At 57.7% G+C, this 56,067-nt stretch carries 59 protein-coding genes and 1 tRNA gene (2 of these 60 running past the window's edge); 39 read left to right on the top strand and 21 right to left on the bottom strand.

The annotated features are described in order from the left end of the window. From BM225_RS08150 to BM225_RS08120, 7 genes are all read left to right on the top strand, one after another. Positions 1–317: the 3' portion of an SH3 domain-containing protein gene (locus BM225_RS08150; protein WP_072708808.1), read on the top strand. It extends 217 nt beyond the left edge of the window; 317 of the gene's 534 nt are visible here — the last part of the coding sequence; its start codon lies off the left edge, out of view; its stop codon occupies positions 315–317. A gap of 60 nt (positions 318–377) precedes the next feature. Further along, positions 378–1,208, top strand: coding sequence for an SDR family NAD(P)-dependent oxidoreductase (locus BM225_RS08145; protein WP_072708806.1), 831 nt, complete (start codon positions 378–380; stop codon positions 1,206–1,208). A 67-nt stretch (positions 1,209–1,275) separates the two neighbouring features. Then, entirely contained in the window at positions 1,276–1,488 is a 213-nt protein-coding gene (locus tag BM225_RS08140) for a twin transmembrane helix small protein (RefSeq protein ID WP_072708804.1), read from the top strand. Further along, positions 1,488–2,060: a cob(I)yrinic acid a,c-diamide adenosyltransferase gene (locus tag BM225_RS08135; protein ID WP_072708802.1), complete on the top strand. Its 573-nt coding sequence runs from the start codon at positions 1,488–1,490 to the stop codon at positions 2,058–2,060. Before BM225_RS08140 ends, BM225_RS08135 begins: the two co-directional genes overlap by 1 nt. 265 nt (positions 2,061–2,325) lie before the next feature. Beyond that, positions 2,326–3,084, top strand: a complete 759-nt coding sequence (locus BM225_RS08130) for an electron transfer flavoprotein subunit beta/FixA family protein (protein WP_092464161.1) — start codon at positions 2,326–2,328, stop codon at positions 3,082–3,084. Continuing rightward, the gene (locus BM225_RS08125; protein WP_072708799.1) at positions 3,084–4,010 is read left to right on the top strand and encodes an electron transfer flavoprotein subunit alpha/FixB family protein; all 927 of its coding nucleotides are present in this window, start codon (positions 3,084–3,086) and stop codon (positions 4,008–4,010) included. Before BM225_RS08130 ends, BM225_RS08125 begins: the two co-directional genes overlap by 1 nt. A gap of 214 nt (positions 4,011–4,224) precedes the next feature. Beyond that, a complete protein-coding gene (locus BM225_RS08120) occupies positions 4,225–5,100 on the top strand; it encodes a 3-hydroxybutyryl-CoA dehydrogenase (protein ID WP_072708797.1) in 876 nt (291 codons plus the stop codon). 60 nt (positions 5,101–5,160) lie between these two features. Here BM225_RS08120 and BM225_RS08115 read toward each other — a convergent pair whose 3' ends face one another. After that, entirely contained in the window at positions 5,161–6,159 is a 999-nt protein-coding gene (locus BM225_RS08115; protein ID WP_072708795.1) for an asparaginase, read from the bottom strand. Between the two features lie 172 nt (positions 6,160–6,331). On the opposite strand from BM225_RS08115, the gene BM225_RS08110 reads away from it, so the two are divergent. From BM225_RS08110 to BM225_RS08080, 7 genes are all read left to right on the top strand, one after another. After that, entirely contained in the window at positions 6,332–6,862 is a 531-nt protein-coding gene (locus BM225_RS08110) for an invasion associated locus B family protein (RefSeq protein WP_072708793.1), read from the top strand. Positions 6,863–6,974: 112 nt separating this feature from the next. Then, complete coding sequence (rlmN, locus tag BM225_RS08105; RefSeq protein WP_072708791.1) at positions 6,975–8,162, top strand: dual-specificity RNA methyltransferase RlmN; 1,188 nt, start codon at positions 6,975–6,977, stop codon at positions 8,160–8,162. A gap of 72 nt (positions 8,163–8,234) precedes the next feature. Continuing rightward, positions 8,235–9,197, top strand: coding sequence for an amidoligase family protein (locus tag BM225_RS08100; protein ID WP_072708789.1), 963 nt, complete (start codon positions 8,235–8,237; stop codon positions 9,195–9,197). Positions 9,198–9,205: 8 nt separating this feature from the next. Next, entirely contained in the window at positions 9,206–9,931 is a 726-nt protein-coding gene (locus BM225_RS08095; RefSeq protein ID WP_072708787.1) for a gamma-glutamyl-gamma-aminobutyrate hydrolase family protein, read from the top strand. Positions 9,932–10,009: 78 nt separating this feature from the next. After that, positions 10,010–11,227: a class I SAM-dependent RNA methyltransferase gene (locus BM225_RS08090; RefSeq protein WP_072708785.1), complete on the top strand. Its 1,218-nt coding sequence runs from the start codon at positions 10,010–10,012 to the stop codon at positions 11,225–11,227. Positions 11,228–11,251: 24 nt separating this feature from the next. Continuing rightward, positions 11,252–12,025 carry an ion transporter gene (locus BM225_RS08085; RefSeq protein WP_072708783.1) on the top strand — a complete coding sequence of 258 codons (774 nt, stop codon included), beginning with the start codon at positions 11,252–11,254 and terminating at the stop codon, positions 12,023–12,025. An 84-nt stretch (positions 12,026–12,109) separates the two neighbouring features. Then, a complete protein-coding gene (locus BM225_RS08080) occupies positions 12,110–12,604 on the top strand; it encodes a L,D-transpeptidase family protein (RefSeq protein ID WP_072708781.1) in 495 nt (164 codons plus the stop codon). Positions 12,605–12,619: 15 nt separating this feature from the next. Here the strand turns inward: BM225_RS08080 and dalA are convergent, their stop codons facing one another. Further along, positions 12,620–13,159 (bottom strand): divisome-associated lipoprotein DalA, encoded by a 540-nt coding sequence (dalA, locus tag BM225_RS08075; RefSeq protein WP_072708779.1) that lies wholly within the window; start codon positions 13,157–13,159, stop codon positions 12,620–12,622. Positions 13,160–13,326: 167 nt separating this feature from the next. Here dalA and BM225_RS08070 point away from each other — a divergent pair, with 167 nt between their 5' ends. Next, complete coding sequence (locus BM225_RS08070; RefSeq protein ID WP_072708777.1) at positions 13,327–13,950, top strand: L,D-transpeptidase; 624 nt, start codon at positions 13,327–13,329, stop codon at positions 13,948–13,950. Between the two features lie 149 nt (positions 13,951–14,099). Further along, positions 14,100–14,285: a hypothetical protein gene (locus BM225_RS08065; protein WP_072708775.1), complete on the top strand. Its 186-nt coding sequence runs from the start codon at positions 14,100–14,102 to the stop codon at positions 14,283–14,285. 147 nt (positions 14,286–14,432) lie between these two features. Here the strand turns inward: BM225_RS08065 and hemH are convergent, their stop codons facing one another. Together hemH and BM225_RS08055 are read right to left on the bottom strand one after the other, a co-directional pair. Continuing rightward, positions 14,433–15,494: a ferrochelatase gene (hemH, locus tag BM225_RS08060; protein WP_072708773.1), complete on the bottom strand. Its 1,062-nt coding sequence runs from the start codon at positions 15,492–15,494 to the stop codon at positions 14,433–14,435. A gap of 60 nt (positions 15,495–15,554) precedes the next feature. Next, complete coding sequence (locus BM225_RS08055; protein ID WP_072708771.1) at positions 15,555–16,376, bottom strand: methyltransferase domain-containing protein; 822 nt, start codon at positions 16,374–16,376, stop codon at positions 15,555–15,557. On the opposite strand from BM225_RS08055, the gene BM225_RS08050 reads away from it, so the two are divergent. Genes BM225_RS08050 through BM225_RS08035 form a run of 4 tightly spaced genes read left to right on the top strand, consistent with a single transcriptional unit; the run spans position 16,377 to position 18,707 of the window. Further along, positions 16,377–17,120, top strand: coding sequence for a ComF family protein (locus tag BM225_RS08050; protein WP_092464159.1), 744 nt, complete (start codon positions 16,377–16,379; stop codon positions 17,118–17,120). A 32-nt stretch (positions 17,121–17,152) separates the two neighbouring features. Beyond that, a complete protein-coding gene (gene grxC / locus BM225_RS08045; RefSeq protein WP_072708768.1) occupies positions 17,153–17,413 on the top strand; it encodes a glutaredoxin 3 in 261 nt (86 codons plus the stop codon). After that, on the top strand, positions 17,410–18,246 hold the full coding sequence (locus tag BM225_RS08040; protein ID WP_072708765.1) for a carbon-nitrogen hydrolase family protein: 837 nt from the start codon (positions 17,410–17,412) through the stop codon (positions 18,244–18,246). Before grxC ends, BM225_RS08040 begins: the two co-directional genes overlap by 4 nt. 14 nt (positions 18,247–18,260) lie before the next feature. After that, positions 18,261–18,707, top strand: a complete 447-nt coding sequence (locus tag BM225_RS08035) for a MarR family winged helix-turn-helix transcriptional regulator (protein WP_177218586.1) — start codon at positions 18,261–18,263, stop codon at positions 18,705–18,707. A gap of 44 nt (positions 18,708–18,751) precedes the next feature. On the opposite strand, the gene ubiG is transcribed toward BM225_RS08035, so the two are convergent. Next, the gene (gene ubiG, locus BM225_RS08030) at positions 18,752–19,498 is read right to left on the bottom strand and encodes a bifunctional 2-polyprenyl-6-hydroxyphenol methylase/3-demethylubiquinol 3-O-methyltransferase UbiG (protein WP_072708762.1); all 747 of its coding nucleotides are present in this window, start codon (positions 19,496–19,498) and stop codon (positions 18,752–18,754) included. Positions 19,499–19,570: 72 nt separating this feature from the next. Between ubiG and pip the strand changes: the two genes are divergently transcribed. The 6 genes from pip to infB all read left to right on the top strand — a co-directional run bounded on the left by pip (position 19,571) and on the right by infB (position 27,174). Beyond that, complete coding sequence (gene pip / locus BM225_RS08025; RefSeq protein WP_072708759.1) at positions 19,571–20,551, top strand: prolyl aminopeptidase; 981 nt, start codon at positions 19,571–19,573, stop codon at positions 20,549–20,551. Between the two features lie 56 nt (positions 20,552–20,607). Continuing rightward, positions 20,608–21,618, top strand: a complete 1,011-nt coding sequence (locus BM225_RS08020) for an SDR family NAD(P)-dependent oxidoreductase (protein WP_072708756.1) — start codon at positions 20,608–20,610, stop codon at positions 21,616–21,618. A 136-nt stretch (positions 21,619–21,754) separates the two neighbouring features. Further along, positions 21,755–22,339: a ribosome maturation factor RimP gene (gene rimP / locus BM225_RS08015; protein ID WP_072708753.1), complete on the top strand. Its 585-nt coding sequence runs from the start codon at positions 21,755–21,757 to the stop codon at positions 22,337–22,339. 1 nt (position 22,340) lies between these two features. Beyond that, positions 22,341–23,957 carry a transcription termination factor NusA gene (gene nusA, locus BM225_RS08010; protein ID WP_072708750.1) on the top strand — a complete coding sequence of 539 codons (1,617 nt, stop codon included), beginning with the start codon at positions 22,341–22,343 and terminating at the stop codon, positions 23,955–23,957. Positions 23,958–23,982: 25 nt separating this feature from the next. Then, complete coding sequence (locus BM225_RS08005) at positions 23,983–24,603, top strand: RNA-binding protein (RefSeq protein WP_072708747.1); 621 nt, start codon at positions 23,983–23,985, stop codon at positions 24,601–24,603. 9 nt (positions 24,604–24,612) lie between these two features. After that, positions 24,613–27,174: a translation initiation factor IF-2 gene (infB, locus tag BM225_RS08000; RefSeq protein WP_072708744.1), complete on the top strand. Its 2,562-nt coding sequence runs from the start codon at positions 24,613–24,615 to the stop codon at positions 27,172–27,174. A gap of 125 nt (positions 27,175–27,299) precedes the next feature. On the opposite strand, the gene BM225_RS22280 is transcribed toward infB, so the two are convergent. From BM225_RS22280 to BM225_RS07980, 4 genes are all read right to left on the bottom strand, one after another. Further along, complete coding sequence (locus BM225_RS22280) at positions 27,300–27,431, bottom strand: hypothetical protein (protein ID WP_092464157.1); 132 nt, start codon at positions 27,429–27,431, stop codon at positions 27,300–27,302. 195 nt (positions 27,432–27,626) lie between these two features. Beyond that, positions 27,627–28,031, bottom strand: a complete 405-nt coding sequence (locus BM225_RS07990; RefSeq protein ID WP_072708742.1) for a (deoxy)nucleoside triphosphate pyrophosphohydrolase — start codon at positions 28,029–28,031, stop codon at positions 27,627–27,629. Then, positions 28,028–29,254 carry a bifunctional glutamate N-acetyltransferase/amino-acid acetyltransferase ArgJ gene (argJ, locus tag BM225_RS07985; RefSeq protein ID WP_072708739.1) on the bottom strand — a complete coding sequence of 409 codons (1,227 nt, stop codon included), beginning with the start codon at positions 29,252–29,254 and terminating at the stop codon, positions 28,028–28,030. Before argJ ends, BM225_RS07990 begins: the two co-directional genes overlap by 4 nt. Next, the gene (locus tag BM225_RS07980; protein ID WP_072708736.1) at positions 29,255–30,103 is read right to left on the bottom strand and encodes a peptidylprolyl isomerase; all 849 of its coding nucleotides are present in this window, start codon (positions 30,101–30,103) and stop codon (positions 29,255–29,257) included. 171 nt (positions 30,104–30,274) lie between these two features. Between BM225_RS07980 and secA the strand changes: the two genes are divergently transcribed. The 3 genes from secA (at position 30,275) to BM225_RS07965 (ending at position 35,692) form a co-directional block, all read left to right on the top strand. Next, positions 30,275–32,977, top strand: coding sequence for a preprotein translocase subunit SecA (gene secA / locus BM225_RS07975; RefSeq protein ID WP_072708733.1), 2,703 nt, complete (start codon positions 30,275–30,277; stop codon positions 32,975–32,977). Positions 32,978–33,170: 193 nt separating this feature from the next. Next, positions 33,171–34,106 (top strand): hypothetical protein, encoded by a 936-nt coding sequence (locus BM225_RS07970; protein ID WP_072708731.1) that lies wholly within the window; start codon positions 33,171–33,173, stop codon positions 34,104–34,106. 104 nt (positions 34,107–34,210) lie between these two features. Then, entirely contained in the window at positions 34,211–35,692 is a 1,482-nt protein-coding gene (locus BM225_RS07965) for a phosphate ABC transporter substrate-binding/OmpA family protein (RefSeq protein WP_177218585.1), read from the top strand. Here BM225_RS07965 and radC read toward each other — a convergent pair. The 3 genes from radC to dnaK all read right to left on the bottom strand — a co-directional run bounded on the left by radC (position 35,664) and on the right by dnaK (position 39,656). Further along, positions 35,664–36,419 (bottom strand): RadC family protein, encoded by a 756-nt coding sequence (gene radC, locus BM225_RS07960; RefSeq protein ID WP_072708726.1) that lies wholly within the window; start codon positions 36,417–36,419, stop codon positions 35,664–35,666. The two genes, BM225_RS07965 and radC, sit on opposite strands and share 29 nt — an antisense overlap. An 83-nt stretch (positions 36,420–36,502) precedes the next feature. Further along, complete coding sequence (dnaJ, locus tag BM225_RS07955; protein WP_072708723.1) at positions 36,503–37,654, bottom strand: molecular chaperone DnaJ; 1,152 nt, start codon at positions 37,652–37,654, stop codon at positions 36,503–36,505. Positions 37,655–37,730: 76 nt separating this feature from the next. Further along, on the bottom strand, positions 37,731–39,656 hold the full coding sequence (dnaK, locus tag BM225_RS07950) for a molecular chaperone DnaK (protein WP_072708720.1): 1,926 nt from the start codon (positions 39,654–39,656) through the stop codon (positions 37,731–37,733). A 188-nt stretch (positions 39,657–39,844) separates the two neighbouring features. Here dnaK and BM225_RS07945 point away from each other — a divergent pair, with 188 nt between their 5' ends. After that, positions 39,845–40,456 carry an alpha-ketoglutarate-dependent dioxygenase AlkB gene (locus tag BM225_RS07945; RefSeq protein WP_072708717.1) on the top strand — a complete coding sequence of 204 codons (612 nt, stop codon included), beginning with the start codon at positions 39,845–39,847 and terminating at the stop codon, positions 40,454–40,456. On the opposite strand, the gene BM225_RS07940 is transcribed toward BM225_RS07945, so the two are convergent. Further along, positions 40,453–41,277, bottom strand: coding sequence for an ABC transporter permease (locus tag BM225_RS07940; protein ID WP_177218594.1), 825 nt, complete (start codon positions 41,275–41,277; stop codon positions 40,453–40,455). The two genes, BM225_RS07945 and BM225_RS07940, sit on opposite strands and share 4 nt — an antisense overlap. A gap of 123 nt (positions 41,278–41,400) precedes the next feature. Here BM225_RS07940 and cysQ point away from each other — a divergent pair, with 123 nt between their 5' ends. The 8 genes from cysQ to BM225_RS07900 all read left to right on the top strand — a co-directional run bounded on the left by cysQ (position 41,401) and on the right by BM225_RS07900 (position 50,788). Continuing rightward, entirely contained in the window at positions 41,401–42,195 is a 795-nt protein-coding gene (gene cysQ, locus BM225_RS07935) for a 3'(2'),5'-bisphosphate nucleotidase CysQ (RefSeq protein WP_072708714.1), read from the top strand. Positions 42,196–42,199: 4 nt separating this feature from the next. Beyond that, positions 42,200–43,447 carry a glycosyltransferase family 2 protein gene (locus tag BM225_RS07930; RefSeq protein ID WP_072708712.1) on the top strand — a complete coding sequence of 416 codons (1,248 nt, stop codon included), beginning with the start codon at positions 42,200–42,202 and terminating at the stop codon, positions 43,445–43,447. Positions 43,448–43,541: 94 nt separating this feature from the next. Further along, positions 43,542–44,435 (top strand): UTP--glucose-1-phosphate uridylyltransferase GalU, encoded by an 894-nt coding sequence (gene galU, locus BM225_RS07925; protein ID WP_072708709.1) that lies wholly within the window; start codon positions 43,542–43,544, stop codon positions 44,433–44,435. A 14-nt stretch (positions 44,436–44,449) separates the two neighbouring features. Next, positions 44,450–45,433 (top strand): UDP-glucose 4-epimerase GalE, encoded by a 984-nt coding sequence (gene galE / locus BM225_RS07920; protein WP_072708706.1) that lies wholly within the window; start codon positions 44,450–44,452, stop codon positions 45,431–45,433. Beyond that, the gene (locus BM225_RS07915; RefSeq protein ID WP_143095354.1) at positions 45,387–46,598 is read left to right on the top strand and encodes a glycosyltransferase family 4 protein; all 1,212 of its coding nucleotides are present in this window, start codon (positions 45,387–45,389) and stop codon (positions 46,596–46,598) included. The genes galE and BM225_RS07915 overlap by 47 nt, the downstream gene beginning before the upstream one ends. Before the next feature lie 33 nt (positions 46,599–46,631). Continuing rightward, positions 46,632–47,642 (top strand): glycosyltransferase family 2 protein, encoded by a 1,011-nt coding sequence (locus BM225_RS07910; protein ID WP_072708703.1) that lies wholly within the window; start codon positions 46,632–46,634, stop codon positions 47,640–47,642. Then, the gene (locus BM225_RS07905; protein ID WP_072708701.1) at positions 47,639–49,339 is read left to right on the top strand and encodes a DUF5927 domain-containing protein; all 1,701 of its coding nucleotides are present in this window, start codon (positions 47,639–47,641) and stop codon (positions 49,337–49,339) included. The genes BM225_RS07910 and BM225_RS07905 overlap by 4 nt, the downstream gene beginning before the upstream one ends. Before the next feature lie 6 nt (positions 49,340–49,345). Then, positions 49,346–50,788 (top strand): nodulation protein NodH, encoded by a 1,443-nt coding sequence (locus tag BM225_RS07900; RefSeq protein WP_072708698.1) that lies wholly within the window; start codon positions 49,346–49,348, stop codon positions 50,786–50,788. Here the strand turns inward: BM225_RS07900 and BM225_RS07895 are convergent. The 7 genes from BM225_RS07895 to BM225_RS07865 all read right to left on the bottom strand — a co-directional run bounded on the left by BM225_RS07895 (position 50,776) and on the right by BM225_RS07865 (position 54,715). Further along, positions 50,776–51,240, bottom strand: a complete 465-nt coding sequence (locus BM225_RS07895) for a PTS sugar transporter subunit IIA (RefSeq protein WP_072708695.1) — start codon at positions 51,238–51,240, stop codon at positions 50,776–50,778. The two genes, BM225_RS07900 and BM225_RS07895, sit on opposite strands and share 13 nt — an antisense overlap. A 31-nt stretch (positions 51,241–51,271) precedes the next feature. Further along, complete coding sequence (gene hpf / locus BM225_RS07890) at positions 51,272–51,853, bottom strand: ribosome hibernation-promoting factor, HPF/YfiA family (protein ID WP_072708692.1); 582 nt, start codon at positions 51,851–51,853, stop codon at positions 51,272–51,274. 223 nt (positions 51,854–52,076) lie between these two features. Further along, positions 52,077–52,838, bottom strand: a complete 762-nt coding sequence (gene lptB / locus BM225_RS07885) for an LPS export ABC transporter ATP-binding protein (protein ID WP_072708689.1) — start codon at positions 52,836–52,838, stop codon at positions 52,077–52,079. After that, complete coding sequence (lptA, locus tag BM225_RS07880) at positions 52,835–53,338, bottom strand: lipopolysaccharide transport periplasmic protein LptA (protein WP_072708686.1); 504 nt, start codon at positions 53,336–53,338, stop codon at positions 52,835–52,837. The genes lptB and lptA overlap by 4 nt, the downstream gene beginning before the upstream one ends. Continuing rightward, complete coding sequence (gene lptC, locus BM225_RS07875) at positions 53,338–53,961, bottom strand: LPS export ABC transporter periplasmic protein LptC (RefSeq protein WP_072708684.1); 624 nt, start codon at positions 53,959–53,961, stop codon at positions 53,338–53,340. The genes lptA and lptC overlap by 1 nt, the downstream gene beginning before the upstream one ends. 24 nt (positions 53,962–53,985) lie before the next feature. Continuing rightward, positions 53,986–54,597, bottom strand: a complete 612-nt coding sequence (locus BM225_RS07870; RefSeq protein WP_072708681.1) for a ribonuclease D — start codon at positions 54,595–54,597, stop codon at positions 53,986–53,988. 31 nt (positions 54,598–54,628) lie between these two features. Then, a tRNA-Leu gene (locus BM225_RS07865) sits at positions 54,629–54,715 on the bottom strand. Positions 54,716–54,862: 147 nt separating this feature from the next. On the opposite strand from BM225_RS07865, the gene BM225_RS07860 reads away from it, so the two are divergent. Beyond that, on the top strand, positions 54,863–55,840 hold the full coding sequence (locus tag BM225_RS07860) for a complex I NDUFA9 subunit family protein (RefSeq protein ID WP_072708678.1): 978 nt from the start codon (positions 54,863–54,865) through the stop codon (positions 55,838–55,840). A gap of 66 nt (positions 55,841–55,906) precedes the next feature. Here BM225_RS07860 and BM225_RS07855 read toward each other — a convergent pair whose 3' ends face one another. Beyond that, positions 55,907–56,067 carry the end of an undecaprenyl-diphosphate phosphatase gene (locus BM225_RS07855; RefSeq protein WP_072708675.1) on the bottom strand. 646 nt of this gene lie beyond the right edge of the window, so only the last 161 of its 807 coding nucleotides appear in the window; the start codon falls outside the window, past its right edge; its stop codon occupies positions 55,907–55,909.

Genomic DNA, 56,067 nt, shown 5'->3' with positions numbered 1-56,067 from the left:
TGGAGATTCCGGCGCAAACCCCTGCGATGTTGCAGGAAGTGACCGCCGTTGACGCGACCGTGATGCCCGCTGTGGCTGTCGATACCGCTACCACAGAAATGCAGGCCCCCATCGCCGATATTCGTAAGGTGACCGGACGTCGCGTGAATATGCGCCAAGGGCCCGGGACACAGTTCAGTGTTGTCTCAAGCTTGGGTGCCGGTGAAGAGGTCGAGGTTTTGCAGACGCCTGGAAATGGCTGGCTCAAATTGCAGGTTGTATCTACAGGTCGCATCGGCTGGATGGCTGATTGGCTTGTTAGCGAAGCTGCGCAGTAATTCCGCACATTGATTCCCTCGGTTCGTGCCGTCATGTTGCCGCAAGCTTGCGGAGGTTACATGGCGGCACGTTCTATTTTAATCACAGGCAGTTCCAGTGGCATCGGTTACGCCGCCGCGCATGATTTAAAGGCGCGAGGATGGCGGGTGTTCGCGTCCTGCCGCAAGGCTGAAGATTGCGAACGCCTGGAGGCCGCGGGCTTCGCCTCTCCCCAACTGGACTACGCTGATCCGACATCAATCCGCAGCGCGCTGGCAGAAGTGCTTGAGGCGACAGGCGGCACCTTGGACGCGCTCTATAATAATGGTGCCTTCGCGCTGCCCGGCGCAGTCGAGGATTTGCCACGCGGCGGGCTGGAAGAGTTGTTCCAGACCAATCTCTTTGGACCCCATGACCTGACGCAACTAGTGCTGCCCATCATGCGTAAGCAAGGGCACGGGCGGATCGTGAACTGTTCTTCGGTGCTGGGTCTGGTCGCAATGCCGTGGCGCGGGGCCTATGTCAGCAGCAAATTCGCGATGGAGGGTCTGACGGATGTGCTGCGTCTGGAGATGCGTGGCACAGGCATTCATGTGATCCTGATAGAGCCCGGTCCGATCACCTCTCGGATCCGGCAGAACGCGATTCCGAAATTCGAGAAGTGGATCGACTGGGAAAACTCACCCCGTGTCGAGCAATATCGCAGCCAGTTGCGCAAGCGCTTGTACCAGGACCGAGGCCCCGACAAGTTCGAACTGCCCGCCAGCGCGGTCACTAAGAAGCTGATCCATGCCCTGGAGGCGGAAAACCCGCACCCGCGCTATTTCGTGACCACTCCGACCTATATCGGAAACATCCTTCGGCGTATCTTGCCCACGCGACTTTTGGACAGGGTGACCGCAGGAGGCTGAGGCAAAATGCGTGTTCGCTTTTTGACGCGAACCGCCTATCTGCGTGGAAACATCAAAGGAACCTAATATGGCCAATGATCCACTGTTTTACGTCGTCGCGATCGCGTGCTTGATCGTTCTGGGCATCCTGATGTTCGGCATCGGAAGCTTCGCCAAGGGCGGCGACTTTAACCGCAAGCACGCCAACCGCATCATGCGCTATCGCGTAGCAGCGCAGTTCGTAGCGGTGATTCTGATCGTCGGCTTCGTTTACATCCGTCAGAAATTCGGAGGGCAGTGATGGTTGTTCTGAACAAAATCTACACAAAGACCGGGGACGCGGGCGAAACCGCGCTCGGCAATGGCAGCCGCGTAGCCAAGCATTCGCTGCGTGTGACGGCGTATGGCACCTCGGATGAGCTGAACGCCGTGATCGGTGTCGCGCGTTTGAATGCCGAGGGGATCATGGACGAGCGCCTCATGCGCATCCAGAATGACCTGTTCGATTTGGGCGCAGATCTGTGCCGCCCTGATATGGCCAAAGACGCAGAGTCTGAATACCCGCCGCTGCGGATGGTCGATGCCCAAGTCGCGCGTCTGGAGGCGGAAATCGACGAGATGAACGCTGGTCTGGCGCCTTTGCGCAGCTTTGTCCTGCCGGGTGGCAGTGCTCTGGCGGCGCACCTGCACGTATGCCGCACCGTTGCGCGGCGTGCAGAGCGCTTGGCCGTCGAACTGTCCGGCGTCGAAGAGGTGAACCCCGCTGCGGTCAAATATCTGAATCGCCTGAGCGACTGGTTTTTTGTGGCCTCGCGGGCGGCGAACCAGAACGGCGCGGGTGATGTCCTGTGGGTGCCGGGCGCTAATCGGTGAATGTCGCGGCTGCGGTTTGTCCAGCTCTGATGGGCGTTTCGACAAATCAAAAAGCGAAAAACTGTGCAGAATCGTCGCATGGGACCATGGGACGACTCGCCATGTTCATTGCGCCGCAGCATAAATCATTCAAAACGCGGCGTCCGATGGCGCTAACGTGACGTTTTTGCTCTGTTTCGGCCTGATCTGAATCGTTATCAAGGCCGAGACGAACGGGATAAGGGCACGGTTGAGTGTCCGTGAACTCAATGGGAGAGACACGCAAATGAAGGTTTTGGTGCCTGTCAAACGCGTGATCGACTACAACGTGAAGGTTCGCGTAAAAGCGGACGGTTCGGGTGTCGATCTCGCCAACGTAAAGATGTCGATGAACCCCTTCGACGAGATTGCCGTCGAAGAGGCCATCCGTCTGAAGGAAGCCGGCAAAGCTGACGAGATCGTTGTTGTCTCGATCGGTGTGAAGCAGAGCCAGGAAACCCTGCGCACGGCTCTGGCAATGGGCGCGGATCGCGCGATCCTCGTGACCGCAGCAGACGATGTCCACACCGACATAGAGCCTCTGGCCGTTGCAAAAACCCTCGCGAAAATCGTCGAGGAAGAAGCCCCCGGTCTGGTGATCTGTGGCAAGCAGGCCATCGACAACGACATGAACGCAACCGGCCAGATGCTGTCGGCTCTGCTGGGGTGGGGTCAGGCGACCTTTGCCTCGGAGCTCGAGATCGACGGCGATGCGGCCAAAGTTACCCGCGAAGTGGACGGCGGTCTGCAGACCATCAGCGTCAAGCTGCCCGCAGTCATCACCGCGGACCTGCGTCTGAACGAGCCTCGCTATGCGTCGCTGCCCAACATCATGAAGGCAAAGAAGAAGCCTTTGGATGAGAAGACAGCCGCAGATTACGGCGTCGACACCGCCCCCCGCCTCACCATCGTGAAAACCGGTGAGCCTGCGGCGCGTGAAGCTGGCATCAAAGTGGGTTCGGTTGACGAGCTGGTGGCGAAACTCAAAGAAGCAGGAGCTGTATAATGGCTGTTCTTCTGATCGCAGAAGTTGCTGGCGGCGCACTGGCCGTTGATGCAACCGCAAAAGCCCTGACCGCCGCCAAGGCGATGGGCGATGTGACCATTCTGGTGGCTGGCGAAGGTGTTGCCGATGCGGGCGCCGCAGCGGCCACTCTGGACGGCGCGGCCAAGGTTCTGGTGGCTGACGACGCGGCCTATGGCCACGATCTGGCAGAAAACCTGGCGGATCTGGTGCTGTCGATGGCTGGTGACTACAGCCACATCGTTGCGCCTTCGACCGCGACCGCAAAGAACGCAATGCCCCGCATTGCGGCGCTGCTGGACGTCATGATCCTGAGCGACGTAAGCGGTGTTGTGGACGCGGACACGTTCGAGCGTCCGATCTACGCTGGCAACGCGATCCAGACCGTGAAATCTGGCGACGCGACCAAAGTCATCACCATCCGGACCTCGACCTTTGACGCAGCGGGTCAGGGCGGTTCGGCAGCGGTCGAGTCCATCTCGGGCGCAGGCGACAAGGGCCTGTCCTCTTGGGTCGAAGACAAGCTGGCCGAGAGCGATCGTCCCGAGCTGACCTCGGCTGGCATCGTTGTGTCGGGTGGCCGCGGCGTCGGTTCCGAAGAGAACTTTGCCATGATCGAGAAGCTGGCAGACAAGCTGAACGCCGCTGTTGGCGCCTCGCGCGCAGCTGTGGACTCGGGCTTTGCGCCGAACGACTGGCAGGTTGGCCAGACCGGCAAGGTCGTCGCGCCCGAGCTCTACGTCGCCGTCGGCATCTCGGGTGCGATCCAGCACCTTGCGGGTATGAAAGACTCCAAGGTCATCGTCGCGATCAACAAAGACGAAGAAGCGCCGATTTTCCAGGTTGCTGATTTCGGTCTGGTCGCTGACCTCTTCGAAGCCGTCCCAGAGCTGACTGAAAAGCTCTGATTGCTTCGGCTTTGAGAAACAGATCAAAGGCTCGCCATTTGGCGGGCCTTTTTCCTTGTCTCAAAGCTTTGCCCCGCGTGGCCGCGCAAGAAAAAATCGTGATCGGCATAGTTGCGGTAATGAAAAAATCTATGTGTCGGGAGGGGAGCGAACCGCCCTTGCATGGGCGTCGGGGGCGGTCCATCCTCTGGCGGAAACCACAGGAGACTCTTCTATGGAAGTGAAAAAAATCGGTATTGTCGGTGCAGGCCAAATGGGGAACGGCATCGCCCACGTATGCGCGCTTGCGGGCTACGAGGTGCTGGTGAACGACATTTCCCAGGAAGCGTTGGACCGTGGCATTGCGACCGTGCGCAAGAATCTGGACCGTCAGGTCAGCCGTGAGAAGATCAGCGAAGCTGAGCGCGACGAAGCGATGGGCCGAATTGCGACAACTCTTCAGCTGAAGGACTTGGGGCAAACCGATCTGGTGATCGAAGCGGCGACCGAGCGTGAAACTGTGAAGGTTGCAATTTTCGAGGATTTGGTGCCGCATTTGCAGCCGCACACGATCCTGACGTCGAACACCTCTTCGATCTCTATCACTCGATTGGCGAGTCGAACTGACCGCCCTGAGAAGTTCATGGGTTTCCACTTTATGAACCCCGTGCCGATCATGCAGCTGGTCGAATTGATCCGCGGCATCGCGACGGACGAAGAGACCTATAAATCCTGTCTGCAGGTCGTGGAGAATCTGGGTAAGACTGCGGCGAGCGCCGAAGATTTCCCAGCGTTCATCGTGAACCGCATCCTGATGCCGATGATCAACGAGGCCGTTTACACCCTTTACGAAGGGGTCGGGAATGTGCGGTCGATTGACGAGTCGATGAAGTTGGGGGCCAACCACCCGATGGGGCCGCTGGAGCTGGCGGACTTTATCGGTTTGGACACATGTCTGGCGATCATGAACGTGCTGCACGATGGACTCGCGGACACCAAGTACCGTCCTTGTCCGCTGCTGACCAAGTATGTCGAGGCCGGATGGCTGGGGCGCAAGAGCCAGCGGGGTTTCTATGATTATCGAGGCGAGACGCCCGTCCCGACGCGATAATTTAAGGGGCCTGAATGGCCCCTTTTTGCGTCCGGCGGGGGTATTTTGCCAAGGAGAAGATCAGGCGAGCAGACCTTTGGCCGGTTGGATGACCGCAGCGTCGATCCCGCGCCAGTTTTTCTGGATTTTGTTCAAGCGGACTTGGGCGAGTGGATGGTTCGGGTCCAGAACGCCTAGTCGCGCCAAGAGCGCAGCGATTGCGCATTCAGAGCCGCGCGTGCCGCCGTCCATGACTTTGAGCGCGATGCCGAGGCCTTGGTTTGGGAGCATTGCGACAAAGACGGCTTCTGCGCCAGTTTTGATGGCGACGGGCGCGGTCACCGCAGACATGAGTTCTGTGCAGGCGCGGCCCGTTCCGGCGACGAGTTCGGGATGTTTGAACATGGCGTCGCGTAGACGGGCTTGGGCCTTGCTACGGGTATCGCTGCGCTGGTGGGCGGTTGCGAAACTGGCCATCGCGCGCGCCAGACCGTGGACCGAGGTTGCGAAGTTGGGCGCAGAGCATCCGTCGATCCCGTAACCCGGACTTTCCATCTGCGTAACCTCTTCGAACGCATCTTTGCAGGCAGCTTGAACGGGGTGGTCCGGGTCGATGTATTCACTGTGTCCCCCCAAGTGCTGGTTTAGGGTCAGAAAGCCCGTGTGCTTGCCCGAGCAGTTGTTGTGAAGCTGGCAGGCAGTCTTGCCAGAGCCGCGCAGGCGATGTCGCGTTTCGGTATCAGAGGGCGGCTGCACACCGCAGCGCAGGTCAGGTTCGCCGAGCCCGATTGTATCGAGCCACGCTGCGACTTGGTCTGTGTGCTGCGATTGCCCTTGGTGAGAGGCGCAGGCCAGCGCGAGTTGTTCGGTGCCGAGACCAACCGCGTCGGCTGCCCCTGATTCCATAAGGGGCAGCGCTTGTATCATCTTGGCTGAACTGCGGGGGTAGATGATCGTTTCGGGGTCGCCCCAGGCCTCGGTGATTTGGCCAGTTCCGTCGCAAATGACCGCATGGCCGTAGTGCACACTTTCCAGAATTCCGTTGCGCCAGAGTTCTGCCAAAGGGGCGGGATTGTTCATATTCACGACTCCGTTTGGTGATGGCGGAAAGCCGCCATGGGGGCTTTATCCTTTAGGATGTTTTAAGCTACAGTCCGGTCGTCGAGATGCAAACGGTTCGCGCGCAAAAGCATCCGCTTCTTGCGCAACATAGACCGAAAAGAAGAGGCAAGTCAGCTTGGAGGCTGGACGTATGAAATCATTATTCGCGCGTGGTGTTGTCGGGGCGCTTTTTGCTGTCTGCGCTGCGGGTGCGACGGCTCAGCAGGTTTCGAATAATCAGGTGGCCGCCAAAGAAGACTGGTACGTCTATACCGGAGAAAATCCCACCGAATGTTGGGCTGTGTCGATTCCCAAGTCGATTGTAAACACGCGCGATGGCCGCGAAGTGAATGCGACCCGTGGTGAAATCCAGCTGATGGTGTTCTTCCGACCCGCGCAGAGTGTGAGTCAGCAAGTTGCGTTCTCTGGCGGCTATCCCTTCCGCGACGGCTCGACCGTGACCGTCGATATCGGCGGAACCAAGTTCGAGATGTTCACGCAGGGCGAATGGGCTTGGCTGCCCAACCAGTCCGAAGACGACAAGATCGTCAACGCTATGAAGCGCGGTGCGACCGCCACTGTGGTCGGCGTTTCATCCCGCGGGACGACTACGACAGATACCTTCTCGCTGACCGGCTTTACTGCTGCAGTCGAGGATGCGGCGACGCGCTGTAACCAGTAAACGCGCCGCGCATAACTGCCATGACAAGGGCCGGACACCAACGTGTTCGGTTCCTTTTGTGTTTTTGTAACGAATCCGCTAAAAGGCGCGCTCAGCCCAAAGGATTAGCGCAATGACGGCTTCTGCACCGATCACTCAAGACGTAATGACCATTCCCCGCAAGCTGCCCGAGGGCGGCAAAGTCAACATCGTGGGGCAGACACGGGATCAGCTGCGCGAGTCGCTGCTGTCGATTGGCACGCCTGAGAAGCAGGCCAAGATGCGTGTGAACCAGATTTGGCAATGGGTCTATCAGTGGGGCGTGCGTGACTTTGGGGCGATGACCAATCTGGCCAAAGCCTATCGCCAGCAGCTTGAGGATAATTTCGTCATCGAAATCCCAGAGATGGTCAGCAAGCAGGTGTCCTTGGATGGCACCCGCAAGTATCTGGTTCGGATCGCGGGCGGTCACGAGGTTGAGGTGGTCTACATCCCCGAAACCGATCGCGGCACGCTGTGCGTCAGCTCTCAGGTCGGGTGCACTCTGACCTGCTCGTTCTGTCACACTGGCACGCAAAAGTTGGTTCGGAACCTGACGGCGGGCGAAATCGTGGGTCAGATCATGATGGCGCGCGACGATCTGGATGAGTGGCCCCAACCCGGTGTGGGCACTGGCGATGCTGGTCCGCGACTGCTGTCGAACATCGTTCTGATGGGCATGGGCGAGCCGCTGTATAACTTTGACAACGTGCGTGACGCGATGAAGATCGCGATGGACGGCGAGGGCATCAGCCTGTCGCGCCGCCGCATTACATTGTCGACCAGTGGCGTTGTTCCAGAGATCGCAAAATGCGCCGAAGAGATCGGCTGCATGATGGCTGTCAGCTTCCACGCGACCGAGGACGAGACCCGCAACAAGCTGGTTCCGATCAACAAGCGTTGGAACATCACCGAACTGCTGGACGCCCTGCGCGCCTATCCCAAGCTGTCGAACTCGGAGCGGATCACCTTTGAATACGTGATGCTCAAGGACGTGAATGACACCGACGCGGATGCGCGTCGTCTGGTCAAACTGATCAAGGGCATCCCTGCCAAGATTAACCTGATCCCGTTTAATGAATGGCCCGGTTCGCCTTATCAGCGCTCTGATTGGGAGCGGATCGAGGCGTTCGCCGACATCATTTACAAAGCCGGCTATGCCAGCCCGATCCGTACGCCGCGCGGCGAGGATATCATGGCAGCATGTGGTCAGCTGAAGTCCGCGACAGAGCGTCAGCGCAAGTCGCGCGCGCAGATCGAAGCAGAAACCCAAAACGGTTAACGCTGCGACAGACTGTCATGGAACAAATTCCGTCCCTCGCATGTTGGTTTGGTCAATAAGCGAGGGCGAAATATGACATTACACTTTCAAGAGCTGCCTGCGCCTGTAACGGTAGATGGTGCGGAACGACACATCGGCGTTGAAGTCGAGTTTGCGGACCTGAACGAAGAGCAGGCCGCATACATTCTCTCAGAGACTCTTGGAGGCACCGCTGAGCGCGTCAAAGACAACGATTGGAAGGTCACCGGCTCTAGCCTTGGCGACATCCAAGTGTATCTCGATACCGTTTACCGCACTGCTGACAAATCGGTTCTGCGTGACCTTGGCCTGAAATTGGGACGAGAAGTCATTCCTGTTGAACTTGTCACTGACCCGCTGTCCTTGGGGCAGCTGGGTGAACTGAACCGTGCGCTTGGGGCTTTGAAAGAAGCAGGGGCAAAAGGGAGCGGTGATGGTTGGTACTATGGGTTCGGTGTTCACCTAAACGTTGAGATCGTCGAAGAGACGCCAGCTTCTGTGCTCAAGCCGCTGCTCGCCTATGCCTTGATCGAGGATTGGATGCGCGAGGCGCGCCCTATCGAAGCGACGCGCACCGTGCTGCCTTGGACCGACGCATACCCCACCGCACTTGTTGAAGAGTTGATCCTGCTCGGGACCGAGCCATCAGACCGAGCGTTGGTTGAAACTTACACCCGCCATTGCCCTGACCGGAACCGTGGGCTGGATATGCTGCCGATCTTTAAGGCGCTCTGGCCTGACATTCTGGTCGACTCGATCGGCGCGGACAAAGTTGATGGCATTTCTGGTCGCCCGACCTATCACTTCCGCCTGCCCGACAGTCGGATCGACGAAGATGCATGGTCGCTGGAAACCGAATGGAACCGCTGGCTGCTGGTCGAGCAGGTCGCTGCCAAGGACGATCTTCTGACCGAGCTGTCGGATGCATGGCTTGAGAAGCACGGAGCGATCACGCTGTCGCGCCAGCCTTGGGCCGAACGGTCCGGCGACATTCTCTCCAAGCATGGACTGGCGTGAGGTGACGTATGACACGCCCTATTATCGCTGTAACAACGTCCAATCGTTCGGGCTGGAGGATCTTTCCTTTGGTCGCTCTGAACGTCTGGTTTGCCGGAGGTAAAGCTGTGCGCTGGGGCGCTGGCCGTCCCGCCGATCTAGACAAAGTAGATGGTGTCATCATTGGTGGCGGGGACGATATCTCTCCCGACATCTATGGCGGCCAACTTGTGACGTCTGCCCGCCTAGACCACGACCGGGACGCACTGGAACGCCAGATCGTCGAAGATACAAATGCGCGCGGCATGCCTGTATTGGGGATCTGCCGTGGCAGCCAAATGATCAACGTGGCCCGTGGGGGTACGCTGCATCAGGACGCGTATGGCGTTTACACCAGCAGCAAGAAGCGCTGGACGATTTTGCCGCGCAAGGAAATCTGGGTCGATGACAACACGCGTCTGTCACGGATCGCGGGTCTGCAGCCCATGACCGTAAACTCACTGCACTCCCAAGCTGTCGACAAGGTTGGCGACGGCCTGCGCGTGGCTGCGCGAGACACGGGCGGTATGATCCAAGCCATTGAAAGCATTAAAGAGCCTTTTGCCCTAGGCGTCCAATGGCACCCCGAGCATCTGATATATGCGCGGCGCCAGCGCCGGATTTTTCGGTCGCTTGTCATGGCCGCGCGGGCTTATCGAAAAGACCTCAAGCAGCTTCAGGCGGTCGATACCCACGTGCGTTTGGACCCCGCATAAAGCGCGGGGCCTCTTGGCCTGAGGCGGCGAAGCGGGTAGGTGCCTGCAAACAGCCAGCCACACGACAGGAGCGCGCCCGTGACCGAGATTGTCATTGAACGTTTGGGACTTCATGGCGACGGCATTGCCGCCGGCCCGATCTACGCGCCCCTAACCCTGCCGGGTGAGCGTGTCGAAGGCGAGATCACCGGCGAGCGCATGGAAACCCCGCGTATCGTTGAGCCCAGTTCTGACCGCGTCAAAGCCCCATGCCCGCGGTTTAAGCGCTGTGGCGGGTGCAGTCTTCAGCATGCCAGCGATGACTTCGTGGCCAAGTGGAAGATCGGAGTGGTCGAAATTGCCCTGCGCGCTCAGGGGCTGGACGCGCCGATTCGCGGGATAGAGACGTCGCCCGCCGCTTCGCGCCGCCGCGCTGTGTTTTCGGCACGACGCACAAAGTCGGGCGCGCAGGTTGGCTTCCACGTGCGCGGCTCTGACCAGATTGTCGAGATTGATGGCTGTACGCTGCTGCACCCTGAACTGCTGGCCGCCCGCCCGATTGTGGCCGAGCTGGCCAAAGTGGGCGGCAGTCGTAAAGGAGAGCTGAGCGTCACGATCACTCTGACCCAGAACAAGCTGGATGTGCTGGTCACAGGTGGCAAACCTTTGGACGACAAGCTGCGCATGGAACTGGGCCCCTTGGCTGAAAAGTTGGGCCTGTCGCGTTTGGCCTGGGATGACGAAACCGTAGCTTTGCGCCACCCGCCAGCGCAGGATTTCGACGGCATTCTGGTGACACCGCCTGCTGGCTCTTTTCTCCAAGCAACGCGACACGGAGAGGATGTACTGCGTGCGGCCGTGCTAGAAGCCGTTGGGGACTCAGGTTATGTCGCCGATTTCTTTGCGGGGTGCGGGACCTTCAGCCTGCCTCTGGCCCGCAAGGCCGAGGTATGGGCTCTGGAAGGCGTGCGCGAGATGATTCAGGCGCTCGATCTGGGCTGGCGCAACGCCAAGGGCCTGAAGAAGATGAAGGCCCAAGTGCAGGATCTATTCCGCAATCCTGTGATCGCTGCTGATATGCAAAAGCTGGACGCTGTGGTCCTTGACCCACCTCGTGCGGGCGCGCAGGCACAGGTGGCTGAAATCGCGCAGGCCAAGATTCCCGTGATTGCCTATGTCAGCTGTAACCCCGTTACATTTGCGCGCGACGCAGCCGTTCTTGTGAAGGCAGGTTATCGCTTGAATTGGGTGCAGGTCGTTGATCAGTTCCGTTGGTCTTCCCATGTGGAACTGGCGGCACGGTTCGATCGCGCCTAAAGGCAACTAAAACGGGACAGGCCTATGAGAGACACGTTGGCAAACTGGCTGGCGCACCCTGCAGTGCGCAACGGAATTATCGGGGTGATCCTGATCAATGCCGTGGTGCTGGGACTGGAAACCTCTGAAACCGTCATGTCGAATATCGGGTGGCTGGTGCGATTGGTTGACTGGATTTGCCTAACGATCTTTGTGTTGGAACTTGCGGTAAAGTTCTATGCCCACGGCACCCGCTTTTTCCGGAATGGCTGGAATATTTTTGATGCGGTCATCGTGGGCAGCGCCCTCATCCCTGGCGGGCACTCGGTGTCGGCCTTGCGGGCGCTACGTATTCTGCGGGTTCTGCGTGTGATCTCCGCTGCCCCCCGTCTTCGCCGTGTGGTTGAGGGGTTGGTTTCTGCTTTGCCGAGCATGGGCAGCGTGTTTCTGTTGATGGCGATCATCTTCTATATTGGCGCTGTTATCTCGACGACACTGTTCGGAGAGTCGTTTCCCGATTGGTTCGGAACGCTCGCTCTCAGCGCATATTCCTTGTTTCAGATCATGACCTTGGAAAGCTGGTCCATGGGCATCGTCCGCCCCGTGATGGAGGTCTATCCCTACGCGTGGGTGTTCTTTGTCCCCTTCATCCTGCTGACGACCTTTGCCGTAGTGAACCTGTTGGTCGGTCTGATCGTGAACTCGATGCAGGACGCCCACTCCGAGGACAAAACTCGTGCCACTGATGATCACCGCGAAGCGGTTTTGGCGCGGCTCGAGGCGATCGAAAAGAAACTCGACAAGCTGAGTTCACAATAAGCCCGAGTCAGGTCTGGCCTACTACTGAAGCTGGCATGAATCGTGTATGCCCGAATGCAGAAACAAGCATAAGGGCAGTGAGACATGCGTTTTTTGAAGCTGGCGCTTTGCGCGCTGCTTTTGTTAGGTGCGGCCGCCTGCAGCAGTAAGTTCAAGACCTACAACGGGCCAGAGGTCACTCGTGTCGTCGTCTACAAAGAGGCGCGCAGAATGTACCTGTTGCATCATACGCAGGTCCTCAAGACCTACGAGATTCACTTGGGCAAAACGCCAAGGGGGCACAAGCAGTTCGAAGGGGACGGCAAGACGCCAGAGGGCCACTACCTCATTGATCGCCGCAATCCGAACAGCAAGTTTCACCTATCGCTCGGGATCGATTACCCGAACGAGGCGGACAGGGCATATGCGAAGTCTCAGGGGAAGAGGCCGGGTGGAGACATCTTTATCCACGGGCGTCCTAAACTTTATCGCAGCTGGGGCGATGACTGGACCGCTGGGTGTATCGCGGTCACAGACAAAGAGATCGAGGACATCTACGCCATGGTGCGCGACGGCACCCCGATCTCGATTTATCCTTAAAAAGCTTGGCGTCGCTTATTGCAGGGCCATAATCGGCGCCGAAGCACCAAGCTCCATGGTCCACCAGATCTTGCCGTTGTTCTCTTGGAACCACGCAAAACCCAATTGGTCGGCGTCGTCAGACATCAGAACCTTGCGCGTGATGGGGTCTTCTGCCCACGCAGCGAGGGTTTCAGTCTCGGTCTCGTAGGTTTCAGAAATCAGCTCACCCACAAAGTGGCCAGTGTAGCCAACGCGGCGCACGCGGTCGATCGGCGAGGAGCCGTCAGAGCCAAAGTGCCAAGGACGGTTTTGGACTGCCATGTCACGGGCATGAGTCGCGGCAGCGGCGTTCAAGCGCGGCTCGAGCGCGAGTGATCGTTTGCCTGCCGCATTCCGCAGAGCGTTCACCGAATCAAGAATGCCGTACTGAATGCGCGCTTCGTCAGCAGAACTGATCCGGTAAAGGCGTGGCAGCGGTTTGCCGTCCGGACCCATACGGGGCGGGGTGGGCGCCGGAGAACAGGCGGACAAAGCGACAAGAAAACTAAGAAGTATTGGAAGTAGGCGGAACATGCGGGCCCCTCGGTTGTTTGGCCAAGCCTTACCCGTTGGGGTATGCGGTTTCAAACCCACAGTAGGCCAATCTCTGCGAGTTTACCGTGGTTTGATTTGCGACTGCGGCTTTTCCACCATAGAAAAGTAGCAAATTACCAAGAAATCTGATCATCCGGAGGTAGAGCATGGCTGATCGTAAGGGAACAGGACTGTCTCGGCGCGCCTTTCTGTCGAGCGGGATCGCTGGCGGGCTGACTACAATGGCAGCACCCGCACTGGCGCAAAGCACTGGCGGCTTCAATGGCGCGGCCACGGTCGAGTTGGAAGGTGCCATCGAACAAGGCGTGCGCCGCAACATCTCGAGCTTCCGCACACTTGAATGGCAGCCTTACTTCAGCAGCCTTCGGAACGGCGCAATTTTGGTCGATGTGGACAGCCGCGCGCTGCACTACTGGTCCGAGGACGAGAGCACCTACAGGTTGTTCCCCACCAGCGTCCCTCTGACCGAAGATTTGACCCGTCGCGGACGTACTGAAATCACCCGAAAAGTCGAAGGCCCCAGCTGGGCTCCGACCCCCGCGATGAAGGAGCGGAACCCGGAATGGCCTGATTTTGTTGGCCCCGGCCCCGAAAACCCCCTAGGAACCCATGCCCTGTACCTGAGCTGGACTTACTACCGGATCCATGGAACCCATGACACCCGCAAGATCGGGCGCAGATCATCGAACGGATGCATCGGTTTGTACAACGAGCATATCGCGCAACTGTTCGAACTGACCAAGGTCGGTACCCAAGTGTTGCTAATTTGACGACATCAGGGCGAACTCATTGAATCCTCCCACAAGTTAAGTTTGCATTTGGCCAAGATAGCTGGTTAGAAAATTCATACGAGGTAAGTCTTGGGTGCTTGTCGCTGTCCTCAATGAAACGCGGCGGCAAGCTTATACTGGAGGATACTATGAAGAAACTCGTTCTGGCAGCCGCTCTGGCAACCACCGCTTCGACTGCATTTGCTGGCTCGATGGCTGAGCCCGTAATCGAAGCACCCGTAGTCGTGGAAGAAGCAACCACCTCGTCGTCGTCGGCAGGTCTGGTTGTTCCGCTGATCCTGGTTGCTGTCCTGGTTGCAGCTGCTTCGAAGTAATTTCGAACAGATCACTGAAAAAGAGAAAGGCGGTGGGTTTTCCTACCGCCTTTTTCATTTGGTGGTTTGTATAGAGGGGCGTTGCCCCTCTATTGGGGCGAAGCCCCAATTCACTCCCCAGAGTATTTTGGCAAAGATGAAAGGGGCTTAGAGCCAGCCCCCGAGGTTTTCGCGGATGACGGTGGTCAGCGCTTTGATATGCGCAGGATCATCGTTGAGGCAGGGGATGTAAGTGAACTCCTCACCACCTGCGTGTTCAAAGGACTCGCGAATCTCTTCGTTGATCTCTTCGAGTGTTTCAATGCAGTCAGCCGAGAAGGCGGGGGCGCAGACTGCGATGTTCTTTTTGCCTGCTTCGGCAAGGCGCGCGACCTCTTCGACGGTGTAAGGCTGAAGCCATTCTTCGGGACCAAAACGTGACTGGAAGGTCGTGGTAATTTCGGTATCCGCCCAACCAAGACGCTCTTTGAGCAGGCGCGTGGTTTTGGTGCACTGGCAGTGATAGGGATCACCCTCTTTGACCAAGTAACGCTTGGGTAGGCCGTGATAGGAGCAGACCAGAACGTCGGGTTTTTTGTCGAGCTTGGCGTAGGCCGTCTCGATCGATTGGGCGAGCGCTTCGATGTATTCGGGGTGCTCGAAATAGGGATCCACGACGCGGGCGGTCGGTTGCCATTTTTCCTTCATCAGGGCGCGGAAGAACTGGTCGTTTGCCGTGGCCGAGGTTGCGCCCGCGTATTGCGGGTAGAGCGGGAAGAACAGGATTTTGTGACACCCAGCTTCGACCATCTTGCGGACCACTGACTGGGTCGAGGGGTTGCCGTAGCGCATGCAGAAATCGACCATGATGTTGTCGCCGTATTCAGCCTCTAGGTCGGCCTTGATCGCGGCGGTCTGGTCTTTGGTGATGGTCATCAGGGGCGACTCGTTCGCCTCGTTGTTCCAGATCGAAGCATATGCGGCGCCGGATTTTGACGGGCGGGTCGACAGGATGACCAGTTGGAGCAGCGGCTGCCAAAGAAACGGCGAGTAGTCAATGACGCGGCGGTCGGACAGGAATTCGTTCAGGTAGCGGCGCATCGACCAGTAGTCGGTGCCATCCGGTGTCCCAAGATTGGCCAGCAGGATGCCGACTTTGGGCTTCTGGACCTTGGGGTGGTCTGCGGGGGCATGCGCGGGGCACTTGGCGGTCGCTTGGGCGTCCAACATGGCGTCGTTCCAATCGTTGTTATTGCTTTGCGGTTGGAGATAAGGGGCCAACCCCTTGGGTCAATCGTTCAGCTTCGTTTCTGTCGTGTTCAGGGCGTCGGCAAGTCTGGCGGCCGCACTGCCGGGACGCAGGGGCTGTGGCTGGCTGCTGTCGGGCGCCCATCCTGTTAGAATGCAGAATTCAAAGGTCGCGGGGATGCGACCATCTGCATCGGCAAAGTTCTCGGCGTAGATGCGGGCGGCCTCGAACAGGACAGTGCGGCGGGTCGGGTGGCGCAGGCGCTCGGTCAGAGCGTTTCCTTCGCCCATCATACGCAGCTCGCGCATCAGGGCGATCGCATTGTTGTAGCGGACCTTGATCCGGAAGGTGTCGCTGACAGGCAGAGCAAAGCCTGCACGCTGCAGCAGGCCCCCGAGGTCGCGGATATCACCCATGGGAAGCACACGAGGGGACAGACCGCCTGTGACCCGCGATTCGGCTTCGCTGAGAGCCATGCGCAGTTCATTTAGCGTCTGACCACCAAAGAGCGACGCGATGAGCATCCCGTCGGGGCGCAGCGCACGGCGTAGCTGGATCAGTTGTCCCACCGGATCTTCGGCCCAGTGCAGGTTCAGAGCGTGGATCGCCAGATCGACACTACCTTCTGCGACATCCAATGTCTCAGTGGGCTTGATCACGCGCGCGTCCGGCAGGCGATCTGCCCACAACTGGGGCCAATCACTGACAATCACAGTGTCCTGAAACGACCTGTTAACGATCATCAGGCGATCTTGCATGTCGTCAGCGGCGGTTTCTTGCAAGAAGAGCAGCGGGTTTTGGGCGGCGCGGGCAAGTTGGCGCTTGCGCGCTGGCCCGTCGATAAGGGATCTGGGGTTCGACATATGCAAGGTTCTAGTCTGCTGCAGGGGACAATTCAAACGGCGCTTCGAGTTGTGTATCCGCCGCGCTGTCTGGGATGTAGTGATCCGGTCGGTCAGGACTTTGCGCTCTGTGGTACATGCCGGAGAGAGATACATGTGATCGGCGGGCTGGTCTGCGAGACATGCGGGGTTCCCTTGTTCGGAGAGGAGGGTTTTGGCGCCTATTGCGACAACTGCCTAACGTCCCAGCCGCCGTGGACCGCAGGGCGGGCTGCCATTCTTTACGAAGGGATTGGCCGATCCATTGTGCTCCGGCTGAAACATGCAGACAGGACGGATATGGCGCGAGGCGTGGCAGGCCTTCTGGCGCAGGCCGCGCGCGAGCTTTTGCACCCCGATACGGTGGTTGTGCCCGTGCCCCTGCATTGGCGGCGCCTGGCCATGCGCCAGTACAATCAGGCCGCTCTTCTGGCACAGGAGCTGTCCCGCAAAACCGGTCTCACGTGTATTCCAGACGCCTTGACGCGCAGCGGTCGGCACGAATCCCTTGATGGTTTGGGGCGGGCGGACCGCTTTGCCGCGCTACAGGGTGCCATCCGCGTGAACCCTAGTCGCGCCGCACAGGTAGCGGATCGTCCAGTGCTGTTGGTTGATGATGTCATGACCTCTGGTGCGACGTGCGCTGCCTGTACGCAGGCGCTATATTCCTCACAGGTCCGAGAAGTTTCGGTCGTGACCCTCGCACGCGTTGCGCATTCACCCTAAATGGGTTTCAAATTCTGGAAAAGGAACGCGTCATGAAGCCCATCGAAATTTACACCTCGCCTCTCTGCGGCTTCTGCCACGCCGCCAAGCGCCTTCTGGACAAGAAGGGCGCGTCCTATAGTGAAATCAATCTGTTCGAAGAACCGGATCGCCGGTCAGAGATGATGGATCGCGCGCATGGTCGCCATACCGTGCCTCAGATTTTCGTGGGCGAGACCCATGTTGGAGGCTGCGATGAGCTATATGAGCTTGAACGCGCAGGCAAACTTGATCCTCTCTTGGCCAGCGAATGAAGGCGGCGCTGCTCCAGATCACATCTTCGGATGATCCGGCGGCCAATGCAAAGATGCTCCAGCGCCAGATCGCCGAGGCTGCCTCGAACGGAGCAGATTTTGTTCTGACACCCGAGGTAAGCAATTGTGTGTCGACCTCGCGCGATCACCAAATAGCCGTTCTGCGGCACCAAGAGGATGATCCCACGCTGGCGCGTTTGCGCGCCGCAGCGGCAGAGCACGGCATATGGCTACTGATCGGATCGCTCGCGCTTAAAACCCACGATGCGGACGGCCGCTTTGCAAACCGGTCGTTTCTCGTCAATCCGCAGGGTGACATCGCTGCACAGTACGACAAAATCCACATGTTTGATGTTCAGGTGTCCGAAACCGAGAGCTACCGCGAATCTGCAGGCTACCGCCCTGGCGATCGCGCCGTTCTGGCAGAAACACCCTTTGGCACTGTGGGTCTCACCATCTGCTATGACGTACGCTTTCCTCATCTGTACCGCGATCTGGCCAAGGCAGGAGCGGACATCATTTGCGTCCCCGCCGCGTTTTCTCCGGTCACGGGCGCAGCGCACTGGGAAATACTTTTACGCGCCAGAGCCATAGAATGCGGCGCATATGTGCTTGCGCCGGCCCAATGTGGCACCCACCCTTCGAGTGGCGCCAAACCCCGTTCGACCTACGGGCATAGCCTTGCGGTGGACCCTTGGGGCAAAATTGTCGCATCGGCGGGGGATTTACCGACCATCACCTATGTTGAACTCTGCCTAAAGGAAGTGGCAGAAAGCCGAGCACGCATCTCTGCGCTCGACCATGACCGCCCGTATAGCGGTCCCTTAGACTAAACGCGAAAGACCGGATGGCGATTGAAAAGAACAACGCGCTCGCAGTGACCCTGTTCAGCGAGATACTGACCGTGGACCAGTTGGCCCGCAACCGGCTGTCGCGTGTTCTGCCAAAGGGCATGGAAATCTCGCACTTCTCAGTCCTGAATCATTTAGCCTTCTCGGGCGAAGAGCGTACTCCGGCGCAACTGGCAAAGTCGTTTCACGTCACGCGCGGTGCCATGACCAATACGCTGAACCGGCTGGAATGGGCGGGCTACGTGCACATTCGTCCCGACTGGGACGACGCGCGCCGCAAGATGGTTGCAATTAGCCCTGCTGGCAAACGCGCTCGAGATCTGGCGCTTGAGGCGATCACGCCCATGATCCAAGAAGTGGTCAGCGCCCTCGGTGACGAAAAAGTCCGCGCGGCCCTACCGACTTTGCGCGAACTCCGTCTTAGGTTAGAAGAAAACCAGTAGGCTTCTTTTTGCCCTAAATACTCAAAATCCAGTACGCGCCACCCTCACGCGGGCTTGGTGCTCGCGGTGACATAGTTCACGCTCAGATCCCGCGAAGACAGGCTCCAGCCCCACGTGATCGGGTTGAACACAAAGCCCGTGCGATCCACTGGGTTCAGGCCAGCCTTCGAAATCAGCGCACACAGCTCGTCCGGGGTGATGAACTTGTTCCACTCGTGGGTGCCCTTGGGCAGCCAGCGCATCACATACTCCGCACCGACAATCGCCATGGCAAAGCTCTTGGCGTTTCGGTTGATCGTCGAGCAAATCATCAGCCCGCCGGGCTTCAGCAACTGCTGGCAGGCGTCCAAGTAGGCTTGGGGATCGGCCACGTGCTCGACCACTTCCATGTTCAAAACGACATCAAACTGTTCGCCCGCAGCAGCCATCGCCTCGGCTGTGGTAAAGCGGTAGTCGATGTCCAAACCGGATTGTTCGGCGTGAATGCGCGCCACGGGCAAGTTTCGCTCGGCGGCATCCGCGCCGACCACAGTTGCACCAAGGCGCGCCATAGGTTCGGACAATAGGCCGCCGCCACAGCCGATATCCAGCAAACGCAGTCCTTCGAACGGCTTTGCGGCCGACCGATCCCGCCCAAACTCACCGGCGATCTGGCTGGTAATATATTCCAGACGGCAGGGGTTGAGCATGTGCAGGGGCTTAAATTTACCGTTCGGGTCCCACCATTCTGCGGCCATTGCTTCGAATTTTGCAACTTCGCTGGCGTCTACGGTGGTCTGCTGCGCTTGCATTCTGATCTCCCTGTTGGTCTTCTGGGCCTCTACGCCTCATATAGACCTTTCAACAGAAAATTCTCGGCCCAAATGCGCGCAGCTCAATTCCTATATCCAAGCCTGGCTCCCTTTGACCAGCGCATGCTCGACGTCGGTGACGGCCATACGGTCTATGTCGAACAATGCGGCAACCCAGACGGCATTCCTGTACTGGTGCTTCATGGCGGCCCCGGTGGTGGCTGTAGCCCAACGATGCGACGCTACTTTGATCCCGAAGTCTATCGCGTTGTCTTGTTCGACCAGCGGGGGTGCGGTCGTTCTAGGCCTGCCGCGTCGGTCGAGGCGAACACCACATGGCATCTGGTGGCCGACATTGAGCTGATCCGCGAGACGTTGGGGATCGAGAAGTGGGTTGTCTTTGGCGGTAGCTGGGGCGCCACGTTGTCCCTGATCTATGCGGAAACCCACCCCGAACGGGCGATGCATCTGGTGTTGCGCGGCGTGTTCCTGATGACCCAGAGCGAACTCGACTGGTTCTATGGCGGCGGGGCAGGGCGCTTCTGGCCGGATGTATGGAACCGCTTTGTTGCACTAGTGCCAGAGGATGAACGCGGCGACCTCATCGGTGCCTACCATAAACGCCTGTTCGGCGAGGATACGCCAGAGCAAATCAAGTTTGCTCGCGAGTGGACCGCTTGGGAAAATGCGCTCGCATCTGTCGCGTCGAATGGCCCGAGCTTTTATGACACGCCTGCCGACTACGCGCGGGTCTTTGCGCGGCTCGAGAACCACTATTTCGTCAATGCGGGCTTTCTGAAGATGGACGGTCAGATCCTGACAGACTTGCCCAAGCTCAAGGGTATCGGCGCGACAATCGTTCAGGGACGCTTTGATATGATCTGTCCCCCCGAAGGCGCGTGGAAGCTCAAAGAGGCGTGGCCAGATGATCTGTGCGACTTGCGTATGATCCCAACGGCGGGTCACGCGCTCTCAGAACCGGGCATTTCGTCTGAATTAGTGCGCGTAATGGACATGCTGCACAGTGTTCGCCTGCGATCGTTGCTGGGTTGATTGACTTGGCGGCCTCAATGGCGCACGGAAGGAAACAGTTTGTTCAGGAGGGCCATATGAAAAAGGCGCTGGTCACAGGTTCCGCAGGGTTTATCGGGTTTCATCTTAGTCAAAAACTCTTGCAAGAGGGCTTCGAGGTTATCGGCTTTGACAGCCACAACGACTACTACGACGTCGCACTGAAAGAGGGCCGCGAGCAGATCCTCAAGCAGTCGCCCTCGTTCAAGCCGATCCGCGAAAAGCTGGAAACGCCGAACGCGCTGCGCACGCTGATTGGGGACGAGAAGCCGGACGTGATTGTCCACCTCGCGGGGCAGGCAGGTGTGCGCTACTCGATCGATAACCCCCAGAGCTATGTCGAGGCCAACCTGATCGGCGTCTTCAACCTGCTCGAAGCGGTCCGCGCGACCCCCTGTCAGCACCTTCTGATGGCGTCCACCAGTTCGGCCTATGGCGCGAACTCCAAGATGCCGTACGTTGAGACTGTTAAAGCCGACCACCAGATGTCCTTCTACGCCGCGACCAAGAAGGCGAACGAGGCGATGGCGCATTCCTATGCCCACCTCTACGATATGCCGATCACCATGTTCCGGTTCTTTACCGTGTATGGTCCGTGGGGCCGCCCTGACATGGCACTGTTCAAATTCACCAAGGCGATGCTGAACGGCGATCCGATCGACATCTATAACCACGGCAAGATGATGCGGGACTTCTCGTATATCGACGATCTGGTGAAGGGGATTCGCTTGCTGATCGACGCGGTTCCGCAGCGTCCTGCCTCTGAAGCCGACATCGCCGAGCACGACAGCCTGAGCCCTGTGGCCCCGTGGCGCGTGGTGAATATCGGGAACGCCTCGCCGGTGCAGCTGATGGACTTCATCACCGCGCTGGAGGATGCCTTGGGCGTTGAAGCGAAAAAGAATTTCATGCCGATGCAAGCCGGTGACGTGCCGGCGACTTGGGCCGATACCACCCTCCTTAGCAGCCTGACGGGCTATGCCCCCAGCACGCCGGTGAAAGAAGGGGTTAAGCGTTTCGTCGACTGGTACCGCGAGTTCTACACCTAAGAATCAAGGCCCCTCTTGCTTTTCTGCGCAGAGGGGCCTATATCGCGCTCAACAGCGGCGCGTTGGGAACAACGTTCCACCGGGAAAGATCAACGGGCCGCGAGCCCGTTTTTTTTGTGCCCGGAGGCACGCTGATATGACCAACGATCTGATCGCAAAGACTGCCATTGACCGGCGTCTCGCTGAAATCGTCGGCCCCGTTATCGAAGATATGGGGTTCGAACTGGTGCGCATCCGTCTGCAAGGCGGGAACACCCCGCTGCTGCAAATCATGGCTGACAAGCCCGATGGCGGCATCGAAGTGGACGATTGTGCTGATATTTCGACCGCCGTGTCCGCTGTGATGGATGTTGAGGACCCGATCGTCGAAGCTTACACTTTGGAAGTGTCGAGCCCCGGCATCGACCGTCCTTTGACCCGTCTCAAGGACTTCGAGAATTTCGAGGGCTACGAGGCCAAGGTCGAGACCAGTGAACTCATCGATGGCCGCCGCCGCTTCAAAGGCACTTTGGCGGGTGTCGAAGAGAATGAAGTGCTGATTACCATTTCCGAGGGTACCATCGGTCTGAAATTCGACTGGCTGAGCGATGCGAAGCTGGTCCTGACCGACGACCTGATCCGCGATATGCTGCGTGCCCGCAAGGCCGCAGGTGTCGTTGACGAAAACGAATTTGACCTGATCGAAGAAGAGACAGCCGAGTCCGGCTCTGAGGAGAACTGAGATGGCAATCACGTCCGCAAACCAGCTGGAACTGCTGCAAACCGCCGAGGCTGTGGCCCGCGAAAAGATGATCGACCCCGGTCTGGTCGTCGAAGCGATGGAAGAGTCGCTCGCGCGTGCGGCAAAGTCCCGTTACGGCGCCGAGATGGACATCCGTGTGAGCATCGACCGCAAGACCGGTCGTGCTACCTTTACCCGTATTCGTACCGTGGTCGAGGATGAAGAGCTCGAGAACTATCAGGCAGAGCTGACTGTTGCGCAGGCCAAGCAGTACATGGCCGATCCCCAAGTGGGCGACGAGATTGTCGACGAAATCCCCCCTGTGGAACTAGGCCGTATCGCTGCGCAGTCGGCCAAGCAGGTCATCCTGCAGAAGGTGCGCGAAGCTGAGCGTGATCGTCAGTACGACGAATTCATCGACCGCAAGGGCACCATCATCAATGGCGTCGTGAAGCGTGAAGAATACGGCAACGTCATCGTCGATATCGGCCGTGGCGAGGGCGTCCTGCGCCGCAACGAAAAGATCGGCCGCGAGAGCTATCGCCCGAACGACCGCGTGCGCTGCTTTATCAAGGACGTGCGTCGCGAAGCGCGTGGTCCGCAGATCTTCCTTTCGCGTACCGCACCCGAGTTCATGGCAGAGCTTTTCAAGATGGAAGTGCCCGAAATCTACGACGGCATCATCGAGATCAAAGCTGTGGCTCGTGACCCTGGTTCGCGTGCGAAAATTGCGGTTGTCAGCAATGATGGCTCGATTGACCCCGTCGGTGCCTGCGTTGGTATGCGCGGTAGCCGCGTGCAGGCCGTTGTAAACGAATTGCAGGGCGAAAAGATCGACATCATCCCATGGAACGAGGATATGCCGACCTTCCTCGTGAACGCACTGCAGCCTGCCGAAGTGTCGAAAGTGGTTCTGGACGAAGATGCAGAGCGCATCGAAGTTGTGGTCCCTGACGAGCAGCTGTCGCTGGCGATCGGTCGCCGCGGTCAGAACGTGCGTCTGGCCAGCCAGCTGACCGCTTTGGACATCGACATCATGACCGAGAGCGACGATTCGGCGCGCCGCCAGAAAGAGTTCGAAGAGCGCACACAGCTGTTCATGGACACTCTGGATTTGGACGAGTTCTTTGCTCAGCTGTTGGTTTCCGAAGGCTTCACCAATCTCGAAGAGGTTGCGTATGTCGAAGTGGACGAACTGTTGGTGATCGATGGCGTGGACGAATCTACCGCCGAAGAACTGCAGGCCCGTGCCCGCGACTATCTGGAAGCTCAGAACGCCAAGGCTCTGGACGCCGCTCGCGCACTGGGTGTCGACGAGGGACTGGTTGAATTTGATGGCCTGAGCCCCCAAATGGTGGAAGCGCTCGCGAATGATGGCGTTCTGACGCTTGAGGATTTCGCAACTTGTGCCGACTGGGAACTGGCGGGTGGTTGGACCACCGTCGACGGCCAGCGCGTCAAGGATGATGGCATCCTCGAGAAGTTCGACGTCTCGCTCGCCGAAGCTCAGGATTTGGTGATGACCGCCCGCGTTATGCTGGGTTGGGTTGATCCAGAAGAGCTGGTGGGTGACTCTGCCGAAGAAACTGAAACTGAAGAGAGCGAAGCAGAGGAATAATCCTCTGCCGCTGGAGTAGACCTGAATGAGCCGTGGTGGTGCAGACAAAGACCGAGAGAACGGTCCAGAACGCAAGTGCATTGCGACCGGAGAGGTTGGGTCTACTGAAACGATGATCCGCTTCGTGGTCGGACCGGACAACCAGATTGTCCCCGATGTTCTGGGAAAGCTTCCCGGTCGGGGAATCTGGGTCAGTTCGACCCGAGAAGCGCTGGACAAGGCCGCAACCAAGGGTCTGTTCAGCCGCGCTGCAAAAACTAAGGTCACGGTCCCCGAGGGCCTGACCGAAACGGTCGAGCAGCAGATTTCGCGGCGGGTGGTCGATCTGATCTCGTTGGCCCGCAAAGGCGGGCTGGCAGTCGCTGGCTATGAAAAGGTCAAGGATCTCTTGATCAAAGAGGACGCCTACGTCCTGCTTCAGGCCTGCGACGGATCTACACGAGGGAAGTCCAAACTCTCGACCCCGCATAGGGGAAAATACATTGGATGGCTGACCGCAGACGAGTTGGGGGCAGCCTTTGGTAGGGAAACTGTGATTCATAGCGCGCTTGGGTATGGCGGACTCAGCAACCGTGTTGTAGAGGAAGCCACAAGATTGAAAGGCCTGCGCGCGCAAGACGGCGGAATGGGCCGCCGGGAAGGGTAAAACAGCTAGATGAGCGACAACAATAACGACGGCAAGAAGACTCTGGGTGTTCGCGGTGGCGGAGCGGGTGGACGCTCTGGCAATGTGAAGCAGAGCTTTAGCCACGGTCGCACCAAGAATGTGGTGGTGGAAACCAAGCGGAAACGCGTGGTCACCCCCAAACCCGGTGCTGGAAAGTCCGGTGGCGCAAACCCGAAACTTGGCGATCCGTCCAAGCGTCCCGCCGGTATCTCCGACGCGGAAATGGAGCGTCGCCTGAAGGCATTGCAGGCTGCGAAGGCCCGCGAAGCCGAAGATCAGAAGGCTCGTGAAGACGAGGAGAAGCGTCGCGCCGAAGAGCGTGAGCGTCGCCGCGCCGAGATCGAAGCCAAAGAACGCGAAGAGCGTGAGCGCGAAGAAGCGGCCAAACGTAAGGCCGAAGAAGAAGAGCGCGAGCGCAAAGAAGCGGAAGAGGCCAAGAAAGCTGCTGAGAAAGCCGCTGCCGACGCCAAGAAAGCCGCTGCCGCGAAGCGTAACGAGCCCGCTCCTGCCACGCCTGCCGATGCTCAGGCAGCTGGTCAGAACGCCGACAACCGCCGTGGTGGTGCGCCGAAGCCGGCTGCAACCCCCTCGCGCAAGAAAGAGGGCGGTCGCGAAGACGACAACCGTCGCAACAAAGGTGGTCGCAACGACGGACGCCGTTCTGGCAAGCTGACCCTGAACCAGGCGCTGTCTGGTGGCGAAGGTGGCCGTCAGAAGTCCTTGGCTTCGATGAAGCGCAAGCAAGAGCGCATGCGTCAGAAGGCCATGGGCAACCAAGAGCGCGAAAAGATCGTCCGTGACGTTCAGCTGCCCGAAGCCATTGTGGTTTCGGAACTGGCGAACCGTATGGCCGAGCGTGTGGCCGATGTTGTCAAAGAGCTCATGAAAATGGGCATGATGGTGACACAGAACCAGACCATCGACGCAGATACCGCTGAATTGATCATCGAAGAATTCGGCCACAAAGTGGTGCGCGTCTCCGATGCTGACGTCGAAGACGTGATCACCTCGTTCGAAGACAAAGAAGAAGATCTGCAGTCGCGTCCCCCGGTCATTACGATTATGGGCCACGTTGACCATGGTAAAACTTCGCTTCTGGACGCGATCCGTAATGCGAACGTGACCTCTGGCGAAGCCGGCGGCATCACCCAGCACATCGGTGCATATCAGGTGACCACCGATAACGGTGCGGTTCTGTCGTTCCTCGATACACCCGGTCACGCGGCCTTTACCTCGATGCGCTCGCGTGGTGCTCAGGTGACGGACATCGTGGTTCTGGTGGTTGCCGCGGATGACTCGGTCATGCCGCAGACCATCGAAGCGATTAACCACGCCAAAGCGGCGGGCGTTCCGATGATCGTCGCGATCAACAAGTGCGATAAGCCAGAAGCCGATGCCATGAAGGTGCGGACCGAGCTCTTGCAGCACGAAGTTGTCGTTGAGGCGATGTCTGGTGAAGTCCAAGATGTTGAAGTCTCAGCGAAAACCGGTCTGGGTCTGGATCAACTGCTGGACGCAATCGCGCTGCAGGCTGAAATTCTGGAACTCAAAGCGAACCCCGATCGCGCCGCCGAAGGTGCAGTGATCGAGGCGAAGCTCGACGTTGGCCGCGGCCCGGTTGCAACCGTTCTGGTGCAAAAGGGTACTCTGAAGCGTGGCGACATCTTCGTTGTGGGTGAGCAGTGGGGTAAAGTCCGCGCGCTGATCAACGACAAAGGCGACCGTGTTGATGAGGCAGGCCCCTCGGTTCCGGTCGAGGTTTTGGGTCTGAACGGCACGCCCGAAGCGGGCGACGTTCTGAACGTTGTGGAAACTGAAGCTCAGGCGCGCGAAATTGCGGAATATCGCGAGAACGCAGCGAAAGAGAAGCGCGCCGCCGCTGGCGCCGCGACCACTCTCGAGCAGCTGATGGCCAAGGCAAAGGCTGATGAGAACGTCAGCGAACTGCCGATCTTGGTCAAAGCAGACGTGCAGGGCTCGGCCGAAGCTATCGTTCAGGCGATGGAAAAGATCGGCAACGACGAAGTACGTGTTCGTGTTCTGCACTCTGGCGTGGGCGCGATCACCGAGACCGACATCGGCCTGGCAGAAGCCAGCGGCGCGCCGGTCTTTGGCTTCAACGTGCGTGCGAATGCGTCGGCTCGGAATAGCGCCAACCAAAAGGGTGTTGAGATTCGCTACTACAGCGTGATCTACGATCTCGTGGACGACGTGAAAGCAGCTGCGAGTGGCCTTCTGTCGGCCGAGATCCGCGAAAACTTCATCGGCTACGCCGAGATCAAAGAAGTCTTCAAGGTTACCGGCGTGGGCAAGGTTGCTGGCTGTCTGGTCACCGAAGGTGTGGCACGTCGTTCGGCGGGTGTGCGCTTGCTGCGTGACAACGTGGTTATCCACGAAGGGACGCTCAAGACGCTCAAGCGCTTCAAGGACGAAGTCAAAGAAGTGCTGTCCGGTCAGGAATGCGGTATGGCGTTCGAAAACTACGACGACATTCGCCCGCAGGACGTCATCGAAATCTTCGAGCGCGAAGAAGTCGAACGTACGCTCTGATCGTACGACAGTTAGGAAATTCGAGCGGCCCTTCGGGGCCGCTTTTCTTTTGTCTTGTAGGAATTTGGCACAAAAAAAGAGGTCCCCAGGGACCTCTTTGTAGTGTGAGTGGTGGGTAAGTCTTCTTATTTGATAGTCGCGGGACGACCGGCAATCTCACGGTTGTCCACGCGGACGAGAATGCGGCCGTCTGCCAGATCTCGTACGTAAAGTCCTTGCACGGAAACCGAGGTCCCGAAAGTGATAGTGCGCATCATGTCATCATCCTCCGCCAGACATTGCGTACCTATAATATACGCGAGCACGCCTGAAAAAGCATCATAAAAACGTCATGTTTGGGACTAAGGCCCTATCGAATTAGGATAACGCTTGACTAGCCTTTTTGCCGCATACTGATATATCGGCCTCGGAATTACACAGCCAGTTTGAGAGGCAAATGGTTAATAAATAGTTTACAGCCAGTCTCTCAGAACGGGTATCAGCGGAATATCAGCCGGAGGCATGGGGTAATTGCGCAAATCCCGTGCATGTGCCCATGCAAGTTGCTGGCCTTCGCGGGGTACGGGGACGCCCTCCCATTTCCGACATGCGAACAATGGCATTAACAAATGAAAACTGTCGTAAGCATGTGACGCAAATGTGAGGGGAGCGAGGCAGCTGTTCCACGTCTCGATCCCCAGTTCTTCGTGCAACTCGCGCACGAGAGCATCCTCGGGTGATTCGCCTTCTTCGACCTTGCCGCCGGGGAATTCCCACAGACCAGCCATTGATTTGCCCTCGGGGCGCTGTGCGAGCAAAACGCGCCCATCGGGATCGATGAGCGCGACGGCAGAAACCAGAACAATCTTGTTGGTCACGAGCGATAGTCCGCGTTGATTTCGATGTAGGTATGGGTGAGGTCGCAAGTCCAGACGGTTGAGGACCCATCAGCGAGTCCAAGATCGACGTTGATCGTGATCTCTTGCTCTTTCATGACGGCTGCGCCTTGCTCTTCTTTGTAGTCTGGGCTGACCCAACCTTTTTCCGCCACGAGGATATCGCCAAAGCGGATAGTCAACAGATCACGGTCTGCTTCGGCGCCGGACTTGCCGATGGCCATGACGACGCGACCCCAGTTTGGATCCTCGCCTGCGATGGCGGTTTTCACCAGAGGTGAGTTTGCTATGGCCATCGCGTGCACTTTGGCCTGCGCATTGTTGCGTGCGCCCGTGACGTTAATGGTCACGAATTTCTGTGCGCCTTCGCCGTCGCGCACCACTTGGTGCGACAGGTCCAGCATCACGTCATGCAGAGCATCGCGGAACGCTTTGGTGTCGTGGCTCACAGTCGCGCCAGAGGCACCTGTCGCGGCCATCAGAAGCGTGTCAGAGGTCGAGGTGTCGCTGTCTACTGTAATGCAGTTAAAGGTGCTGTCTGTGAACGCGCTGACGAGCGACTGCAAATCGGCTTGTTCAATTTTGGCATCGGTAAAGATGTAGACGAGCATCGTCGCCATGTCAGGGGCAATCATGCCCGAGCCTTTGGCGATGCCCGCGATGTTCACCGTTTTGCCGTCGACCTCGAAGGTCGCGCAGGCGCCTTTGGGGTAGGTGTCGGTGGTCATGATCGCGTGGGCGGCGTCTTCGATCCCGTTCTCGTCAAGCTTGCCTTTGAGCGTGTCTAATGCTGCGATGATCCGCTCGTGCTTCATTGGCTCGCCAATTACACCAGTCGAGGACGTGAAAACGCGGGGAATCGGGGTCTCCATGATCTCTGAGACAGAGGTGGTGATTGCACGGACGGACTCAACGCCTGCCTTGCCGGTAAAGGCGTTGGAGTTGCCTGCGTTCACCAGAATGACGGCGCCCTCTTCGGGGGCACCGCCGATTTTGTCCTGGCAGTCCAAGACCGGAGCTGATCGTGTGGATGATTTCGTAAAGACGCCAGCAATGCTGCTACCTGCGTCCAATGCAACCATCATCACGTCGGTTCGGCCTTGGTACTTTACGCCCGCTGCGTGGCTCGCGAAGCGCGCACCCTTGATGACGGGCAGTTCGGGAAAGGCCTCGGGGGCCAGAGGCGAACGGGCGTATTTGGCCATTTATTGCTCCAAAAGATCCATTTGGTTGATGACCGCAGGATCAAAGTCCTCTGCGGTGTTGCGCTCAACATCCGCTTTATCGGTGAGCGCTGCAACCTGCTCTTCAACTGCGGCGGCCTGAATTTCGGCAGTCAGCTCTTCACGGACTTCGTCCAGCGACGGTGCTTCTTTCTCGCGGGTCTCGTTCAGCTTGATGACATGCCAGCCAAACTGGGTTTGCACAGGCTCTGCCGAGATGGCGCCAGCCTCTAGGTCCATGACCGCATTTTCGAATTCCGGCACCATCATGCCCGCGCCAAACCAGCCGAGAGAGCCGCCGTTGGGGCCCGAAGGACCTGTCGACTTTTCTTTGGCAACTTCTTCAAAGTCCGCGCCGCCGTTGATCTCTTCGATGATGGCTTTGGCTTCGTCTTCGCTCTCGACCAGAATGTGGTTCGCGTTGAATTCAGTTTCGCCGCCTGCATTCGTATACTTGGCGTCATACGCCTCTTGCAGCTTGGCGTCGGTGACCGCCTCCATAGCGATGTTCTCGATGACCTCAGCCGCAGTCAGAGCGCGGGCTTCGTTCTCGAGTGCCAGTTCAAGGCCGCGAGGCTTCTCAGTCAGGGTGTCCGACAGAACCTGCTGTTGGATCAGCTGATCCATCAGGCCGTTAAACAGCACTTCGGGGGGCAATTGTTGATACTGCTGGGGCAGCGTTGTGCGCGCGACCAGCAGGTGACCCAGCGTAATCTCTTTGCCGTTGACGGTTGCGAGTACGGTATCAGCGGTCGGAGCGTCCTGCGCTGAGGCGGACAGGCCGATGCCCATCGCAAAGACAGCGGCAGACAGAGTTTTGAGTGAACGCATGAAAATAGGGTCCTTCGGGTTAACTGCGCTGGTGCGCAACGTTGACACTGTGGGTACAGCCACTTACATCGCCTTGGGGCCTGTAGCGGCTGCCGCGTCATCTTTTTAGGGATTAGGTCCCAGCGCAGCAAGCGGATGCCTCGCACGAAAACGTTAGGAAGCGGGGAAAGTATGCTCGGTATCGGAACTCTGGCCAAAAAAGTCTTTGGCACCCCGAACGACCGAAAGATCAAGGCAACGCGTCCGGTTATAAACCAGATCAACGCCCTGGCCGACGAATATCAGGCCCTCAGCGATGCACAGCTGATCGAGAAAACCGCGAGCCTGAAGGAACGCGTCGCAGGTGGTGAAAGCCTCGATGATGTCCTACCCGAAGCATTTGCCAACTGCCGCGAGGCCGCGCGCCGCGCACTGGGTCTGTGGGCCCATGATGTGCAGCTGATGGGCGGGATGTTCCTGCACCAAGGTAACATTGCAGAGATGAAAACGGGTGAAGGTAAGACGCTTGTCGCGACCTTCCCTGCCTATCTGAACGCGCTGGTCGGGCGCGGTGTTCACGTTGTGACGGTCAACGATTATTTGGCCCGCCGCGACGCTGCGTGGATGAGCAAGGTGTTCGCAGCCTTGGGCATGACTACTGGTGTCGTCTACCCGCAGCAGCCCGAGCCCGAAAAGCGCGAGGCTTATGCCTGCGACGTCACATACGCGACGAACAACGAGCTTGGTTTCGACTATCTGCGCGACAACATGAAGTCCGAGTTGAACCAGATCGCGCAGCGTGACCACTACTTTGCGATTGTGGACGAAGTTGACTCGATCCTAATCGACGAAGCGCGGACGCCTCTGATCATCTCTGGTCCTGCGCAGGACCGCAGCGATATGTACCTGTCGCTGGACAAGGTGATCCCCGAGCTGACCGAAGAGCACTATTCGCTCGACGAAAAGACCCGCAACGTCACCTATACCGACGAGGGCAACGAATTCCTCGAACAGCGCCTGCTTCAGATGGGTCTCTTGCCCGAGGGCCAGTCGCTGTACGATCCGGAAAGCACCACCATCGTCCACCACGTGAACCAAGGCCTGCGCGCTCACAAGCTGTTCACCAAGGACAAGGACTACATCGTCCGCAACGGCGAAGTTGTTCTGATCGACGAATTCACGGGTCGTATGATGGCGGGTCGCCGTCTCTCTGACGGTCTGCATCAGGCGATCGAGGCGAAGGAAGGCTGCAAGATCCAGCCCGAGAACGTCACTTTGGCCAGCGTGACCTTCCAGAACTACTTCCGTCTCTATGACAAGCTCGGCGGCATGACCGGTACCGCGCTGACCGAGGCGGACGAATTCATGGAGATCTATAACTTGGGTGTGGTCGAAGTTCCGACCAACCGCCCCATCGCCCGTATCGACGAAGACGATGCAGTCTACCGCACGGCCCAAGAAAAATACGCCGCGATTGTCGAAGAGATCCAGAAAGCCCACGCAAGCGGTCAGCCCGTTCTGGTCGGCACCACCTCGATCGAGAAGTCGGAAATGCTGTCGGCTCTGCTGCAGCAGGCTGGTGTTCCCCACAACGTTCTGAACGCGCGTCAGCACGAACAGGAAGCGCAGATCGTTGCGGATGCCGGTAAGCTTGGCGCTGTCACCATTGCGACCAACATGGCGGGCCGCGGCACCGACATCAAATTGGGCGGTAACGTCGAGATCAAGATCATGGAGGCCATTGAGGCCAACCCAGATGCAGACCCCGATGCCCTTCGTGCCCAGATCGAGGAAAGCCATAAAGCTGACGAAGAGGCTGTCAAAGCCGCAGGCGGTCTGTTCGTCCTGGCTACTGAGCGTCACGAAAGCCGCCGCATCGACAACCAGCTGCGCGGTCGCTCGGGCCGTCAGGGTGACCCGGGCCGCTCGTCCTTCTTCCTGTCGCTCGAAGATGACCTGATGCGCATCTTCGGTTCTGAGCGTCTAGACAAGGTTCTGTCGACCCTCGGCATGAAAGAGGGCGAGGCGATCGTGCACCCATGGGTGAACAAGTCGTTGGAGCGTGCTCAGGCCAAGGTTGAAGGTCGCAACTTCGACATCCGCAAACAGCTGCTGAAATTCGACGACGTGATGAACGACCAGCGGAAGGTGATCTTCTCGCAGCGCCGCGAAATCATGGAAGCGCAGGACCTGTCCGAAATCGTTCAGGACATGCGCTATCAAGTCATCGAAGATTTGGTCGAAGAGTTCATGCCGCCCCGCAGCTACGCGGACCAGTGGAACACTGAGGGTTTGCAGGCTGCGATCATCGAGACCCTGAATCAGGACATGCCCATCGTGGCGTGGGCCGATGAAGAGGGCGTCGACAACGACGATATCGAAGAGCGCATCCAGAACACCAGCGACGAGTACATGGCAGAGAAGGGCGCCTCTTTCGGTCCTGAAGCCATGCGCCAGATCGAAAAGCAGGTTCTGCTGCAGACCATCGACACCAAATGGCGCGAGCACCTGCTGACGCTAGAGCACCTGCGCTCGGTCGTTGGCTTCCGTGGCTATGCACAGCGCGACCCGCTGAACGAGTACAAGACCGAAGCGTTCCAACTCTTCGAAGGTCTGCTGGACTCGCTCCGGACCGAGGTGACGAAAACCCTCGCTCGTATCCAGCCGCTGTCCAAAGAACAGCAAGAAATGCTACTCAAGCAGATGCAGGCACAACGCGAGGCGCTGGACGCCCCGGTACAGCAAGCGCAGGAAGAAGCCGAATCGCCTGCAGCCACGCCGTTGGTCGCAGGGTTCGACGAAAACGATCCGTCGACTTGGGGCGATCCCGGTCGGAACGATCCATGTCCCTGCGGTTCGGGCGAGAAGTTCAAGCACTGCCACGGCCGCTTCTGAATTTATCCAAGCCAGTGAACAATTTGGCCGGTGCACCTAAAGTGGTGCGCCGGTTTTTTTTATGTTAACATTCAGGATATCAAACTTGTATTTACACAAACGGGCCGAAGAGACTCCGCTATTCAGCCACATCTCTGCCCTGTTTTGCAGGCATCATGATTGCAGAACGCAGTAAGGACATCGGGGAAACGACATGACGGGTTCGACATCACGTTACATGTTTGCAGCAGCTCTAGGCGCCGTGGCGCTGGGGATCGGCGGCGTCATGCAGTATGGCCCTATCAAGATGCTATCGACATCGGCTGATGCTGAAATGCCCAACTTGCCGATTGACCCCGAGTATGTGCAGCTGGCGGCGATCCCGCTCGAAGTTCTCCATGACGTGACAGAACTGTCCTCTCAGCCTGAGCCGACCGTCGTGCCTCAGGCGATGGCGCAGCCCGTCAATGAGTGTGAGATTTCCATGACAGCAGATCCAGCCGCTGCGGCGATGGTCTCTGTCTCGATTAAGGCGCCGTGTCACGCGGACACCCCGGTCACGCTGCACCACAATGGCTTGATGTTCACGGAATCGACCGACGATCGTGGCAACCTGCGTCTGGACGTCCCCGCGCTGGCAGAGAACGCTCTGTTCATGGCGGATTTTGGCGGCACGGACGTGGCCGTCGCCGCAACTGACGTCAGCAGCTTTATTTTTTACGACCGCGCTGTGGTGCAGTGGCAGGGACAGTCCGGTCTGGAACTGCATGCCCGCGAATTTTCAGAAGAGTATAGCGGTCCGAGCCACGTCTGGCGCGAAGCCGCGCGCAACACAAACGTCGCTGCGACGGGCAAGGGCGGTATGCTGATCCGTCTTGGCAACGCGAACCTGCCCCATGCGCGCTTGGCCGAGATCTACACCTATCCCTCGCTGACCTCTGACAATGCGGGCGATGTCCTGCTGAGCGTTGAGGCGCAGGTGACTACTGGCAATTGCGCCCAAGACGTGAATGCCCAGATTTTGCAAACCAACGGCTCTGATCGTGTACGCGTTCAGGACGTTCTGATCTCTGTCCCGGAATGCGACGCCGTGGGCGAGCTTCTGGTGTTGCAAAATGTGTTAGATGATCTGAAAATTGCCGCAAGGTAACAGTCAGGCGGTCTTCAGAAATGTTGGTTTTTAGACGTGCGGCGATTTTCGCCGCGCATCTGTTTTTACTCGGTTCATCTGTAACTGCTCAGGACATTTCGTTGGTGTCTCACGACAAAGCGATTCGTCTTGATGGCACGTTCTTGGGCTATGATGGCGAATTTTACCGCATCGATACGGCATACGGAGAGCTGACGGTCGATAGCTCTGGGGTCCTGTGCGAGGGGCCAGCTTGTCCGAATCTGTCAGATTATGTCGCCGACCTGCGTATCGCTGGGGCAGCCGATGCTCTGGGATCGCTGTGGCCGTCCTTGCTGCAGGGCTTCGCGGCGCAAAACGACATGGCTATGGAATTGGGCGAAGCTGGCGCAACGTTATCCGACGCAACGGGCCGAATACTTGTTCGTTTCGACATGACACCAGAGACGAGCGGAGAGGGTCTAACCCGCATGTTGGATGGTGGGGCAGACATGGTACTCGCTACACGCGCGATGACCCGCCAAGAAATTGCTCTGGCACAGACTGCGGGCTTTGGGGATTTGACGAACGGGCGCTATGGGCAGGTGATTGCCTTGGATGCGATCTTGCCGATCACCTCCATCGGATCGCCGGTGCGGAGCCTCTCGATGCCCCAAATCAAAGGCATCCTGTCGGGCAAAATCACAGACTGGTCTCAAGTTGGCGGGCCAGAGGCGCGGATTTCTTTGCACTTGCCATCACCGAAAACGGGCTTTGGGCAAGCGATCGCAGCACTGATGCCCAAAGGGCCTGCGGCGGCAGCCTTTCACCCGTCGGTAGAAGCCCTGCGGCAGGCGGTCAAAACCGACCCCTTTGCGCTGGGCTTTGCGGCTTTGTCCGACGACCATCGGGCGCAGCCCCTTGCTATTCGAGGTGGGTGTGGCGTGTCCCTGAAAGCGGACCGCCAGAACGTCAAGGCAGAGGACTATCCGCTAACGGCACCTGTGTTCCTATATCGTCCCGCACGGCGGCTGCCCAAAATCGGACGTGAGTTGGTGGCCTATTTGGCGAGCCAAGACGCACAGCGAGTCGTGCGCAACGCAGGCTATATCGACCAAGAGCCAGAGACAGTTAGCCTCGCGACCCAAGGGGAACGCTTGGTGAATGCCATCCTACATGCGGACGACGGCGTTGCGCTTCAGGACCTCAAAGAAATGGTCTCGACGTTGGACGCACGGGATCGTCTGACTGTATCGTTCCGTTTCGAAGCTGGATCTTCCAGGCTGGATGCGCAGTCTCGGTCTAATGTTGCCCTTCTCGCGCAGGCAATCGCGGGAGGCGACTTTGATGGTCAGAGCCTGATGTTTGTCGGCTTTAGTGATGGACAGGGTCCGGCCGAGGCGAACAGAGCGCTATCTGAGAAACGCGCGCGGGTTGTTATGGATGCGGTGCTTGCGGCCACAGAGGACGGAGGGGAGCACGCGCACCTGACCTCGCTCGGCTATGGTGAGGCGATGCCCTTGGCTTGTGACAGTAGCGAATGGGGACGGTTCGTGAATCGCCGTGTCGAAGTGTGGGTGCGTCCCGACGTTGATGACGTCACAGATACCCCTCGGATCGGAAACTAAGCTCGCAGCTTTTGCCGATGATAATGTGATCGTGGAGCGTGAGTCCAAGTGTCTGCGCGCTGCGATCAATTTGCTCTGTCATTCGTAGATCAGATTCACTCGGTGAGGGGTCGCCGGACGGATGGTTATGTACCAAGATTAGCGCACTGGCGTTCAGCTGGAGCGCGCGCTTCATCACCTCTCGGGGATACACGGGGACATGGTCAACGGTACCCTTGGCTTGTTCTTCATCCGCGATGAGAACGTTCTTTCGATCCAAATAAAGCACGCGAAACTGCTCGGTTTCCCTATGCGCCATGGCGGTGTGGCAATAGTCGATCAGCGCCTGCCAACTGCTCAGGATGGGTCGCTGGATCACGCGCGACTTGGCGAGGCGGTGGGCTGCTGCTTCGACGATTTTCAGCTCAAGCACCACTGCGTCGCCGACGCCCTTAGTCTCCTTTAGATGCTCTGCGGGGGCCGAGATCACATGATTGAAGTCTCCGAAGCGATCAAGAAGTTTGCGCGCGAGTGGTTTCACATCCTGCCGCGGGATTGCCCGAAACAGCACCAGCTCCAACATCTCGTAGTCGGGCAATGCATCGGCGCCGCCTGCCAAAAACCGGTCCCGAAGGCGCCGCCGGTGATCCCGCAGATATGACGGTTGCGTGGTCCCCTTGGGGGGGCTGACCGCCTCGTCGGGATCAAATAGAGCCATCGATTCTTGAAATGCATTGTGCTGAACCATTGCGCCAGTCTGGCGAGAGGCAGGTTAACACAGCCATAACGTTGAAATAAAAACGCCCGCCGAGATGGGCGGGCGTCGCTGGATCAGCCTTTCATGCTGTCCCAGAAGTCTTTCACAGAACCGAAGAAGCTCTTCGATTCCGGGTTGTTATCCTCGGATAGCTTCTCGAATTCCCGCAGCAGGTCTTTCTGCTTCGAGGTAAGATTGACCGGCGTTTCGACGGCCAATTCGATGAACATATCGCCGTGACCCGAACCACGCAGGGGCGGCATGCCCTTGCCTCGCAAGCGCATTTGACGGCCTGATTGGCTGCCCGCAGGGATTTTGACTCGGCTGCGGCCACCGTCAATGGTCGGGACTTCGATATCGCCGCCAAGAGCAGCAGAGGTCATAGACACAGGCACGCGGCAGTGCAGGTTCACAGACTCGCGCTGGAAAATCGGGTGCTCTTGCACATCAATAAAGATGTACAGATCCCCCGCAGGTCCACCGCGCATGCCAGCTTCGCCTTCGCCTGCAAGACGGATGCGTGTTCCGGTTTCCACGCCTGACGGAATATTCACCGACAAAGACCGCTCGCGTTCGGTTCGTCCAGACCCACCGCACTTCTTGCAGGGGTTTTTGATGATCTGGCCTAGGCCGCCACAGGTCGGACAAGTGCGTTCGACAGTGAAGAAGCCTTGTTGCGCGCGGACCTTGCCCATGCCCGAACAGGTCGGACACGTGGTCGGCTCTGCGCCGCCTTCGGCGCCCGATCCGTCACAACCGTCGCACTGCACTGAAGAGGGTACGTTGATGGTTTTCGCCATCCCCGCATAAGCCTCTTCCAGTGTGATGCGCAGGTTGTAGCGCAAGTCGGCACCACGAGCTGCCCGAGACCGGCCACCGCCGCCCCCGCGTCCGCCCATGAAGTCGCCGAATAGGTCGTCAAACACATCCGAGAAGGCCGAGGCAAAATCGCCCTGACCCTGATAGCCTGCGCCGCCCCCACGAGGGCCGCCCATGCCACCATCAAAGGCGGCGTGGCCATAACGGTCATAGGCTGCCTTCTTCTCGGGGTCTTTGAGGCAGTCATAAGCCTCGTTGACCTCTTTGAATTGGGACTCGGCGTTAGGATTGTCAGAGTTCCGGTCCGGGTGCAGCTCTTTGGCTTTGGTCCGGTAGGCTTTCTTTAGCTCGTCGGCCGAAGCGCCTTTCGAGACACCGAGGACTTCGTAGTAATCTCGTTTCGCCATGGGATATTCCCCTTTCTGGAACGTGCAAGGCCGGCCCGTCGACGGACCGGCCCCAGAGGTTCCGTAACTTCAGACCTTACGAACGCTTGTCGTTGCCAAGGTCCTCGAAGTCGGCGTCAACGATGCCATCGTCATCCGAGTTGTTCGAGTTGGACTCGCCGCCGTCAAAGTCAGCAGACTCACCTTCACCGCCTTCTTGGCTAGCTTTGTAGATGGCCTCACCCAGACGCATGGACGCTTCGGTCACGTTTTGGATGCCCGACTTGATCTTGCCAGCGTCTTCCTTCTCCAGCTCGTCCTTCAGAGCTGCGATCGCCAGTTCGATGGCTTCGACAGTCGAAGGATCAACCTTGTCGCCATGCTCTTCGACGGCTTTCTCGGTCGAGTGGATCAGGCTCTCAGCCTGGTTTTTGGCGTCGACCAGTTCACGGCGCTGCTTGTCGGCCTCGGCATTCTCCTCAGCTTCCTTGACCATACGCTCGATCTCAGAGTCGTCCAGACCGCCCGAAGCTTGGATGGTGATCTTCTGCTCTTTGCCGGTGCCTTTGTCCGATGCGCCGACCGACACGATGCCGTTGGCGTCGATGTCGAAGGTCACTTCGATCTGAGGCAGACCGCGGGGTGCGGGCGGGATCTCTTCGAGGTTGAATTGACCCAGCATCTTGTTGTCCGCAGCCATTTCACGCTCACCTTGGAAGACGCGGATGGTCACGGCCGACTGGTTGTCCTCTGCAGTCGAGAAGATCTGCGACTTCTTGGTCGGGATGGTGGTGTTGCGGTCGATCAGGCGCGTGAATACGCCACCCAGAGTCTCGATACCCAGCGACAGCGGGGTCACGTCCAGCAGAACCACGTCTTTGACGTCGCCTTGCAGAACGCCAGCCTGAATAGCCGCACCCATGGCTACAACTTCGTCAGGGTTCACACCCTTGTGGGGCTCTTTGCCGAAGAACTTGGTTACTTCTTCAAAGACCTTGGGCATACGGGTCTGACCACCAACCAGAACAACTTCGTCGATGTCGTTCACGGTCAGGCCAGCGTCTTTCAGAGCGGCCGCACAGGGCTTCAGCGAACCTTTGACCAGATCGCCAACCAGCGATTCCAGCTTCGCACGGGTCAGCTTCATGACCATGTGCAGGGGCTGACCGTTCGAACCCATCGAGATGAACGGCTGGTTGATTTCGGTTTGGGTCGAGCTCGACAGTTCGATCTTGGCTTTTTCCGCAGCTTCTTTCAGACGCTGCAGGGCCATCTTGTCCGAGGTCAGGTCAACGCCGTGCTCTTTTTTGAACTCGTCGGCCAGATAGGACACGATGCGCATGTCGAAGTCTTCACCACCGAGGAAGGTGTCGCCGTTGGTCGACTTCACTTCGAACAGGCCATCGTCGATTTCCAGAATGGTGACGTCGAAGGTACCGCCGCCAAGGTCATAGACCGCGATGGTTTTGCTGTCTTTTTTGTCCAGACCGTAGGCCAGAGCAGCGGCGGTCGGCTCGTTGATAATGCGCAGAACCTCAAGGCCAGCGATCTTGCCGGCGTCTTTTGTGGCCTGACGCTGAGCGTCGTTGAAGTACGCAGGCACGGTGATCACGGCCTTGGTCACTTCATCACCCAGATAACCTTCGGCGGTTTCCTTCATCTTCTTCAGGATCAGAGCCGAAATTTGCGCGGGGCTGAACTTCTCACCGCGGGCTTCGACCCATGCGTCGCCGTTGCCGCCGTTCACAACGTTGTACGGCAGGTTTTTCTTGTCCTTTGCGATGTCCGCGTCGTCGAACCGACGACCGATGAGACGCTTAACGGCAAAGATGGTGTTGTCAGGGTTGGTGACGGCCTGACGCTTGGCAGGCTGGCCGACCAGACGCTCGTCTTCTGCAAATGCGACGATCGACGGCGTGGTGCGTGCACCTTCGGAGTTTTCGATAACGCGGGGCTGCTGGCCGTCCATGATTGCGACGCAGCTGTTGGTGGTCCCGAGGTCGATCCCGATGACTTTCGACATGTTTGTATCCCTCATAACTTAGGCGATGTTCCAGGCTCAGGCCCTTTGTGGCACCCTTGCCCGATGTCAGGAGCAGGCTCGCCCGCTCCGGTTCTCGGCGTATATAAGTAGCGCATTCGAACGCTGCAAGCATTGCGCAAGCGCTTTGTGTGACAAATTTGCCTCAAGCAAGAAAGGCTGCCCAAAGAATGGGAATTTTGCAGGAACTCGACCTGAACGGCGTGCGCATCATCCAAGAGGCATTGAGACCAGAGGCGCAAGTCGCCTTGTTGGAAGAGGTCCGAGGGATTTTGCGCGCGGCGCCCTTGGTTCAGCCTGTTACGCCATCTGGCCGACCGCTGTCTGTCCGGATGAGTGCTGCGGGCGACTATGGATGGATCACGGACCGTGGGGGGTATAGATACGAGGCGCGGCATCCAAATGGTGCCCCGTGGCCCCCGATCCCCGACTGTCTGCTTGAGCTTTGGGAGCTCTACGCGGAAGCGAACCGACTGCCAGAAAGTTGCCTAGTAAATTGGTATGCACCAGACGCCAGAATGGGCCTGCACCAAGACAATGACGAGGCTGATTTTTCCCAGCCAGTTCTGTCCGTCTCTCTCGGGGATGAAGCGCGATTTCGCGTGGGTGGCATAAACCGCAGTGACCCTACGCGGTCAGTCTGGCTCAAGTCCGGAGACATCGCAATTCTTCATGGAAAGGCACGACTGGCTTTCCACGGCATCGATAAACTAAGGCCCAATTCCAGCCGTTTAATGCCAAGCGGGGGGCGTATTAATCTGACGCTGCGTGTGGTGACTTAACGGCGCGCACTCCAGCTGGCAGATGCGTGTTTGCGAGTGAAAAATTCGCCCATAAGGCCGATGATCAACAGAACCAGCGCGACGACGATCGGGTAGGTAATCGAGCTATTGTGTGGATTGTAGTTGATAAAAACGAAACCACGCGCCTGGTCGATACAGTGGAACAGGGGGTTCCAGTCGAACATACTGAGCATGAACGGAGGTAGGGAGTTGGCAACAAACATCTTGCCCGACGCGATCATATTGGCGCGCTGATAGATTTGGGTCAAAATGCTTGCGAACTGGGGCGCCCATGGCTTCAACGCCACAAAACACATGCCGACCGCCGCGCCGCTAAAAAAGGCAATGCCCATCATCGCCATGGCTCCGACCGGATCCTGCACCTCGATCGGATTCATCAGCACGTGGTACAAGAATAATATTGTCAGAAGCGATATTAGTTGGATGTAGAAAGCCCCCAGCAATGACGCGAGTATCGAGATAATCGTCGTCATCGGTGCATGCTTCATCATTGGAGAGGCGGGTCCTTCGGATCCAGTCACCGCGCTCACCGCCTTGATGTGACACATAAAGAGAAAAATACCTGACATCATATACAGCAGGAAGTCGCCACGGATCGCGGCCTGCCTTATGCCGAGAATGACAAAGAACAGATAGAAAGATGCCACCATCACCACAAGCTGTAGCATGTTGATCAAAATAGCGAATAACGCATTGCTATGGGACTTACGCACATCGCGCACGGCGGTGTGGTAAATGACGTCTGCCATGGACAGGGCTTTGCGCCAGGAGCTTTGTTGTCGTTGCGTTTGCCCGATCATGTCGCGGTCTTTCAAATGATGCGCGAAGGAATAGCAGGGAAATCTTGATGCTCCCTTTCCATGCAGGATAAGAGAATGCCAGTGATTGAACAACTCTGCCATGTGGTTAAAGGAAATATCTCTATGGATTACGCACAATTGACTTCTGTAATGCGGAAACTGGCGCTCGAAGCCGGTGACAAGATCATGGAGATTTATAATTCCGACGATTTCGAGGTGAAGTCCAAGAGTGACGAAAGCCCCGTAACTGCAGCTGACGAAGCGGCGGACGAGCTGATCTCGGCGGGCTTGCGGGCGGCATTTCCTGAGGTAGCTCTGGTCACCGAAGAACAGTCGGATAGCCACAATCTTGACGTCGACACATTCTTGATCGTTGATCCTTTGGACGGCACCAAAGAATTTATCAACCGCCGTGGCGACTTCACAGTCAACATCGCACTGGTTGAAAATGGTGTGCCCACCCGAGGCGTGGTCTACGCTCCGGCGCGAGACCGCATGTTCTTTACCCTGGCAGATGGCGCAACCGTCGAAGAGATGGGCCCGTTCGACAAAGATACCGTGGGTGAAACCAAGTCGCTGTCAGTCGCTGACTCGGACAATTCAGCGTTGATGGTCGTCGCTTCGAAATCGCACCGCGATCAGGCGACCGACGACTACATCAATAAATACAGCGTCAAAGACTCCAAGAGCGCCGGCAGTTCGCTGAAATTCTGCCTCGTCGCAACAGGCGAAGCCGACTTGTACCCGCGCCTCGGGCGTACCATGGAATGGGATACTGCCGCTGGTCAGGCTGTTCTACATGGCGCGGGCGGCAAGGTTGTGGTCTTTGATACCCACGAACCTCTGCAGTATGGCAAGGCGGGCTTCGGCAACCCCTTCTTCATCGCCTACGCTCCGGCGGTCGAACTGAAAGCCTAAGGTCGTGCAGCCTTCGGCCAGCGTTGTTGTTGTCAGTCAGGGTCGAGAGGCCCTGCTGGCCCGCTGTCTCAAGGCGCTATCTCAGCAGCAGAAAGTTGCAATGGAGGTCGTTGTCGTCACAAGCGACAGTGCCATCCAGCATCTGACCGAACTGGGGTGGGCGGAACGGGTCAAGCTCGTCCGAATGAACGAAGAGAATATCGCGGTGGCACGAAACCGCGGTATTTGTGCTGCCGCGGGCGAGATCGTCGCTTTTATTGATGATGACGCGGTGCCAGAGCCCGCTTGGCTCTACTTGCTTCTTCAGGCGTTCGAGCAACCTGAAATCGCCGCAGCGACTGGCTTCACGCTTGGGCGCAACGGCATCTCCTATCAATGGAAAGCAGAGACGATTGATGCTTCGGGGATAAGCCACGCATTAAGTGTGCCCGATGATCAGATCAGCGTGTTCCAGTCGAGCGCAAGCCGCGCAATCAAGCTGATCGGCACTAACATGGCATTTCGCCGGTCGGTACTGGTCGAAATGAACGGCTTTGACCCGCGTTATCGATTTTACCTCGACGATAGCGATCTCAGTATGCGGCTTGCTTTTGCCGGGCGTCGGGTCGCGATCGTGCCGATGGCGCGCGTTCATCACGCCTATGCAGCGAGCGGTCGGCGGTCTGGCACACGTGTTCCTAAAACGCTCTATGAAATCGGCGCGAGCCAAGCGGTGTTTGCGGGGCTCTATTGCCACCCCACAGACATTCTCAATTCGGAACAGATTTTCAGAAAGACGCAACGGACCAGACTGCTGCGCCACATGCAATCTGGCGCAATCGGGCCCGAGGAAGTGGGCTTTCTGAATGTTACGATGAATGACGGATTGTCGGATGGAAAGTCCCGTCGCGCGACCACCCGAACCATTCCTGAAAAGCCGGAAAGTGCCTTTCGAGCCCTGACCGAATCACTGATTTGCGAAGTTTTTCACCTAGGTTGCCGCTTTTTTGAGCGGAAACTGGTCGCGCAACAAGCGATTGATGCTGCAAGTGCGAATAAAATCGCGATTGTCATAGAGCTTTCACCAACGGCGCTCTACCATCGGTTCCGCTATGATGATGCAGGATATTGGATACAGAGCGGGGGTATATGGGGTCGAAGCCTTAGGTCACAGCCCCTCTTCACAGTTTGCTCTTTTTCAGCAAGAGTTCGCGCGGAAATTCGCCGGATATCGGATGAATTCTGGCTTGATGCCACCGATGCGGGAACCTAGGCTCGTTTTATTATGTTAGATATTTGAGCCGCGGCGCGGCACTGCTATAGTTTTTAAAAGTCGATCCTCCTCGACAAACAGAAGGCCTATTTACATGAGCAACAAAGTTACCAAAGCTGTATTTCCTGTCGCCGGTCTGGGTACGCGGTTTCTGCCCGCAACCAAATCCGTGCCGAAAGAGATCATGACTCTGGTTGACCGCCCCCTGATCCAGTACGCGATCGACGAGGCGCGCGCCGCGGGCATCGAGGAGTTTATCTTCGTAACGTCGCGCGGCAAAAGCGCTCTCGAAGACTATTTCGATCGCGCGCCCGAGCTGGAAGCAAACCTGAAGGCAAAAAACAAAACCGACCTGATGAAGGTGCTGGACAGCACCAACATGGATAGCGGTGCGATTGCCTACGTGCGTCAGAATCAAGCTCTCGGCCTCGGTCATGCTGTCTGGTGTGCTCGCCGCCTGCTAGGGAACGAGCCCTTTGCGGTCCTGCTGCCCGACGATGTGATCCAAGCGGATAAGCCTTGCCTTCAGCAGATGGTTGAAGCCTATCAGGAAACTGGCGGCAACATGGTTGCGGCAATGGAGGTTCCTCAGGATCGCGTTTCTTCCTACGGCGTTCTGGATCTGAAGGAAGATATGGGCAACATCGTGTCGGTCAAAGGGATGGTCGAAAAGCCCAAGCTTGAAGATGCGCCGTCGAACCTTGCTGTGATCGGTCGTTATATCCTCAGCCCCAAGGTGCTGCAGAACATCGATAACATGGAAACAGGTGCTGGCGGCGAATTGCAGCTGACCGATGCGATCGCAAAAGAGATCACCGACAGCGACAACGTCTATGGGTACCGCTTCAAGGGTGAACGCTACGACTGCGGCTCGAAGTCGGGATTCCTGCAAGCGACCGTTGCCTTTGGTCTGGCGCGCCCCGACCTGCGTGACGATCTGGAGCACTACCTCGAAGACGTGATGGCCGCGCGCAAAGCTGCTCAGTAATCGGAAATCAAAACGTGACGAATGTTCTTGTGACCGGGGGTGCGGGCTATATCGGCTCGCATGCCTGCAAAGTTTTGAAGCAGGCCGGTTTTACGCCGGTCACATTCGACAATATCTCGACCGGTTGGGAAGACGCTGTAAAGTTCGGTCCTCTAGAAAAAGGGGACCTGCTGGACCGCGCCCGAGTCGACGAAGTTTTCGAGAAATATAAGCCTGTTGCTGTCATGCACTTCGCCGCCTTTAGTCAGGTTGGCGAGAGCATGAAAGACCCGGGCATGTACTGGCGTAATAACGTTCAGGGTTCACTTACCCTGATCGAAGCAGCCGCGGCTGCGGGTTGCCTCAACTTCGTCTTCAGTTCGACTTGTGCCACCTATGGTGAGCAAGACGGTGTCATGCTTGACGAGGATTGCGCGCAGTATCCGATCAACTCGTACGGGGCGTCGAAGCGCGCGATCGAAGATATTCTGGCGAATTTCGACGATGCATATGGCATGAAGAGCGTGATTTTCCGCTACTTTAACGTTGGTGGTGCAGACCCAGAGGCCGAAGTTGGTGAATTCCACCAGCCCGAAACGCACCTGATCCCAGTCATGCTGGACGCGATCGCGGGCAAGCGCCCTGCACTGACGATCCATGGCACCGACTACGATACGCCTGACGGAACATGCGTGCGCGACTATGTGCACGTCATCGATCTGGTCGAAGCGCATGTTTTGGGTGTGAAGTGGCTCTTGGATGGCAAGGGGAGCCGCGTGTTCAACCTTGGCACCGGATCTGGTTTCTCGGTCCGTGAGGTGATTGATCATTCGCGCGCTGTCACCAACCAAGAAGTACCCTACGAAGAAGGTCCGCGCCGCCCCGGAGATTGCGTAAAGCTTGTATCCGGTTCCAAACGGGCGTTGGATGAACTTGGGTGGGAGCCCAAGCTTTCTACGCTGGAGCAGATGATTGGCGACGCATGGCGCTGGCACCAAACGGGCCACTACGACAAATAAGGCTGCACGCCTTCTGGACCTGTCGCGGCTCACCAGCCGCGCGGGTCGCACACTAACCGGCGTGGACCGTGTGGAGCGTGCGTATCTCTGTGCATTTCTAGATAGCGATGTTCCCTGTTACGGGCTGGTGCGAACTCAGCTCGGCTATATCCTCTTGGGACGGCAGGGGATGGAAGCATTGCGAGCGGCGTCTGTCGATGGCCGGATGGTGGCAGGTATTCTGCCAATTTTGCGCAAGCGGGCCGTGGGGCGCCAACCCAAGGCGCTGCTGTCGAAAATGCTCCGCAAGTATTTGCCATCGGGTACGACTTACGTGAACACGGGGCACAGCAATCTGTCCAAGCGCGTTGTGAAGGCGCTTGGAAAACTGCCCGAGGCGCGGATTGCAGTGCTGATCCACGATACGATACCGCTCGATTTTCCGGAGTATCAGGCAGACGGCGCAACTGAACGGTTCGCCAAGTTCCTGCAACGTGCCTGCGACTCTGCCGACCTCCTGATTTATAATTCTCAGCAGACTGAGCAACACGTCCACCGCCATGCCTCAGGCGTGCTACCCAGAGGCATTGTTGCCCATTTAGGGATAGATTTCGCAACAGCTGAGCCCAGAGAATTGCCCGAAGGTCTGCCGCCCAAGCAGCCATTTTTCCTGACGGTCGGGACCATTGAGCCACGCAAGGCTCATGGCGTCCTCTTGGATGTGTGGGAGGTGCTGGAAGAAGAGCTCGGGAATGAAACGCCGACGTTGTTGATTTGCGGGTCACGGGGATGGAAAAACGAATCTGTATTCCGGCGCCTTGATGCGCTGGACCGCAGCAGTCATGTCCAAGAGGTCGCTGGCCTGTCCGATGGAGCAGTTGCCTGTCTGATGGACGAAGCGACTGCGCTATTGTTTCCTAGCTATGCAGAGGGCTTTGGACTCCCTGCGGCAGAAGCAGCACATCACAATACGCCTATTGTATGTAATGACTTACCGATTTATCGAGAATTTCTAGGCAATATACCCGTTTACGCGTCCTCGGGTGATGCTAAGCTCTGGTATCAGTGTGTTATGAATGCTTACAGGACCGCCCTTGAGAAAGAGGGGGGCGTAGAGACTGAAGCAAGACGGTGGTCGCCTCCGACGTGGGAGGCTCATTTCGAGAGGGTCCTACCCCTGATCTAAGGTCGGGCCAGCCCTCTTGTACAAGGGGGAAGATTGGGAGCGATCCAATCATACGGACTGCGGCTGGAACGCAAACGCTGGCGCTATCGCGCCATGCGCAAGAGCCGTGAACTCTCTCCTTTAGTCAATCGAACCGCCTATATTCGTGAAGCGGACCTCTTGGTGTTTTGTACTCTGCGGAACGAGGCAAAACGTTTGCCATACTTCCTAGAGTACTACCGAAACCTCGGCATCAACCATTTCCTTTTCGTGGACAATGACAGCACCGATGGCTCGGCCGATTACTTGGCCGAACAGCCGGATTCTTCCGTGTGGCGTACCAATGCCAGCTATAAGCGGTCGCGCTTTGGCATGGACTGGATCAACTGGCTGCTGATGAAATACGGGAACGGGCACTGGTGCCTGACCGTCGATCCTGATGAATTTCTGATCTATCCGTTTTGCGATACGCGGCCGCTGCGGGCGCTGACCGACTGGCTGGACGCGTCGTCGATCAAATCCTTCGGGGCGATGCTGTTAGATATGTACCCCAAGGGTCCGATCGGCACACAGCCCTACCGGGCGGGACAAGACCCGCTGGAAATCGCGATGTGGTTCGACAGCGGCAACTACACGATCGAACGAAACCACAAATACGGTAACCTCTGGATTCAGGGCGGCCCGCGTGCGCGCGTCTTCTTCCCTGATGAGCCCTATCATGCGCCTGCGTTGAACAAAGTGCCGCTGGTGAAATGGGACGATCGCTATGCCTATATTAGCTCGACCCATTCGCTGCTGCCGCGTGGTTTGAATCTGATCTACGATGAATGGGGCGGCGAAAAATCCTCGGGCGTTCTGCTGCACACCAAGTTCCTTGATACCTTTACACACAAGGCAGAAGAGGAACTGCAACGCGGCGAACATTATGCGGGCAGCAGAGAGTACAAAATGTACGCCGAGCGCGGGCAAGTAAGCCCAGATCTGTGGTGTACGTGGTCGGAAAAGTACATCAACTGGCGCCAACTCGAAATTTTGGGGCTCATGTCCAAGGGGAACTGGGCATGAGTTTGGGTGTCATCCTCTTGATCCACAACGCTCTGGACCGTGTCGAGCAAGTGGCGCGGCATTGGGCGACGCACGGCGTTCCGGTCGTCATCCACGCGGATTCGCGTATGCCGAACTCACGCTATCAAATGCTGATCAAGGGGCTTTCTGATCTAGAGAATATTCGCTTCAGTGCGCGTCATAAATGTGAATGGGGGACGTGGGGACTCGTCGCTGCGTCGCAATCCGCAGCAGAAGTGATGCTGCAGGACTTTCCAGCTGTGCGGCACGTGTATCTGGCGTCCGGCTCTTGTCTGCCCCTGCGTCCCGTCGAAGAATTGGTGCAATATCTGGCAGAGCGTCCGAACACCGACTTCATAGAATCTGCAACGCTTGCAGACGTGCCTTGGACTATTGGTGGACTCGACCACGAACGTTTTACGTTGCGCTTCCCGTTTTCATGGAAGCGAAACCGCAGGCTCTTTGATCTGTGTGTCGATTTCCAGCGGCGTTTCCGGATGCACCGTCAGATGCCCGACGGCTTGATTCCCCACATGGGCAGCCAGTGGTGGTGTCTGACACGTCAAACCCTGACGGCGATTTTGCAAGACCCACGACGGGGAATTTACGAGCGGTTCTTCCGCCAAGTCTGGATTCCGGATGAGTCCTATTTTCAGACACTGGTGCGCTTGTATTCCCGCGACATCCAGAGCCGGTCTCTCACCCTGTCGAAGTTCGACTTCCAAGGGAAGCCACACATCTTTTACGATGATCACCTGCAGCTTTTGCGGCGTTCTGACTGTTTTGTTGCGCGGAAAATATGGCCCTATGCGGATCGTTTATACAACGCATTTCTGACGCCACAGCCTGATGCCTTGAACCGGACAGAGCCGAACCCCGGCAAGATTGACCGCATTTTCGCCAAAGCGGTAGAGCGACGGACCCAAGGCCGGACGGGCCTCTATATGCAGAGCCGTTTCCCGAACCCCGATTGGGAAAACGGCTTCACAGCATCTGAATATTCGATGTTCGAAGGGTTTTCCGAACTTTTCGAAGATTTTGAAAGCTGGCTCGGGCGTCTGACGGGTGCCCGCGTGCATGGGCATCTCTTTGCGCCCGAACGCGTCCACTACGAGGGCGCGGTCAAAGTGATCAATGGCGCGCTCTCAGACTCAGCCGCGCTTAGGGATCGCAATCCTCGGGCGTTTTTGACGAACATGATCTGGAACACGCGCGGTGAGCGGCAGTGTTTCCAAGTTGGCCCTGCCGACCACATCCAAGAGGTCGAATGGGATATCGCCAAAGACCCGAATGCGCAGATTTGCGTGATTACGGGGGCTTGGGCGGTTCCGCTGTTCAGATCAAACTTGGATTTTTCGGAAATTCGCCGCACCGCCGCCGAACTCCAGCGCCGCGAAAGCCGGCATTTGGATGTGCTGCGTTCGCCCTACGCCAAGGCGCGCATCCATATCTGGAGCCTTGCCGAATTCGTTGAGGCACCGATGGAGCCGCTTCAGGCCATTATTGGTGAAATCGGGCAAACCGATAAACGACGCCTGACAGAGGCACCGAAGATGGTGAACCTGACGGGCTTTGCACAATTCCTACAGAATTTGAAAAATCAGGGCATGCACCCCTATCTAACCGGCGATTTTCCGAACACACTCGAAGAGCGGGAAAAGCCGCGCAAACCGCGTAAACCCTATTTAGTAAAGTAAATTTCTATGCCGTCAAAATTCGATTTGTTTGTTGTTCTGGCTGAAATGCGAACAGGCAGCAACTTTCTCGAGGCGAACCTGAACGCTCTGGACGGCGTCAGCTGTCACGGAGAGGCATTCAATCCGTTCTTTATCGGCTACCCGAATGCCGATGATGTTCTGGGCATCACGCAGGACAAGCGCGAGGCCAATCCCGATCACTTGCTAGATACGGTGCGGAGTGCTGAGGGCCTAAACGGCTTTCGCTATTTTCACGATCACGACCCGCGCGTGATTGATGGTCTTCTGGCCGACCTGCGATGCGCTAAAATTATCCTCACCCGCAATCCGGTCGAAAGCTATGTGTCTTGGAAGATAGCGCAGGCGACCGGGCAGTGGAAACTGACGGATGCCAAGAACCGCCGTGAGGGGCAGGCGGAATTCAAAGGCGACGAGTTCATTAGCCATATCGAGACGCTGCAAGCCTTTCAAAAGAAGGTGCTGCGGGCGCTGCAAACCACTGGGCAGACGGCGTTCTATGTCGCCTACGAGGATTTACAGGACGTCGATGTAATGAACGGGATGGCCGCGTTTCTGGGTGTCGATGCACGCCTGCCAGCGCTGGATAAGAAGCTGAAGAAGCAGAACCCAGCGCCTCTCTCTTCAAAAGTGGCGAACTTCGAGGAGATGGAGAGCGCGCTATCGCGACTTGATCGTTTTGATCTGACGCGCACCCCTAATTTCGAGCCACGCCGGAATGCGATGGTTCCGACCTATGTAGCTGCAGCCGAGGCGCCCCTGATGTACCTGCCCCTCCGTTCAGGGACAGAACATGCGGTTTGCGAATGGATGGCCGCCTTAGATGGCGCTGACGTAGATGCACTGCAGCGCGATTTCACTCAGAAGCCGTTGCGTAAGTGGAAGCGCGTGAACCGCGGACATCGTACTTTTACCGTGGTCACGCATCCGCTGACCCGCGCGCATCGTGTTTTTTGCGAGCGTATTCTGGGGACTGGCCCCGGCGCATTTGGCGAGATTCGCGAAGTTCTACGCAAGCGCTACAAGCTGCCGATCCCCAAGAAAGGCGCGGGAGAGGCGTACGATGCTGCCGCGCACCGGCTGGCGTTTCTGGGATTTTTGCAGTGGCTCAAAGGCAATTTGGCAGGGCAGACCAGTCTTCGGGTCGATCCTGGGTGGGCATCGCAGTCGCAAATGATCCAAGGCTTTGCCGAATTCAATTTGCCTGACCTGATTGTCAGGGAAGAACAGATTGAACTGGGCCTGTCGCAGGTATGCCAGCAGATCGGCCGGGATATGCCCGCGTTTTCGGGCGTTTCAGAGCCGGACTGCCCAGTGCCGCTAGCAGAGATCTACGACGAAGAAATAGAAAGCGCGTGCAAGGATGCTTACACGCGCGACTATATGATGTTGGGTTATGGCCCGTGGGATAAAAGGGGTCAGGCCGCCTGATTGGCCTGATCTTCGGTCAACACGGCGTGCAGCGTGACCGCTTCGTTATTGGCGCGCAACTTGGTGCGCATGGCCTGATCTTTTAGCGTCCGTGACACGACTGCCAAGGCTTTGAGGTGTTCGACCCCTGCATCTTCAGGCGCGAACAGCGCAAAGACCAGATCTACGGGCTTGCGATCCACCGAACCGAAATCAACGGGCTTCTCCAGACGCAGGAAGACGCCTTGGACGCGGTCAATCTCGGCGAGACGGGCATGAGGTAGGGCAACGCCATGGCCCACACCAGTCGGGCCAAGGCTTTCGCGTTCCACCAGCGCCTCGACGGCGCGGGCGCTGGGGATGCCCAAAGCTGCCTCAGTCAGGTCTCCGATATCCTGAAACAGACGTTTTTTACTAGAACAACCAATAAGGGTCTTCACCGCCTGCGGCGACAGAATATCTGAGATTTGCATGAGTTAGCTTTTGCCTAGGGCTTTCGCGGCGTTATTGCCCGGTACTACGGGGATCGATCCAACCGATATTCCCGTCATCCCGGCGATGTACAACGTTTACGCCACCATGTTTCTCGTTTCGGAAGACCAGCATCTGAGAGCCAGCCAGTTCCATCTGCATTACCGCCTCGCCAACTGACAGCGAGGGAACTTTCGTCTCCATTTCGGCGACGATAATCGGCTGCAGGCTTTCGGGCTCGATCGCCTCGTCGTCCTGCGCATCTGCGGCGAGGATATACGAGGAAGCACCGATAGTTTCAACAGGGCTTGTGCGATCCTTGTGGTGGTCCTTCAGGCGGCGTTTATAGCGGCGCAGCTGCTTGTCCATTTTCTCTGCGCAGTCTTCGAAGGTTGCATAGATTTCGGTGCCATGGGCCCGTGCTGCCGCGTTCAAACCGGTCGACAGATGCACGGTGCATTCGCAGACAAATTCGTGCCCCGACTTCGAGAAAGTGACCTGCGCATCGGTTGGGCGTTGCGAGTACTTTTCCAGTACCTCACCCAGTCGATCTTTAACGTGGGTGGTCAGTGCTTCGCCAACGTCGATCTGTTTTCCGGTGATTTGATACCGCATGGTCTTTTCCTTCTTATGTGCAAGGACGGACCGCCCGCGCGGGGTACTTGGTCCGTACAGTTGCGTGGGGATATTGAGCGACCTGTCCCTGACCCGAGTGCTCGGGAAGGCTATGCAGGATTGACCTCATATGGCGACAGGTCTGGCTCATATGACCATTTGGTGACAGTCCGAGGGGAACTGTCAATCGTTTCTCGCAAAAGAATTTTGTGAATGGCGTGGACTAGCTGATACGGAAATCGCGGCCCAGATAGACGCGGCGCACGTTTTCGTCTTTGACCACCTGCTCGGGGGTACCGGACATCAGAACGCGCCCATCATGAAGAATGTAAGCGCGATCAACGATTTCCAAGGTTTCGCGTACATTGTGGTCCGTGATCAGAACGCCGATTCCCCGCTTTTTGAGGTCGGCAACCAGATGACGGATGTCCCCGACCGAGATCGGGTCCACACCAGCAAATGGTTCGTCTAGTAACAAATACTTGGGATTCGCTGCGAGGCAGCGCGCGATCTCGACCCGGCGACGTTCACCACCTGATAGGGCCAGCGCGGGGGCGCGGCGCAGGTGCTCGATCGAGAAATCGCTCAGCAATTCTTCGAGCCGTTCGCGGCGGGTGTGGGGGTCGGTTTCGGCAATTTCCAGAATCGCGGCGATGTTGTCCTCGACACTTAGGCCGCGGAAAATCGACATCTCTTGGGGCAGATAGCCGATACCCAGCTTTGCACGGCGGTACATTGGAAAGCGCGTGACTTCGGCGCCATCAATGGTCACACGCCCGCCTTCGGGCGCGACCAGACCGGCAATAGCGTAGAAGCTGGTCGTCTTGCCCGAACCGTTGGGCCCCAACAGGGCCACGACTTCTCCGCGATGCAAAGACATGCTGACATCACGGATGACCACACGCTTGCGGTAACTCTTGCGGAGGTTCTGGATCTGAAGGCCTGCGGAGCCTTCGGACACGGTCAGTTCGGGCGAAGAGCTCATTGGCTTGAGCCTGGATTGATGATCGTGCGCACGCGGCCTGTCATCTGGGCTGTGTTGTCCGACAGATTGATTCGGGCCTCATTGCCACTCAGGACGTTGCGGCCTTGGGTTAGCAGAACGCTGCCGGACAGAATTACGTAGTCGCTCTCGACGTTGTACTCGGCGGTTTCGCCCTCGGCGGCGTCTTCGCCAGACGTCATGGTCACGCCGCCTGTGGCCAAGACCTTGGCAATGCCATCTTCGACCTCGGGGGTTGCGGCGTCATCTTCGCGATATGTGACTTCGACGCGGGGCGCGGTCATGCGCATCTTGTCTTGCACAATCTCGACATTCCCAACAAAGACGGCGGTATTCGCAGTGTCATTCACCTCTAGCGAATCTGCGACAACCTCAATCGGGGCGTCGGTATTTTGGTCGGATGCGCCAAATGCGGTTTGCATCCCTTGGGCCAAAACCGGCAGAGGCAGCATCACACACAGGGCCATTACCTTGCGAAACATTATTGTTGCTCCTCTGATCCTTTGGAATTGCCCGTGTATATCAGGCGAACCCCGTCTTCGAAAACAGCTAGAATGCCGTCCTGATTTTCCGGCACCGTAAGGTGCATGCGTCCCGCTTGCAAATCACCGAACGGACCGGTGCCCGTGATCGGGCCGGGACTGGTGATGTCTGTGCGGTTCATCGCCGAGATCATTTCATCAGACCGTAGGGTGTATCCGTCAGACGTATCAATCGCCACATTTCCAGACAGCGTCAGGGTCTTGGTCCCTTCGATCCGCCCCGAATCAGAGGTCATGTCGATAGTCGTACCGTCGATCCGCTTGAGCCGCGCGACGATGTTTTCGGCAGTGCCGCCGTCTCCGTCCAGAACAGGCGCGGCCGACTCGGCGACAATGGTCAGAGCAGAGCCGTCCTCGGTTGTGGTGGCGTAGTTGGGTTTGCTGAGGCGCTGTTCGCGCAGACGCTCTTCCAGATCAATATCGGCAAAGGGGATCGCAGCCTCTGGGTCGATCTGACGGGAAAACAGGAACACGGTCGACAATAGACCAAGGGCCACCATCGGGAGGATGATCTTGGCCCAAGAGACGATGACCGAATAGGTATTGCGCTGTGAGCCTGCCATCACCCGAACCGCGAAAATAAGGACTTAGTGCGAGAAGATGTCGACGTCCGACCAGCCCGCGAGGTCTAATTGGGCGCGCGTGGGTAGAAAATCAAAGCATTTTTGCGCGATCTCTGCGCGACCTTCGCGTTCCAACATGCGGTCGAGCTCTTTCTTTAGCTTGTGCAGGTGTAGAACGTCGGACGCGGCATAATCTTTTTGCGCTTTGGTCAATTCGGGCGCGCCCCAGTCGCTGGATTGCTGCGCCTTGGAGATGTCGGTGCTGAGCAGTTCTTGCAGCAGGTTCCGTAGGCCGTGGCGGTCCGTATAGGTGCGGACCAGTTTGCTGGCGATTTTCGTGCAATAGACAGGGGCGGCGAGAGCCCCAAAAGTGTTGTACATCGCGGCAATGTCGAAGCGACCGTAATGGAACAGCTTCAGCACGTCGGGATTTTCCAAGAGACGACACAGGTTGGGCGCTTCGGTCTGGCCTTTTTCGATTTGAACCAGATGGGCGTTCCCGTCACCAGAGGACATTTGCACAACACATAAGCGATCGCGATGCGGCACTAACCCCATGGTTTCGCAGTCAATTGCGACTGCCGGACCAAGGTCGAGGGCATCTGGTAGATCTTGTTTGTACAGAAAGTTTGCCACGTGTTCCTCCAGTCGTTAAACTAGGAGGAAATGGTGCCCAGGAGAGGACTCGAACCTCCACGTCCATACGGACACTAGCACCTGAAGCTAGCGCGTCTACCAATTCCGCCACCTGGGCAGGTGTCGTGGGGCGGCTTCTACGCCTAGTGCCTAGGGGCGTCAACAGCTTTTTTCGGGGAAAATGCAAATTGTTTGAATGCGCTTGTTTGACCCCCTGCGCGGCGCTACTAAAGACCCCAACGAATATTGGCCGGAGGCTATGACAATGGCGCAGCTCGTCACCATTTTTGGCGGATCAGGTTTTGTGGGGCGCTATATCGCCCGTCGTATGGCTCAGCAGGGGTACCGCGTCCGCGTGGCGGTACGTCGCCCGAACGAGGCCGGCTTTGTACGCACTTATGGTGTTGTCGGTCAGGTCGAGCCCATTCTGTGCAACATCCGTGATGATGCCAGTGTTGCGGCGGCGGTTGCGGGTGCAGATGCAGTCGTGAACTGCGTTGGTATTCTGGCGGAAAGCGGCAAGAACCAGTTCGACACAGTTCAGACCGAAGGTGCCGCGCGTGTGGCGCGTCTGGCAGCAGAAGCTGGCATCAACCGTATGGTCCAGATCTCTGCGATCGGCGCGGATGAAAACAGCCCCAGCGAATACGCTCGCACCAAAGCGGCAGGCGAAGCGGCGGTTCAAGAACACATGCCAAGCGCTGTGATCCTGCGTCCCTCGATCATCTTTGGCAACGAAGACGAGTTCTTTAACCGCTTTGCTGGTATGATCGGTCCGGTCATTCCCGTCGTGGGCGGCAGCACCAAGTTCCAGCCGGTCTATGTGGACGACGTGGCCGCGGCCGCCGTCAAAGCGATCAACGGCGATGTGCCCGCTGGTGTCTATGAGCTGGGTGGGCCGGACGTCCGTACGTTCCGCGAGTTGATGCAGGACATGCTGGGTGTGATTCACCGCCGCAAGATGATCATTGGCGTTCCGTTCTTTGCGGCGTCGATCATGGGCAGCGTTCTGGATTTCGTGCAGACCATTACCTTGGGCCTGTTCACCAACGGCATCCTGACCAAAGATCAGGTTCAGAACCTGAAGTCGGACAATGTAGTGTCCGAAGATGCCAAGGGCTTTGAGGCGTTCGGCATCGTGCCGACCAACTATCACGCTGTTCTGCCGGACTATCTGTGGAAGTTCCGTCCTTCGGGCCAGTACGACGCGATCAAGGCATCGGCCAAGAACATGCGCGGCTAACCTGAGCTGCACCAGATAAGACAAAGGGGCCCGCGCGGCCCCTTTTTTTGTTGGCTTGTTTCGGGGTTAGCCCGTGTAAGCCCAGATCAGCAGACCGATTCCAAAGACGAAGCGGTAGATGACATAGGGTGTGAAGCTGACGCTGCGCAGAAGGCGCATCATGAGGGTCAGTGCGAGCAGAGCCGAGACAAAGGCAAAGACGGCAGCGATGGCCCCGTCCTTGGCGG

The sequence above is a fragment of the Donghicola eburneus genome (genome assembly GCF_900115865.1).
In the GTDB taxonomy this organism is placed as follows: Bacteria; Pseudomonadota; Alphaproteobacteria; order Rhodobacterales; family Rhodobacteraceae; genus Donghicola; species Donghicola eburneus.
The sequence above is the reverse complement of the archived record's forward strand: the minus strand, read 5'-3'. Positions and strand labels throughout refer to the sequence as shown.

Bases quoted from the DNA above. Each gene is read 5' to 3' on its own strand.
- BM225_RS08145 (WP_072708806.1), top strand. From the start codon at position 378: ATGGCGGCACGTTCTATTTTAATCACAGGCAGTTCCAGTGGCATCGGT.
- BM225_RS08140 (WP_072708804.1), top strand. From the start codon at position 1,276: ATGGCCAATGATCCACTGTTTTACGTCGTCGCGATCGCGTGCTTGATC.
- BM225_RS08135 (WP_072708802.1), top strand. From the start codon at position 1,488: ATGGTTGTTCTGAACAAAATCTACACAAAGACCGGGGACGCGGGCGAA.
- BM225_RS08130 (WP_092464161.1), top strand. From the start codon at position 2,326: ATGAAGGTTTTGGTGCCTGTCAAACGCGTGATCGACTACAACGTGAAG.
- BM225_RS08125 (WP_072708799.1), top strand. From the start codon at position 3,084: ATGGCTGTTCTTCTGATCGCAGAAGTTGCTGGCGGCGCACTGGCCGTT.
- BM225_RS08120 (WP_072708797.1), top strand. From the start codon at position 4,225: ATGGAAGTGAAAAAAATCGGTATTGTCGGTGCAGGCCAAATGGGGAAC.
- BM225_RS08115 (WP_072708795.1), bottom strand. From the start codon at position 6,159: ATGAACAATCCCGCCCCTTTGGCAGAACTCTGGCGCAACGGAATTCTG.
- BM225_RS08110 (WP_072708793.1), top strand. From the start codon at position 6,332: ATGAAATCATTATTCGCGCGTGGTGTTGTCGGGGCGCTTTTTGCTGTC.
- rlmN (WP_072708791.1), top strand. From the start codon at position 6,975: ATGACGGCTTCTGCACCGATCACTCAAGACGTAATGACCATTCCCCGC.
- BM225_RS08100 (WP_072708789.1), top strand. From the start codon at position 8,235: ATGACATTACACTTTCAAGAGCTGCCTGCGCCTGTAACGGTAGATGGT.
- BM225_RS08095 (WP_072708787.1), top strand. From the start codon at position 9,206: ATGACACGCCCTATTATCGCTGTAACAACGTCCAATCGTTCGGGCTGG.
- BM225_RS08085 (WP_072708783.1), top strand. From the start codon at position 11,252: ATGAGAGACACGTTGGCAAACTGGCTGGCGCACCCTGCAGTGCGCAAC.
- BM225_RS08080 (WP_072708781.1), top strand. From the start codon at position 12,110: ATGCGTTTTTTGAAGCTGGCGCTTTGCGCGCTGCTTTTGTTAGGTGCG.
- dalA (WP_072708779.1), bottom strand. From the start codon at position 13,159: ATGTTCCGCCTACTTCCAATACTTCTTAGTTTTCTTGTCGCTTTGTCC.
- BM225_RS08070 (WP_072708777.1), top strand. From the start codon at position 13,327: ATGGCTGATCGTAAGGGAACAGGACTGTCTCGGCGCGCCTTTCTGTCG.
- BM225_RS08065 (WP_072708775.1), top strand. From the start codon at position 14,100: ATGAAGAAACTCGTTCTGGCAGCCGCTCTGGCAACCACCGCTTCGACT.
- hemH (WP_072708773.1), bottom strand. From the start codon at position 15,494: ATGTTGGACGCCCAAGCGACCGCCAAGTGCCCCGCGCATGCCCCCGCA.
- BM225_RS08055 (WP_072708771.1), bottom strand. From the start codon at position 16,376: ATGTCGAACCCCAGATCCCTTATCGACGGGCCAGCGCGCAAGCGCCAA.
- BM225_RS08050 (WP_092464159.1), top strand. From the start codon at position 16,377: ATGCAAGGTTCTAGTCTGCTGCAGGGGACAATTCAAACGGCGCTTCGA.
- grxC (WP_072708768.1), top strand. From the start codon at position 17,153: ATGAAGCCCATCGAAATTTACACCTCGCCTCTCTGCGGCTTCTGCCAC.
- BM225_RS08040 (WP_072708765.1), top strand. From the start codon at position 17,410: ATGAAGGCGGCGCTGCTCCAGATCACATCTTCGGATGATCCGGCGGCC.
- BM225_RS08035 (WP_177218586.1), top strand. From the start codon at position 18,261: ATGGCGATTGAAAAGAACAACGCGCTCGCAGTGACCCTGTTCAGCGAG.
- ubiG (WP_072708762.1), bottom strand. From the start codon at position 19,498: ATGCAAGCGCAGCAGACCACCGTAGACGCCAGCGAAGTTGCAAAATTC.
- pip (WP_072708759.1), top strand. From the start codon at position 19,571: ATGCGCGCAGCTCAATTCCTATATCCAAGCCTGGCTCCCTTTGACCAG.
- BM225_RS08020 (WP_072708756.1), top strand. From the start codon at position 20,608: ATGAAAAAGGCGCTGGTCACAGGTTCCGCAGGGTTTATCGGGTTTCAT.
- rimP (WP_072708753.1), top strand. From the start codon at position 21,755: ATGACCAACGATCTGATCGCAAAGACTGCCATTGACCGGCGTCTCGCT.
- nusA (WP_072708750.1), top strand. From the start codon at position 22,341: ATGGCAATCACGTCCGCAAACCAGCTGGAACTGCTGCAAACCGCCGAG.
- BM225_RS08005 (WP_072708747.1), top strand. From the start codon at position 23,983: ATGAGCCGTGGTGGTGCAGACAAAGACCGAGAGAACGGTCCAGAACGC.
- infB (WP_072708744.1), top strand. From the start codon at position 24,613: ATGAGCGACAACAATAACGACGGCAAGAAGACTCTGGGTGTTCGCGGT.
- BM225_RS22280 (WP_092464157.1), bottom strand. From the start codon at position 27,431: ATGATGCGCACTATCACTTTCGGGACCTCGGTTTCCGTGCAAGGACTT.
- argJ (WP_072708739.1), bottom strand. From the start codon at position 29,254: ATGGCCAAATACGCCCGTTCGCCTCTGGCCCCCGAGGCCTTTCCCGAA.
- BM225_RS07980 (WP_072708736.1), bottom strand. From the start codon at position 30,103: ATGCGTTCACTCAAAACTCTGTCTGCCGCTGTCTTTGCGATGGGCATC.
- secA (WP_072708733.1), top strand. From the start codon at position 30,275: ATGCTCGGTATCGGAACTCTGGCCAAAAAAGTCTTTGGCACCCCGAAC.
- BM225_RS07970 (WP_072708731.1), top strand. From the start codon at position 33,171: ATGACGGGTTCGACATCACGTTACATGTTTGCAGCAGCTCTAGGCGCC.
- radC (WP_072708726.1), bottom strand. From the start codon at position 36,419: ATGGTTCAGCACAATGCATTTCAAGAATCGATGGCTCTATTTGATCCC.
- dnaJ (WP_072708723.1), bottom strand. From the start codon at position 37,654: ATGGCGAAACGAGATTACTACGAAGTCCTCGGTGTCTCGAAAGGCGCT.
- dnaK (WP_072708720.1), bottom strand. From the start codon at position 39,656: ATGTCGAAAGTCATCGGGATCGACCTCGGGACCACCAACAGCTGCGTC.
- BM225_RS07945 (WP_072708717.1), top strand. From the start codon at position 39,845: ATGGGAATTTTGCAGGAACTCGACCTGAACGGCGTGCGCATCATCCAA.
- BM225_RS07940 (WP_177218594.1), bottom strand. From the start codon at position 41,277: ATGATCGGGCAAACGCAACGACAACAAAGCTCCTGGCGCAAAGCCCTG.
- cysQ (WP_072708714.1), top strand. From the start codon at position 41,401: ATGGATTACGCACAATTGACTTCTGTAATGCGGAAACTGGCGCTCGAA.
- galU (WP_072708709.1), top strand. From the start codon at position 43,542: ATGAGCAACAAAGTTACCAAAGCTGTATTTCCTGTCGCCGGTCTGGGT.
- BM225_RS07905 (WP_072708701.1), top strand. From the start codon at position 47,639: ATGAGTTTGGGTGTCATCCTCTTGATCCACAACGCTCTGGACCGTGTC.
- BM225_RS07900 (WP_072708698.1), top strand. From the start codon at position 49,346: ATGCCGTCAAAATTCGATTTGTTTGTTGTTCTGGCTGAAATGCGAACA.
- BM225_RS07895 (WP_072708695.1), bottom strand. From the start codon at position 51,240: ATGCAAATCTCAGATATTCTGTCGCCGCAGGCGGTGAAGACCCTTATT.
- hpf (WP_072708692.1), bottom strand. From the start codon at position 51,853: ATGCGGTATCAAATCACCGGAAAACAGATCGACGTTGGCGAAGCACTG.
- lptB (WP_072708689.1), bottom strand. From the start codon at position 52,838: ATGAGCTCTTCGCCCGAACTGACCGTGTCCGAAGGCTCCGCAGGCCTT.
- lptA (WP_072708686.1), bottom strand. From the start codon at position 53,338: ATGTTTCGCAAGGTAATGGCCCTGTGTGTGATGCTGCCTCTGCCGGTT.
- lptC (WP_072708684.1), bottom strand. From the start codon at position 53,961: ATGGCAGGCTCACAGCGCAATACCTATTCGGTCATCGTCTCTTGGGCC.
- BM225_RS07860 (WP_072708678.1), top strand. From the start codon at position 54,863: ATGGCGCAGCTCGTCACCATTTTTGGCGGATCAGGTTTTGTGGGGCGC.